The sequence below is a fragment of the Shewanella sp. 30m-14 genome (genome assembly GCF_052977125.1).
This window is the reverse complement of sequence record NZ_JBRILW010000025.1, coordinates 1-57,671: the sequence shown is the minus strand read 5'-3', so window position 1 is coordinate 57,671 and position 57,671 is coordinate 1. Positions and strand designations below refer to the sequence as shown.

Annotated in this window: 44 protein-coding genes and 1 tRNA gene (1 of these 45 running past the window's edge); 24 read left to right on the top strand and 21 right to left on the bottom strand. The window is 42.9% G+C overall.

What is annotated here, in order from left to right:
* The 5 genes from ACVBIU_RS16820 to rfbB form a co-directional block, all read left to right on the top strand.
* Window positions 1-503: the 3' portion of a sugar transferase gene (locus ACVBIU_RS16820; RefSeq protein ID WP_447164322.1), read on the top strand. 46 nt of this gene lie to the left of the window's left edge; the window shows 503 of its 549 coding nt (coding positions 47-549); the start codon falls outside the window, past its left edge; its stop codon occupies window positions 501-503.
* A gap of 371 nt (window positions 504-874) precedes the next feature.
* Window positions 875-1,891, top strand: a complete 1,017-nt coding sequence (locus ACVBIU_RS16815; protein WP_447164323.1) for an IS110 family transposase — start codon at window positions 875-877, stop codon at window positions 1,889-1,891.
* A gap of 631 nt (window positions 1,892-2,522) precedes the next feature.
* Complete coding sequence (locus tag ACVBIU_RS16810; protein ID WP_447164324.1) at window positions 2,523-4,466, top strand: polysaccharide biosynthesis protein; 1,944 nt, start codon at window positions 2,523-2,525, stop codon at window positions 4,464-4,466.
* A gap of 418 nt (window positions 4,467-4,884) precedes the next feature.
* The gene (rfbA, locus tag ACVBIU_RS16805; protein ID WP_447164351.1) at window positions 4,885-5,748 is read left to right on the top strand and encodes a glucose-1-phosphate thymidylyltransferase RfbA; all 864 of its coding nucleotides are present in this window, start codon (window positions 4,885-4,887) and stop codon (window positions 5,746-5,748) included.
* Between the two features lie 245 nt (window positions 5,749-5,993).
* Window positions 5,994-7,046, top strand: a complete 1,053-nt coding sequence (gene rfbB, locus ACVBIU_RS16800) for a dTDP-glucose 4,6-dehydratase (RefSeq protein ID WP_447164325.1) — start codon at window positions 5,994-5,996, stop codon at window positions 7,044-7,046.
* Window positions 7,047-7,821: 775 nt separating this feature from the next.
* On the opposite strand, the gene ACVBIU_RS16795 is transcribed toward rfbB, so the two are convergent.
* Window positions 7,822-9,258 carry an MBL fold metallo-hydrolase RNA specificity domain-containing protein gene (locus ACVBIU_RS16795; protein WP_447164326.1) on the bottom strand — a complete coding sequence of 479 codons (1,437 nt, stop codon included), beginning with the start codon at window positions 9,256-9,258 and terminating at the stop codon, window positions 7,822-7,824.
* Between the two features lie 631 nt (window positions 9,259-9,889).
* On the opposite strand from ACVBIU_RS16795, the gene ACVBIU_RS16790 reads away from it, so the two are divergent.
* From ACVBIU_RS16790 to rfbC, 3 genes are all read left to right on the top strand, one after another.
* Entirely contained in the window at window positions 9,890-11,056 is a 1,167-nt protein-coding gene (locus tag ACVBIU_RS16790; protein ID WP_447164327.1) for a nucleotide sugar dehydrogenase, read from the top strand.
* A 226-nt stretch (window positions 11,057-11,282) separates the two neighbouring features.
* Window positions 11,283-12,293, top strand: coding sequence for an NAD-dependent epimerase (locus ACVBIU_RS16785; protein WP_447164328.1), 1,011 nt, complete (start codon window positions 11,283-11,285; stop codon window positions 12,291-12,293).
* Between the two features lie 346 nt (window positions 12,294-12,639).
* Window positions 12,640-13,206 carry a dTDP-4-dehydrorhamnose 3,5-epimerase gene (rfbC, locus tag ACVBIU_RS16780; RefSeq protein ID WP_447164329.1) on the top strand — a complete coding sequence of 189 codons (567 nt, stop codon included), beginning with the start codon at window positions 12,640-12,642 and terminating at the stop codon, window positions 13,204-13,206.
* 537 nt (window positions 13,207-13,743) lie between these two features.
* Here rfbC and ACVBIU_RS16775 read toward each other — a convergent pair.
* From ACVBIU_RS16775 to ACVBIU_RS16750, 6 genes are all read right to left on the bottom strand, one after another.
* Window positions 13,744-15,093 (bottom strand): CDP-glycerol glycerophosphotransferase family protein, encoded by a 1,350-nt coding sequence (locus tag ACVBIU_RS16775; protein WP_447164330.1) that lies wholly within the window; start codon window positions 15,091-15,093, stop codon window positions 13,744-13,746.
* A complete protein-coding gene (locus ACVBIU_RS16770; protein ID WP_447164331.1) occupies window positions 15,090-15,545 on the bottom strand; it encodes an adenylyltransferase/cytidyltransferase family protein in 456 nt (151 codons plus the stop codon). The genes ACVBIU_RS16775 and ACVBIU_RS16770 overlap by 4 nt, the downstream gene beginning before the upstream one ends.
* Before the next feature lie 120 nt (window positions 15,546-15,665).
* Window positions 15,666-17,156, bottom strand: coding sequence for a sugar phosphate nucleotidyltransferase (locus tag ACVBIU_RS16765; RefSeq protein ID WP_447164332.1), 1,491 nt, complete (start codon window positions 17,154-17,156; stop codon window positions 15,666-15,668).
* A gap of 10 nt (window positions 17,157-17,166) precedes the next feature.
* On the bottom strand, window positions 17,167-19,371 hold the full coding sequence (locus ACVBIU_RS16760) for a WecB/TagA/CpsF family glycosyltransferase (RefSeq protein ID WP_447164333.1): 2,205 nt from the start codon (window positions 19,369-19,371) through the stop codon (window positions 17,167-17,169).
* 191 nt (window positions 19,372-19,562) lie between these two features.
* Entirely contained in the window at window positions 19,563-20,639 is a 1,077-nt protein-coding gene (locus ACVBIU_RS16755) for a glycosyltransferase family 2 protein (RefSeq protein WP_447164334.1), read from the bottom strand.
* Window positions 20,636-22,132 (bottom strand): oligosaccharide flippase family protein, encoded by a 1,497-nt coding sequence (locus ACVBIU_RS16750; protein WP_447164335.1) that lies wholly within the window; start codon window positions 22,130-22,132, stop codon window positions 20,636-20,638. Before ACVBIU_RS16750 ends, ACVBIU_RS16755 begins: the two co-directional genes overlap by 4 nt.
* 694 nt (window positions 22,133-22,826) lie before the next feature.
* Between ACVBIU_RS16750 and ACVBIU_RS16745 the strand changes: the two genes are divergently transcribed.
* The gene (locus ACVBIU_RS16745) at window positions 22,827-23,276 is read left to right on the top strand and encodes an REP-associated tyrosine transposase (protein ID WP_447162721.1); all 450 of its coding nucleotides are present in this window, start codon (window positions 22,827-22,829) and stop codon (window positions 23,274-23,276) included.
* Window positions 23,277-23,798: 522 nt separating this feature from the next.
* On the opposite strand, the gene ACVBIU_RS16740 is transcribed toward ACVBIU_RS16745, so the two are convergent.
* The 6 genes from ACVBIU_RS16740 to ACVBIU_RS16715 form a co-directional block, all read right to left on the bottom strand.
* Window positions 23,799-25,052, bottom strand: a complete 1,254-nt coding sequence (locus ACVBIU_RS16740; RefSeq protein WP_447164336.1) for an O-antigen ligase family protein — start codon at window positions 25,050-25,052, stop codon at window positions 23,799-23,801.
* Window positions 25,010-26,419, bottom strand: coding sequence for an exopolysaccharide biosynthesis protein (locus tag ACVBIU_RS16735; RefSeq protein WP_447164337.1), 1,410 nt, complete (start codon window positions 26,417-26,419; stop codon window positions 25,010-25,012). Before ACVBIU_RS16735 ends, ACVBIU_RS16740 begins: the two co-directional genes overlap by 43 nt.
* A gap of 25 nt (window positions 26,420-26,444) precedes the next feature.
* Window positions 26,445-27,740, bottom strand: coding sequence for a polysaccharide biosynthesis/export family protein (locus ACVBIU_RS16730; RefSeq protein ID WP_447164338.1), 1,296 nt, complete (start codon window positions 27,738-27,740; stop codon window positions 26,445-26,447).
* A gap of 15 nt (window positions 27,741-27,755) precedes the next feature.
* Window positions 27,756-28,118: an STAS domain-containing protein gene (locus ACVBIU_RS16725; protein WP_447164339.1), complete on the bottom strand. Its 363-nt coding sequence runs from the start codon at window positions 28,116-28,118 to the stop codon at window positions 27,756-27,758.
* Between the two features lie 761 nt (window positions 28,119-28,879).
* The gene (locus ACVBIU_RS16720; protein WP_447162588.1) at window positions 28,880-29,269 is read right to left on the bottom strand and encodes an ATP-binding protein; all 390 of its coding nucleotides are present in this window, start codon (window positions 29,267-29,269) and stop codon (window positions 28,880-28,882) included.
* Window positions 29,270-29,279: 10 nt separating this feature from the next.
* Window positions 29,280-30,509, bottom strand: a complete 1,230-nt coding sequence (locus tag ACVBIU_RS16715; protein WP_447164340.1) for a SpoIIE family protein phosphatase — start codon at window positions 30,507-30,509, stop codon at window positions 29,280-29,282.
* Between the two features lie 265 nt (window positions 30,510-30,774).
* Between ACVBIU_RS16715 and ACVBIU_RS16710 the strand changes: the two genes are divergently transcribed.
* From ACVBIU_RS16710 to rfbD, 5 genes are all read left to right on the top strand, one after another.
* On the top strand, window positions 30,775-31,560 hold the full coding sequence (locus ACVBIU_RS16710) for a phosphate/phosphite/phosphonate ABC transporter substrate-binding protein (RefSeq protein ID WP_447164341.1): 786 nt from the start codon (window positions 30,775-30,777) through the stop codon (window positions 31,558-31,560).
* Window positions 31,560-35,117 (top strand): PAS domain S-box protein, encoded by a 3,558-nt coding sequence (locus ACVBIU_RS16705; protein ID WP_447164342.1) that lies wholly within the window; start codon window positions 31,560-31,562, stop codon window positions 35,115-35,117. Before ACVBIU_RS16710 ends, ACVBIU_RS16705 begins: the two co-directional genes overlap by 1 nt.
* A 161-nt stretch (window positions 35,118-35,278) precedes the next feature.
* On the top strand, window positions 35,279-36,802 hold the full coding sequence (locus ACVBIU_RS16700; RefSeq protein WP_447164343.1) for a sigma-54-dependent transcriptional regulator: 1,524 nt from the start codon (window positions 35,279-35,281) through the stop codon (window positions 36,800-36,802).
* A 248-nt stretch (window positions 36,803-37,050) separates the two neighbouring features.
* Window positions 37,051-37,803, top strand: a complete 753-nt coding sequence (locus ACVBIU_RS16695; protein ID WP_447162584.1) for a PHP domain-containing protein — start codon at window positions 37,051-37,053, stop codon at window positions 37,801-37,803.
* A 40-nt stretch (window positions 37,804-37,843) separates the two neighbouring features.
* The gene (gene rfbD / locus ACVBIU_RS16690) at window positions 37,844-38,968 is read left to right on the top strand and encodes a dTDP-4-dehydrorhamnose reductase (RefSeq protein ID WP_447164948.1); all 1,125 of its coding nucleotides are present in this window, start codon (window positions 37,844-37,846) and stop codon (window positions 38,966-38,968) included.
* A 424-nt stretch (window positions 38,969-39,392) separates the two neighbouring features.
* On the opposite strand, the gene ACVBIU_RS16685 is transcribed toward rfbD, so the two are convergent.
* Window positions 39,393-40,859 (bottom strand): capsule assembly Wzi family protein, encoded by a 1,467-nt coding sequence (locus ACVBIU_RS16685; RefSeq protein ID WP_447162582.1) that lies wholly within the window; start codon window positions 40,857-40,859, stop codon window positions 39,393-39,395.
* A gap of 406 nt (window positions 40,860-41,265) precedes the next feature.
* Between ACVBIU_RS16685 and cysQ the strand changes: the two genes are divergently transcribed.
* The 4 genes from cysQ (at window position 41,266) to ACVBIU_RS16665 (ending at window position 45,408) form a co-directional block, all read left to right on the top strand.
* On the top strand, window positions 41,266-42,087 hold the full coding sequence (cysQ, locus tag ACVBIU_RS16680; RefSeq protein ID WP_447162593.1) for a 3'(2'),5'-bisphosphate nucleotidase CysQ: 822 nt from the start codon (window positions 41,266-41,268) through the stop codon (window positions 42,085-42,087).
* A 310-nt stretch (window positions 42,088-42,397) separates the two neighbouring features.
* The gene (gene mak / locus ACVBIU_RS16675; protein WP_447164345.1) at window positions 42,398-43,288 is read left to right on the top strand and encodes a fructokinase; all 891 of its coding nucleotides are present in this window, start codon (window positions 42,398-42,400) and stop codon (window positions 43,286-43,288) included.
* A gap of 287 nt (window positions 43,289-43,575) precedes the next feature.
* Window positions 43,576-44,355, top strand: a complete 780-nt coding sequence (locus ACVBIU_RS16670; RefSeq protein WP_447162580.1) for a YdcF family protein — start codon at window positions 43,576-43,578, stop codon at window positions 44,353-44,355.
* 372 nt (window positions 44,356-44,727) lie between these two features.
* Complete coding sequence (locus ACVBIU_RS16665; protein WP_447164346.1) at window positions 44,728-45,408, top strand: DUF2982 domain-containing protein; 681 nt, start codon at window positions 44,728-44,730, stop codon at window positions 45,406-45,408.
* 187 nt (window positions 45,409-45,595) lie between these two features.
* Here ACVBIU_RS16665 and ACVBIU_RS16660 read toward each other — a convergent pair whose 3' ends face one another.
* The 4 genes from ACVBIU_RS16660 to galU form a co-directional block, all read right to left on the bottom strand.
* The gene (locus tag ACVBIU_RS16660; protein ID WP_447162675.1) at window positions 45,596-46,021 is read right to left on the bottom strand and encodes a bactofilin family protein; all 426 of its coding nucleotides are present in this window, start codon (window positions 46,019-46,021) and stop codon (window positions 45,596-45,598) included.
* A 534-nt stretch (window positions 46,022-46,555) separates the two neighbouring features.
* Complete coding sequence (gene napF, locus ACVBIU_RS16655; RefSeq protein WP_447164347.1) at window positions 46,556-47,035, bottom strand: ferredoxin-type protein NapF; 480 nt, start codon at window positions 47,033-47,035, stop codon at window positions 46,556-46,558.
* Window positions 47,036-47,187: 152 nt separating this feature from the next.
* On the bottom strand, window positions 47,188-48,207 hold the full coding sequence (galE, locus tag ACVBIU_RS16650; RefSeq protein WP_447164348.1) for a UDP-glucose 4-epimerase GalE: 1,020 nt from the start codon (window positions 48,205-48,207) through the stop codon (window positions 47,188-47,190).
* A 122-nt stretch (window positions 48,208-48,329) separates the two neighbouring features.
* Window positions 48,330-49,235 carry a UTP--glucose-1-phosphate uridylyltransferase GalU gene (gene galU / locus ACVBIU_RS16645; protein ID WP_447162672.1) on the bottom strand — a complete coding sequence of 302 codons (906 nt, stop codon included), beginning with the start codon at window positions 49,233-49,235 and terminating at the stop codon, window positions 48,330-48,332.
* A 499-nt stretch (window positions 49,236-49,734) separates the two neighbouring features.
* On the opposite strand from galU, the gene phhA reads away from it, so the two are divergent.
* The 5 genes from phhA (at window position 49,735) to maiA (ending at window position 54,800) form a co-directional block, all read left to right on the top strand.
* A complete protein-coding gene (gene phhA, locus ACVBIU_RS16640) occupies window positions 49,735-50,526 on the top strand; it encodes a phenylalanine 4-monooxygenase (RefSeq protein WP_447162671.1) in 792 nt (263 codons plus the stop codon).
* A gap of 82 nt (window positions 50,527-50,608) precedes the next feature.
* Window positions 50,609-50,947, top strand: a complete 339-nt coding sequence (locus ACVBIU_RS16635; RefSeq protein WP_447162670.1) for a 4a-hydroxytetrahydrobiopterin dehydratase — start codon at window positions 50,609-50,611, stop codon at window positions 50,945-50,947.
* A gap of 298 nt (window positions 50,948-51,245) precedes the next feature.
* Window positions 51,246-52,793: a transcriptional regulator TyrR gene (tyrR, locus tag ACVBIU_RS16630; protein WP_447162669.1), complete on the top strand. Its 1,548-nt coding sequence runs from the start codon at window positions 51,246-51,248 to the stop codon at window positions 52,791-52,793.
* A gap of 262 nt (window positions 52,794-53,055) precedes the next feature.
* Entirely contained in the window at window positions 53,056-54,042 is a 987-nt protein-coding gene (locus ACVBIU_RS16625; RefSeq protein WP_447164349.1) for a fumarylacetoacetate hydrolase family protein, read from the top strand.
* Between the two features lie 107 nt (window positions 54,043-54,149).
* Complete coding sequence (gene maiA, locus ACVBIU_RS16620; protein ID WP_447164352.1) at window positions 54,150-54,800, top strand: maleylacetoacetate isomerase; 651 nt, start codon at window positions 54,150-54,152, stop codon at window positions 54,798-54,800.
* Here maiA and ACVBIU_RS16615 read toward each other — a convergent pair.
* A complete protein-coding gene (locus ACVBIU_RS16615; RefSeq protein WP_447162667.1) occupies window positions 54,797-55,678 on the bottom strand; it encodes a LysR family transcriptional regulator in 882 nt (293 codons plus the stop codon). The two genes, maiA and ACVBIU_RS16615, sit on opposite strands and share 4 nt — an antisense overlap.
* Window positions 55,679-55,864: 186 nt before the next feature.
* Between ACVBIU_RS16615 and ACVBIU_RS16610 the strand changes: the two genes are divergently transcribed.
* The gene (locus tag ACVBIU_RS16610; protein WP_447164350.1) at window positions 55,865-57,094 is read left to right on the top strand and encodes an MFS transporter; all 1,230 of its coding nucleotides are present in this window, start codon (window positions 55,865-55,867) and stop codon (window positions 57,092-57,094) included.
* 43 nt (window positions 57,095-57,137) lie between these two features.
* On the opposite strand, the gene ACVBIU_RS16605 is transcribed toward ACVBIU_RS16610, so the two are convergent.
* Both ACVBIU_RS16605 and ACVBIU_RS16600 read right to left on the bottom strand, forming a co-directional pair.
* Window positions 57,138-57,365, bottom strand: a complete 228-nt coding sequence (locus ACVBIU_RS16605) for a hypothetical protein (protein ID WP_447162665.1) — start codon at window positions 57,363-57,365, stop codon at window positions 57,138-57,140.
* Window positions 57,366-57,487: 122 nt separating this feature from the next.
* Window positions 57,488-57,563, bottom strand: a tRNA-Val gene (locus tag ACVBIU_RS16600).
* Window positions 57,564-57,671: the final 108 nt, after the last annotated feature.

The window sequence follows — 57,671 nt, the reverse complement described above, 5'->3', positions numbered from 1 at the left end:
TGCTTTGGCCCGTTCTACTTATTGTTACTATTATCGGCATGTTTGATACTGGCTCGCCGATTTTTGTTCAAACTCGTGTGGGCCGAAATAAAAAGCCATTTAAATTGATTAAATTCCGCACTATGTCGGTTGAGACTAAGTCAGTAGCCAGTCACTTAGCCAGTAATGCGTCAATTACAAAGTTAGGTAGTTTTTTACGTAAAACTAAGATTGATGAATTACCACAACTGATTAATGTGGTTAAAGGCGAAATGAGCTTGGTTGGTCCACGTCCAAATTTATTTAACCAAGAAGAATTGATTAAAGAGCGTGATGCATTAGGTGTTTATGATGTTTTACCTGGTGTTACAGGTTTAGCCCAAGTTCAAAATATTGATATGTCTACTCCTGCTTTGTTAGCCAAAACGGACAAGCAGATGATTGATAGCCTAACTGTTAAAGATTACTTCAAGTACATCATGATGACGGTCACAGGCAGTGGTTCAGGTGACGCGGTAAAATAAGCAATATTTTGTCGTTACTAAACTATTTGCCTATCTAGATAGGCAAATAGTTTCAGCTACTTGTACATATCATAGCTGATAATAAATTGTATATTCATCTGTTCGAAAGTGCTTTAATCCATTTAAATGTTTCAAGTACTGAATCACACATTTTTAGAGCGATGCTATCGCTTTCCCTAAATAATAACGGTGTTTTGTCATCAAATAACTCACCATTAATCCCGTTTGTCTTATACAGATGAGTCGATGGTAAAAATCCATATCTTTCCATTCCAATCCATGCACTTAACAACTCCTCATTAATAAGATGGTACGCCCCAACCTAGTGTTAAACTCCAGTTTGTCTGGTTAACAAAGAAGAGGTGATCATCATGTCTAACTTTCGCGTTATAGGTATTGATTTAGGTAAAAGCACATTTCATCTTATTGCTCATGACTATGCAGGTAGGGAAGTGCTTCGTAAGAAATTAACCAGACCGAGGCTGATTCAATTCTTATCCATTCAAGAGCCAACCATCATTGCAATGGAAGCCTGTGGTGGCTGCCATTGGCTGGCTAGAAAATGTGAGTCATATGGTCATCAAGTTAAATTGATCCCCGCTCAATATGTAAAACCTTACGTTAAAACTCACAAAAATGACTTCATTGATGCGGATGCCATTGCTGAAGCGGCAATGAGGCCCAGCATGAGATTCACATCACCAAAAAGTGAAACCGCACAAGTCGCCACTGTCATTCGTCGTATACGTTCGGGCTACATCAAAGAAAGAACTGCCAGCATGAATAGAATTGGCTCTATGTTGCTTGAGTTTGGTATGAGCTTTCCTAGAGGCCATGCCCATATGAAAAAGTTGTTCCAATGGCTAGCAGATAAAGGTGAACCGATCCCTTTAACATTGATGGTCGAGTTGCAGGAGTTACATGAATACTACAAACATCTGAACGAATTAATAAAAAAACAAGATAGGAAATTGCAGTTGTTACTTAATGAAAACCCATTAATGCAGTTACTACAGTCAATACCTGGTGTAGGGCCAATGACAGCTGCTTGTTGCTTATCAAATGTAGGGAACGCATCAGATTTTAAGAATGGCCGAAATTTTGCGGCTTGGATTGGTCTGGTTCCGTTTCAATACTCCACTGGGGGAAAGACAAGGATGCTTGGCATTTCTAAACGGGGTAATAAAGAACTGCGAGAATTGTTTGTTGATGCCGCACGAGTCATTGTGTCAAGGCCTGAGACATCTGAGCGGTATTTTGGTCATTGGTTAACAGAGTTAAGAATGAGGAAACCGTTCAATGTTGCGGTTGTCGCATTAGCGAATAAATTAGCGCGTATAGCTTGGTCAGTAATGACAAGCCAGAAAGCGTTTGAATTAAGAGTTTAAATCGAGTTACTACCGAGTTTGCAGATGATAAAAATAGATGACAAAACGGTTAGACCACCAGATTGAAGACCTGATGGACAGAACAGCAATTAATATGCTTTCTCGTTTTTGAGGACAATCTGGCGCGGATCTCATCGTAGAGCTGGGACTAATGAAGGTCTCAACAGACTCTGAATACATTAGCGCAAACCAACTCCTGTTATCTTGCTTTATTATTTGCAATAACGGGGCGTACCATACATTCTGTCCAGAAGCGGACGATAAAGTAATCCTTCCACTGTTTTGGTACACTCATTCAGAATTGATGTACCTAGTCAATAGTCATAGGATGTGATCCTGCTTTCTCTTTTTTGAGTGTGCTATAGCGGCTTAATGAATATTCAATTTCAGCATTAATTAATGAGGGATATGGTAAAGTTGAGTCTTGTATTGATTACTTCTCGAAAGCGGCAGCCCTTGGTGAGTTTTGAACTGAGGCTTAGTGAGATTGCTGGGCTAAGTCATCAGTATCTTTTATAAGTAGCAGCATAACCTCACCAATATATGTTATTATCGAAAGTGTTAAATAATCATTTCTTCAGTAATTAAGTAGTCATTTCTTATGAAGTCTTCTTGTCAAATGGGTCAAAAAATGGATTTTTTGCAGTGCTTGTTTTCTTTAAAACGAGTGGAAAAACGAATAGTAAGTGTACTAATTGACTCGTTATTCCTAGTCATAGCGTTCTGGGGGGCTGTGCTTGTCCGTGTTGATGATATCAGCTCGCTGACGAACGGTTCATATTGGTTACTTATAGCAAGCGTAGTGCCGCTTAGTATTCTTGGTTTTGCCAAGCTCGGTTTATATCGTGCGGTATTGCGTTATATGGGATTACAAGCACTTACCGCTATTATACTAGGTGTGGTCGTATCTACAGTCTGCTTAGTATTGGTCGCTTATTATTTCGATTCACAACTTCCAAGAACCGTACCCGTTATCTATTCAGCCTTTGCCCTGGTTTTTATTGGTGGCACGCGGACCATGGTGCGCGCTTTTGTTGGCACAGGAATGAAGCGTATCGGTGAGCCGGTAATTATATATGGCGCTGGTGTAAGTGGTCGCCAACTGGTAACGGCTTTAGTACAAAGCCATGAGTATTATCCTTTTGCCTTCGTCGATGATGATAACACCTTGCATGGAACAGTTATTCAAGGTGTGCATGTGCATTCTCCAACCATTATGCGCAAGCTTATCAAAGAAAAGCAGGCAACCAAGGTTCTGCTAGCTCTGCCGAGTGCTTCGCGTTCGCGTAGAAAAGAGATTTTATTGTCATTAGAACAACTTGCAGTGCAAGTACTGACTTTACCGGCAATGGCTGATTTGGTCAGCGGTAATAAGCTTTATAGTGACATAAAAGAAGTTGAGATTGATGATCTTCTGGGTCGTGATAGTGTTAGGCCGCGTGATGATTTGATGACTGCTAACATTAAAGATAAAGTGGTGATGGTGACTGGTGCTGGTGGGTCTATTGGTTCTGAGCTATGCCGACAGATTATCAAGCAAGCCCCCAAGAAACTTGTATTATTTGAGCTGTCTGAGTTTGGCTTGTATTCAATTGAACGTGAGCTTTCTGCTTTAGCTTCAAGCCTCGGGCTAGAGATTGAAATCTATCCAATGTTGGGCTCTGTACAGCGAAAAAACCGTATTCAAGCAGTCATGGAGGCATTTGAGGTTCAAACAGTCTACCATGCCGCGGCCTACAAGCATGTGCCGTTAGTTGAGCATAATGTAGTAGAAGGCGTGCGTAATAATGTTTTTGGTACGCTTTATACCGCTCAAGCGGCAATAGCTGCCAAAGTAGAGACATTTGTACTTATTTCTACTGATAAGGCGGTTCGACCGACCAATGTTATGGGTACAACTAAGCGCCTAGCTGAGCTTTCTTTGCAAGCGTTAGCGAATGAATCGCATAATACACGTTTTTGTATGGTGCGTTTTGGCAATGTGCTTGGCTCGTCGGGCTCAGTGGTACCCTTGTTTAGAAAGCAGATTGCAACTGGTGGCCCTGTTACGGTTACGCATCCTGAGATCACCCGTTTCTTTATGACGATACCAGAAGCATCACAATTGGTTATTCAAGCTGGCGCAATGGGCAAAGGCGGTGATGTGTTTGTTTTGGACATGGGCAGTTCAGTTAAAATTGTCGATCTTGCTGCAAAAATGATCCGTTTAAGCGGTTTTGAAGTTAAAGATGATATTAATCCTGAAGGCGATATTAGTATCGAATTTAGTGGTCTTCGTCCAGGTGAGAAACTATATGAAGAGCTACTTATCGGTGACGATGTAACAGGTACAGGTCATGAACGTATTATGACGGCCAATGAGTTATGTTTACCTTGGCATGAGCTTGAAGTTATCCTTAAACGTCTTGATACCGCGTGTCATGAGTTCCAGCATGAAACGATCAGAGAGATTTTACTGAGCGCGCCTACCGGTTTTAATCCTACCGACGGCATTTGTGATTTAGTGTGGCAACAAGGTCAGCATGATACTGCACAGAGCGTTGAAGACAAAAATGTGTTCTCAATAGTCAGTTAAATTATTGGCTTATTCACTTAATTAATTATCGACTTAATTAATGACATATTTAACGAAAAGTCAGCTCATTGAGTTGGCTTTTTTTGTTTAAGAGTTAAATTTCACCACGAAGCGCTATGCTTTCACTGAGGGCATGAATAAGTGCGTAGAGGCAAAGATTAGAGCTTTTTTTAGTTAGTTTTGATGTTTATTTTCTTCGTGTAGCGTAGCGCTTGGCGTCATCAGTGGTGAATGGCTTTGGTTTATTGATTACAGCGTTTAAGAGTTAATTTTTACCACGAAGCGCTTCGCTTTCACGAAGGGCTCGTAGAGGTGCGTAGTGCAAAAAATTTACTTGGTCTTGATGTTTCTTTGGTTTTTACAATGTGTTTAATTACGGGTAATGATCTTGAAAAGTAACGATAAAAGCCAAGCTGTGATGAAAGGGATAGTGTTAGCTGGTGGCGCTGGTTCACGGCTTTATCCCATCACGCGAGGTGTGTCTAAACAGTTACTCCCTGTTTACGATAAACCGATGATCTATTATCCGTTATCGGTTTTAATGTTAGCTGGTATCCGAGATGTTTTGGTTATCACGACTGCTGAAGAGTTAATGTTATTTCAGCGTTTGCTCGGTGATGGTACTGATTTTGGAATTCGTTTGTCTTTTGCCGTTCAAACAAGGCCAGAAGGTATTGCTCAGGCATTTGTGATTGCAGAGGATTTTATTGGCGATGATAATGTTTGTTTGATCCTTGGTGATAATGTGTTTTACGGCCAAGGATTTAGTGAGTCTTTAACCACAGCGGCTAATAAGCAATCTGGCGCTACTATTTTTGCGTATCAAGTCCAGCAAGCTGAGCGCTTTGGTGTTGTTGAGTTTGATAAATCCTTTAAAGCATTATCGATTGAGGAAAAACCGTTACAGCCTCAATCTAATTGGGCGGTAACCGGGCTCTATTTTTACGATAATAGAGTCGTCAATATTGCTAAAGGCTTAATACCATCTGCACGGTATGAGCTAGAGATCACCGATATTAACCAAGCTTACTTAAAGCTGGAAGAATTACAGGTAGAAAGACTAGGGCGCGGTTTTGCATGGTTAGATACCGGCACGTTTGATAGTTTGCAGCAAGCTTCCTCTTTTGTACAAACTATTGAAACGGTGCAAGGGTTGAAAGTCGCTTGTTTAGAAGAGATTGGTTGGCGAAGTGGTTGGTTAAGTGATAATGATATTGAGCGCCTTGCACAACCTATGTTGAGTAATAGCTATGGACAGTATTTACTGTCTTTAATTGAATAAGCAAAGAAGGTTCTAGGTAAAAGCAGAGAAGGTCCTAGGTTCTAGGAAAAGCAGGTTCTAGGTATAAGGAACAGCTTGTGAGTTTACGGATTGCGGAACGTTCGCAGGCTCACTACGGAACGCTGCGCTGACGGTTAGAAACAAGATTCTAGAACCTCAAACCTAGGACCTTCTTTGAATGTAGGTCGGCATTTATGCCGTCACTTTAGCCGTTGTCGTTAAATTTAATTTTGAGTTGGTAGTAAATGGATAAGGTCATCTTGATCACTGGTGGTGCTGGGTTTATTGGTTCTGCTTTGGTTCGCTTTCTAATTAAGTACACCAATAGTGTTGTGGTTAATCTCGATAAATTAACTTATGCCAGTAATTCGGAGTCTTTAGCTGACGTTGAATTATCGAATCGCTATGCGCTTGTGCAAGGTGATATTTGTGATAGGGCGTTAATAGACAAATTACTTATACAGTATCAACCTGATGCCATTATTCACTTAGCTGCTGAGAGCCACGTAGACCGTTCTATTGATGGTCCTGCAGAATTTATGCAAACCAATATTATTGGCACATACACTCTTCTTGAAGCTAGTCGTGCATACTATGCTTCACTCAAAGAAGATAAAAAGTGTGCGTTTCGGTTTCATCATGTATCTACCGATGAGGTGTTTGGTGACTTAGCTGACGGTGAGTTATTTACTGAACAAACTAGGTATGATCCTAGCTCGCCTTATTCTGCGAGCAAAGCGGCATCAGATCATTTGGTTCGGGCATGGCATAGAACCTATGGTCTGCCTGTTGTCGTGACCAATTGCTCTAATAACTACGGTCCTTTTCAGCATCACGAAAAACTCATTCCGCAAACGATATGTAATGCATTAGCCGGTAAGACTATTCCAATATACGGTAATGGGCAGCAGGTGCGTGATTGGTTATACGTGGAGGATCATGTTAGCGCGCTTTATACCGTTTTAACAGAAGGCGAAATGGGCGAAACCTATAACATTGGCGGCAGCTGTGAAAAACGTAATATTGATGTCGTTAACCTGATTTGTGAGCTTCTAGAGGAATTAGCCTCAGATAATCCTAATTCACTGAAGTGTAGCCAAAATAAAATCGGTTTTAAAAGTTTAATTTCTTATATTCAAGACCGGCCTGGGCATGATGTTCGCTATGCGATTGATTCGAGTAAGATCCAAAGCGAATTAGGCTGGAAGCCATTGGAGTCGTTTGAATCTGGTTTACGTAAAACCGTAGAGTGGTATGTAAAGGCGGCGAAGAAAGCAAAGACGGTTAAAAGCCGATAAAGGCTGAGACGGGAAAGCGGATTACGGAACGTTCGCAGGCTCACTTACAGAACGCTGCGCTGACGGTTAAAAAGCGAAGAAGAGCGCTGCGCTTCTAGGATGTCACTTCGTGACTGCGAGAGCGTCGCTTTGCTCCTGCTAGATTCTATACAATCTTAAAGCTGATTACGGTATACGGAACGTTCGCAGGCTCACTGACGGAACGCTGCGCTTTCACGAAGTACACGGAGAAGTGCGTAGAGCAAAAGATTAGCGCTATTTTTAGTTGGTCTTGATGTTGCTTTTCTTTGTGTCGCGTAGCGCTCCGTGTCCTCTGTGGTGAATAGCTTGGTTTTTTGATTACAGAGCTAAGCGCATTTCTGTGTGGTGTATTGATTTGGGTTTTGATTACAAGAGTGAAGAGCATTTTCACCACGAAGCGCTGCGCTTTCACGGAGGACACGGAGAAGTGCGTAGAGCAAAAGATTAGCGCTATTTTTTAGTTGGTCTTGATGTTGCTTTTCTTCGTGTCGCGTAGCGCTCCGTGTCCTCTGTGGTGAATAGCTTGGTTTTTTGATTACAGAGCTATGCGCATTTCTGTGTGGTGTATTGATTTGGGTTTTGATTACAAGAGTCAAGAGCATTCTCACCACGAAGCGCTTCGCTTTCACGGAGGACACGGAGAAGTGCGTAGAGCAAAAGATTAGCGCTATTTTTAGTGGGTCTTGATGTTGCTTTTCTTCGTGCAGCGCTGCGCTCCGTGTCCTTTGCGGTGAATAGCTTTGGCTTTATAGTCTTAGCTTGTTCCTATTTCAATCTCCGCATTAGGTAAGAGTTGCCGGTATTTATCTGCTAACGCTTGTTTGGCATCAATATCGCCGTGAACTATGCGTATGTGTTTAGGCTTATGCTGTATGCCCTCGACAAAGTTTATCAGGTCTTGTTGATCTGCATGGGCTGAATAGCCACTGATGGTATGTACTCCTGCTTTGATATCGATTTTATCCCCTTCAATATAGACGTAGCCTCCGTTTGGCCCGTATGTCTGAATATCCCGTCCTATCGTTCCTTTTGCCTGGTATCCTACAAATAGAATATCTGCAGTGGGCTGGGCTAAAAATCGCTGTAGATAGTTGACTATTCGGCCGCCCGTACACATGCCGCTTGCTGCAATCACCACCGCGGGCTTTTGTCTGCTTGAAAGATAGTTGATTACCGCTAAGTGATCTTGGTGGCTATCTATGGTGTAAAGCTGATTAAAATCGAGCGGATGGCGTTGCTGGGCTAATATAGATTTGGCTTCAGAGTCCCACAGCTTTTTATAGTTAACATATTGCTCTGTAAAGTTAGCCGCCATGGGTGAGTCGACAATGATATCGATACTCTGCCACATAGGGTTGTGTTGTTGCTCAAAGATGATTTGCTCTAGTTCGTACAGTAATTCTTGGGTGCGCCCAATGCTAAAAGCGGGGATCAGTACTACGCCGTTATCGTTAACTGATTTTTCAATAACATGGCGTAAGCTTTCTGCTCGTCTTTCGCGATTAAGGTGGTTTTTATCGCCATAGGTTGACTCTATCACTAAGGTATCAACCCGTAATGGGCTTTTCGGGCTTGGCAATAACGGTGTGTTACTGGCTCCTAAGTCGCCTGAAAATACGATTAGGTGCTTGTCATTGTCATTGTCTTTGTGATTGTCACCGTCACTGTAAGCTAGCAGATTATTACTGAGTTCGATTTCAACATAGGCCGATCCTAAAATGTGCCCTGCGACGTTAAACCTTGCTTTAGCTTGTTGAAAGCCGCAGTCACAGTGATTCACCTCCAGGGTAAACCATTGGCCATAATCAATCGGGCGAATTAACTGCTGTAAGCGTTTTAAATATAAACCAATTAATCGCTGATTTCTGGTGACGCCGACCTTGAGTGCATCTTCTATCACCATGGGAAGGAGGGCTGCAGTTGCTGATGTCGCATATATCGGGCCATCAAAACCTGCGGCAAGCAGATATGGGATCCTACCAACATGATCAATATGGCAGTGAGTAACAATTAGTGCAGTGATATGGGTTAAGTCAAATTCTATTTGGAGTTGGTCTGCTGCGGTTTTTCCTGCTGTTTCAGCGCCTTGAAATAAGCCGCAGTCAATGAGAATACTTGAGTTGGAGTTGATATTAAGCTGGTGGCATGAACCTGTTACTCCATTAACAGCACCATGATGGATGATTTGCATAAATGACTTCCTTTGTTTAATCGCTATCCATAAGCCCAACGTTAACTGTAGGTCAGGCGTTATATGCAGATTCTAGAACGTGGCTCCGCCACGGCTAGAGCGTCGCTACGCTCCTGCTAGATTCTATACGATATTAAAGCTAATGCTAATGCAAATGCTAAGAGGAACGGCCTTTGGCCTACAGAACGCTGCGCTGACGGTTAAAGGCTAAGAAGGTCCTAGGAAAAGCAGGTTCTAGATCCTAGGTACGAGCAAAGACGATAAGCAAAGATGGAACGGCCTTTGGCCTACAGAACGCTTCGCTCATGGTTAAAGCTAAGATAGGGGCTTCTTTTAATGTAGGTCGGCATTTATGCCGTCAGCTTTTCTTTTATGTTTTATGTTGTTGATGGGCTAAAGCCCAACCTACATCAGGGGCATTCCGTCCTAGAAACGTCCTAGGTCCTAGCACCGTATCGGTTTGCACTGTAAGCGGAGCGCTCTGTGAGTGAGCTTGCGAACGTTCCGTTATCCGTGAGCGAAGCGTTCGTCTTTGCAGTACCTAGTCTTAGCGGTAAAAATGTGGCCTAAAACAAGACTTTTTGCTGCTTGAGTGTTATTTTACGCGGATATTTATTTTTAAGGTTTTAAGATGAAAATTGCTATAGCAGGGACGGGCTATGTAGGCCTGTCAAACGCAGTGTTGTTAGCGCAAAAAAATACCGTGATGGCGGTTGATATTGTTGCTGAAAAAGTCGAGATGATTAACCAAGGTTTGTCACCTATAGCAGATACTGAAATTGAAGATTACTTAGCTAATCACACACTTGATTTAACGGCAACGTTAGATAAAAAGCTAGCCTATCAAGATGCTGAGTACGTGATTATTGCGACGCCTACCGATTACGATACCGTATCAAACTACTTTAATACCTCATCTGTTGAAGCGGTCATTCAAGATGTACTGGCCATTAACCCTAATGCTGTGATGGTGATTAAATCAACTGTACCAGTAGGTTACACTGAGTCAGTTAAACAAAAATATAATACTAAAAATATCATCTTCTCACCTGAGTTTTTACGTGAAGGGCGCGCTCTTTACGACAACCTACATCCTTCTCGTATTATTATCGGTGAGCGCTCTGAGCGCGCTGAAGTATTTGCTAACTTACTTGCAAATGCGGCGATTAAACAGAATATTGATATTCTTTTCACTGATTCAACAGAAGCTGAAGCGGTTAAGCTTTTTTCTAATACTTATCTGGCAATGCGTGTCGCGTATTTCAATGAGTTAGATAGTTACGCTGAATCGCATGGTTTGGATGCTCGTCAAATTATTGAAGGTGTCGGTTTAGACCCTCGAATTGGCTCGCACTACAACAATCCATCATTTGGTTATGGTGGTTACTGCTTACCAAAAGACACCAAGCAATTACGTGCAAACTATGCTGACGTACCAAATAGCCTGATTAGCGCAATTGTTGATGCTAACTCGACGCGTAAAGATTTTATTGCTGACTCAATTATTAAAAAACAACCTAAAGTTGTCGGTGTTTACCGCCTAATTATGAAGTCAGGCTCAGATAATTTCCGCGCGTCTTCTATTCAAGGCATTATGAAGCGCATTAAGGCTAAAGGCATTGAGGTTGTAGTATTTGAGCCTGTGCTGACAGAGCCCGAATTTTTTAACTCTCGCGTGATGCAAGATTTAGAAGAGTTTAAGCAAGTTTCAGATGTCATTGTTTCAAACCGTATGGTTGAAGAGTTAGCCGATGTTGCTGATAAAGTTTATACACGAGACTTGTTTGGGTCGGATTGAGCAAAGCTGAGAAGGTTCTAGGGAAAAGAAAGGTTCTAGGTACAAGCTAAGACGGAAAAGCGGGAAAGAGCTGCAAGGTCAAAGGCAACGCTGTTTTGTTTTTGATTTCCCTAGTAGGACGTAGTCCGTCCTCGGAGCGAAGCGTCCTAGGTCCTAGAACCTTGCTATTCAGAGAGTTTGCGAACGTCTTAGTATCTAGGGTCTTCTTTTAACAAAAGAGAATTTTATGAAGTATTTAGTAACAGGTGCAGCAGGTTTTATTGGCTCAAAAGTTAGTGAATGCTTATGTGCTGCAGGTCATGAAGTGGTTGGTATCGATAATATTAACGATTACTACGATGTTAACCTAAAACTTGATCGCCTTAAAAATTTAGAGCCTCAGGCTCTTTTTTCTTTTAAGAAGTTAGATTTAGCCGATAGAGAGGGCATTGCGGCGCTGTTTGCAGAGCAAGGTTTTGATAGAGTGATTCACCTCGCGGCGCAAGCGGGTGTGCGCTACTCAATCGATAATCCTATGGCCTATGCCGACAGTAATTTGGTTGGCCACTTGACCATTTTAGAAGGGTGTCGTCACCATAAGATTGAGCATTTGGTTTATGCTTCTTCAAGCTCTGTCTATGGCCTTAATTCAAAAATGCCATTCTCAACAGACGACAGTGTTGATCATCCTATCTCGCTGTATGCTGCGACTAAAAAAGCCAATGAGTTGATGTCACATACTTATTCGCATCTTTATGGTGTGCCAACGACAGGGCTTAGATTTTTTACTGTTTATGGTCCTTGGGGACGCCCTGATATGGCGCTACTTAAGTTCACCAATAAGATAGTGAAAGGTGAAGCGATTGATGTTTATAACCATGGCAACTTAAGCCGCGATTTTACCTATATCGACGATATCGTTGAAGGCATCATCCGTATCCAAGACAGTATTCCTGCCGCTAATCCAGATTGGTCAAGTGATTCGGGCACTCCAGCAACGAGCTCCGCACCTTACCGTGTGTTTAATATCGGTAATGGTAGCCCGGTTCAACTAATGGATTACATCTCAGCGCTTGAGAAGACGTTAGGTATTGAAGCCATTAAAAATATGATGGATATGCAGCCTGGCGATGTACATTCAACATGGGCCGATACTGAAGATTTGTTCAAGAGTGTAGGTTACAAGCCACAAACTAGTGTCGAAGAAGGCGTACAGAAGTTTGTTGAATGGTATAAAGAGTATTACTTAAAAAGCTAAGAAGATCGCTGCGCTTCGAGGAAGTGACTATGTCACTGCGAGAGCGTCGCTTTGCTCCTACTAGATTCTATACAAGCAAAAGCGATGGTTATGAGTTGCAAAAGTCAAATAGAGTGAAGGTGGAAGAACCGGGGTAAGCTACAATACAAAGACTGACATGCAAGAGCTGACAAGTTAATTTACACCCCAAGGTGCTGCTGTTCTGTTGTTGATTTTCCTAGCAGGCTGAAGGCCGTCCTCGGAGCGAAGTGCCCTAGGTCCTAGAACCTAGAACCTAGAACCTAGAACCTAGAACCTAGAACCTAGAACCTAGGTCCTAGTCCAAGCCTTTATTTAAAAGAATATGATGAAACTAATATCTACTTCAATTGCTGATTTACTGCTGATTGAGCCTAAAATATTTGGTGATGAACGGGGCTTTTTTATGGAAACCTTTCGTCAATCAGAGTTTGAGGCGCTATTTGCTGAAGTTGGCATGGCTTGCCCGAGCTTTGTGCAAGAGAATATGAGTCGATCGAAAAAGCATGTACTGCGAGGCCTGCATTATCAACTGCAACAAGCTCAAGGTAAGTTAATTCGTGTGACAGCAGGTAGTATTTTTGATGTCGCGGTTGATATTCGTGAAGATTCAAAAACCTACGGTCAGTGGTTAGGGCAAATTTTATCTGCCGAAAATAGACTGCAAATGTATATCCCCCCGGGTTTTGCTCATGGTTTTTTAACTTTAAGTGATTACGCCGACATTATTTACAAATGTACCGATTACTATGCGCCAGAGTTTGAAAGAACTATTGCCTGGAATGATCCTCAATTAGATATCCTATGGCCGTTAGAAGAGGGGGCTAAGCCGATTTTATCGGAGAAGGATAAAAAGGCTGAGACGGTCCTAGGAAGAGCAGGTCCTAGGTCCTAGTTAAGAGCAAAAGATGGTAGAAGCTAAGACGTAAAAGCTAAGACATAAAAGCGGAACGGCCTGCGGCCTTACGGATAACGGAACGTTCGCGGGCTTACTTACGGAACGCTTCGCTGACGGTTAAAAGCTAAGAAGATCGGCCTCTGGCCTGCTAGTACAGCCTACGGCTGGTGAGAGCGTCGCTTTGCTCCTGCTAGATGCTATACAAGCAAAAGCGATGGTTATGAGTTGCAAAAGTCAAATAGAGTGAAGGTGGAAGAACCGGGGGAAGCCACAATACAAAGACTGACATGCAAGAGCCGACAAGTTAATTTAAACCCTAAGGAACTGTTGTTCTGCTGTTGATTTTTCTAGCAGCGAAGCGCCCTCGCAGTGAGCTTGCGAACGTTCTAGAACCTAGGCTCTAAATGTTTAAGTAGGTCGGCATTTATGCCGTCAATTCTTTTGCTTTTGTTTTTCCTAGCAGGCTGAAGGCCGTCCTCGGAGCGAAGTGCCCTAGAACCTAGAACCTAGAGCCTAGAACCTAGAACCTAGAGCCTAGAACCTAGAACCTATTCTTTCTTCCAAAGCTTCAAATGCATTTGGCGTGTCCTTTCCCCAAAATAGTTCTGTTACTGCTTGATAGTTATTTTTATAACTTGTTTGATTAGCCCTTTGTCCACTGTCTATAGCATTAGATCTCCGTGCGGCGATAGTCTCTGGTTCTAGCTGCTTTAATAACTCATCAAAATTTGTGCATTTAGGTGCGAACTCTGGCAACTTTGTGGCGTAGTCGTAGATATCTCGGCAATCTTGTTGGTAATGTTGTTCATCAAAGCGATAGAAGCAGATTGGCGTACCTTGTGGTAGTACATCAATAAATAAAGATGAGTAGTCTGTAATGAGTAGGTCCACCTGATGCAATAAACTATATACATCTTCTAACGGCGTAATATTGATAATGTTAGCGTAACTTGTAAGCTCATCAGCAAGTGCCGCCTCATTGGGATGTAGGCGTAATAGAAACAACTGATTATTAGCCGCTAAGTGATTTGATAATTGCTGCCAGTTGAATGCTTTGTTGTACGGGTTGCCTTCCTGGTGGCTGTCACGCCACGACGGAACGTATAAAATAATGTGTGGCTGCGGTGCAGGCTTACTTGGCTGAGTTAAATGGACTGCGAGCAGTGATTTAATGGATTGAGTTAGCGTGCTCGGACTCGGTTCACCACTTGTTGGGTATTGTTCTGTTGAACCTTTGACTGGTGAATCGCTTTCTATTTCACTTTTTATGGCGTAGCCGAGTGTAAAATAGTCGGTTCTTGGATTGGTTGCACGCAAGAGCTGTGAGCTGCTGAGTCTAAATGCACTGCAAAAAAGCGAATCGATTAGCGGACTTGGGCTCAACATTAAGTCAGGCATTGTCCGTTGCTGGTGGGCAAGTAGCCATTGTTTACACTGGGCTAGTTGGCTTTTAGGATTAAAAACCTCGGCCATGGGGCCTGTTGTTATATCAAATTCAATTTTCTTCATCGGCAAGCCATGCCATAAGTTTATCTTTACTGCACCATTAGCAAGCCACTGATTAATATCGCCAATGTAACTATTATAAAAAAAGTATTGAGCCGTTAAACTGTGGTAAATACCTTTAAATGACCAGCGATAATAAGCCTCTAGGTTCTGACTTTGTAGCTGCGTGATCACAGCCTTATTGCCACTTATCCAGATGCAACGGATGAATTTTGTCTGCAGCCAATGCAGGTACAAGTATTTGCTGTTGTCACTAAAGCCCTCTTTATAACTTCCAAATACCGCTTTTTTAGATGTGCGCGGAGCAAGGCCAGATAGCATGAATATGAGCTTTCTGAGTATTGCTTTTAGCCAGTCTAAAATAGAGTATGTCATCATTTGTTTATCTTTTTGGATTGCTGCAACGGTGTTGAAGCTGTGCCATTACCATCACTGGTTTGTTTAGGTAATGCTAGGTTATTTTTAATCTCAGTTGTTGAGATCTCACCGGTTCGATCTAAGTAAATAACCTCACACAATAGTGACAGATCATCAAATTTACCTTTCCAGTCGTTACCCATGCCAAAAATACTGACATCATATGCACATATATCTTTTGCTTTTTGATTCCAATGGGTTTCTGGTACTACCATATCGACATATTGGCAAGCTTCGACGATTTCAGCTCGTTGAAAGTAGCTAAAAAATGCGGCCTTACCTTTTAAAGCATTAAATTCGTCTGTCGAAACTGCCACGATTAAACGATCGCCGAGGGCTTTTAATCGCTTAAACAGGCGCACATGTCCATAGTGAAAAAGATCGAATGTGCCGTAAGTGATGATTGTTTTCATAATGATCTCCCGCTTGGCTTATCTTGCTAATGTCAATTTGGCTACTTTTGCTTATGTTGAAACTTATGTTTTAGGCGCATGTTTTAGGCGCATGTTTTGGCTCATGCTTTAGGTTCGGCTTTAATTCTGTTCTAGCTGGTTATGTATTCGTAATTGTTTAGAGCGGTTAAAAACATATTTGATGAGTTGCCAATACTTATGTTTTTGTAAGGGCTGCGCGAATTCATCCTCGATTAAATCGCATTCTTCTTCAGGGAACGTTGCAGAGGCGTCTTCAACGGCTGAGTGTATTAATAGTTGTAGTGGGCCGTAGATCCCGTATTCATAGGCACTAAAGGGGTTGATAGGTGTGATAAATGGGCTACGACCGATAAGGCTTAATCGGCCTAAAACAACGAGGTAGAGCTGGGGGAGGCGACTCATCCATAGCGACTTAACATTCCAGCGCCAGCAGCTGTAGTGCTTATTATTTAATGTGACTTTCTCTTTGATTAGCGGCTTTCTAATTGATACCCCTCTCGTTAACGTATTGTTTTTGGCGTTAACTAAACAATAAGTTGCAATGAGCGGGCTAAACACTAATCCAATACAAAGAAGAAAAAGAGCAATACTTCTATCGCAAAAGGTCACGCTTTCAGTGTTAGCCAGGGTATGGTTTTTAGCCAAAATGCTGTCATCATTGAGCTTGATCGCGCCACCATTCCCGGGTGTGATCAGTGTATTCTTACACACAATGGCATTATTAACGTTGAGCCCTTTGCCCACATAAGAGTCATCTAGAATAATGCAGTTTTTAAGACTCGATTGCGCATCTACAAGGCAGTTCTTACCTAAAATACAGCTTTGCTGCAGATCTACACTTTCATCAATCCAGGTATTGTCACCAATGACCCCCCATGCATTTTGCATTCTCAATGGGCCGGTTTTAGTTTTTGCTCCGACGTAAAAACCGTTTGCTTGGTCTGCACTACTGTAAAATCGTCCCTTAGGGCTAATTCCTATTATTTTTGCGATTGCCATCGCTTGATTAGCCTGCATATAGGCATTAAGACTTGTGAGCATGAAGCATTCACCATGCAGGATTTGAGTAACGGGTTCGTTTAATACCGCTGAGGCATCGCTTGGAATGACAACCTGATTGGTCAGCGGCCAGTTAAGCATCTCGGTATGTGAGGCTGCCGCAGGCAGCATCATTAGGCCTGCATTTTGGTTATTCATCTTGGCAATGACCAGACTTTGTTTCATCTGTTGGCTGAACTCAACAAATGCTTTGATACACGGGCTTCTCAGCATATCGCCGCGTGCAACTAATACAGATTCTGTTTTATCTACAGCCAATCGAGCCAGCACTTTCGAAGCATCTTCCTGTTCTCGGCTAAGAAAATAGTCAACTTCTAAGCCCCAGAACTCGCCGTTGCCGACTAATGCTTTTATTGCAGCGATATGCGTTGAGACAATGAGTTTTACCTGCTTAACCCCTGCGCTGGCGAGATCTTCTAGGGTATATTCGATAACGCTCTTATTGCTAATGGGCAATAGTGCTGGATTATAGTATTGGTTTAGTGGTGCCAACTCTTGCCCGTGGCGATTTGCAAAAATAATAGCTTGCATAAACAGCTCCTTAATACGCGCCGCGGGCGAAAATAACCGCAGGGATGGTCTTGATGAGGATAAGCAGATCAGCGGTGAAAGATTGTTGATAGATATAGTCAATATCTAGTTCAACCTGCTGTTCAAATGCAATGGTTGAGCGACCGGAGACTTGCCAAATACAGGTTATTCCAGGCTTTATCATTAATCGATTTCTGTGGTGCTGGCTATATTGCTTTACTTCAGTCATAAGGGGCGGGCGTGGCCCGACTAACGACATATCCCCTTTGAGCACATTCCATAACTGAGGTAGCTCATCGATAGAAGCTTTACGGATGAAGTAACCTACTTTAGTGATCCTAGGGTCTTTTTTCATTTTGAAGATCACTCCGCCATTCATTTCATTTGCGGTGGTGAGTGATGCCAGTCTCTGCTCGGCATCTTGATACATGGAGCGAAACTTCCACATAATAAATGGACTGTTATTACGGCCTGCTCGTGTTTGGCTGTATAGCGCGCCGCCTCTGGATTCAAGTCTAATCAGCACGATAGTGAAGAGTAAAAAAGGTGACAGCAGTATGAGTAGGCTTGATGATATAAATACATCAAGCGAACGCTTGCAGGCGCAGTTAATACGTTGGTGCATGTTGAAAATGGCGCGGCGAGTATTGGCTTGTTTTAAATCAAACTGTGGCATCGCCTGGTTTTTTCTTGTTGCATTGTGAAGCTTAGTTTTGAGTTGGCTCCTGGTTAGTTGTGTTGCAGTTTTGGCATCAACACTTTCCTTATGGATGCGTAGCTTTTTTAGTTGATTATTTTCATGCCAAACGCGATATAGAAAGCTTGGGTTACCAAGAATGTAGCGTTTCCACATTCTTTTGGGCTCTTGCAGTAAACGGTAACTCCATTCAAACCCTATCTGTCTTAACCAGAGAGGGGCACGCTTAATTCGATTAGCGTAAAAATCAAAAAGCCCACCCACTCCTATTCCTACAGTGCAATTGAGCTTGGCTCTATTCGCCGCTAGCCACAGTTCTTGTTGTGGTGCGCCCATGGCAACTAACAGTATATCGGCTTTAGTTTGGTTAATTGTCTCTACAATATCCAGGCTCTGTGGGCTATTTGAGTCGCAGTCAAAGTAGCCATGATGGTAGCCTGCAATTTTAAGGTTTTGATATTGCGCTTGCATATTGTGAGCGGCTTGCTCTGCAATACCAGCGCGCCCACCTAACATAAAAATCGATAAGTGATTGTTTGAGGCGAGCTCACATAGGCGCGGAAACATATCAGTGCCATTTAGATTATCTTTTAGTGCTTTAGCTTTGCTGAGGCAGGCTAGGCGTACACCTATGCCATCGGCAAAAATCAAATTACTTTGTTGTAAACATTGGCGATAAGCCTCGTTTTGAGTGCTGCGATTAAGGCAGTCTGTATTGACGAAACTAAATTGCTGCATGGGCTTTGAGGGGGCTTTACATTGCTGTAGAACCTCATTTAATAATTGGCTCATGGTCCAGTTATTTAGGTGTATGCCAAAAACAGTGATCTTAGTGTCGTGGCTCGTGGGTTTGTTAAACACTGCGCGAGTGAGCGTGGCGATGATAAGCGCTCTAAAGAGTGCTAACAGATAATGGGCTAAATTTTGGTGAGCCTTGTTGAGTGACGTTGATGCACATTCAAAGCAAAGGCCGGTCGCTGCATTCATCTGTTCAAATGAGGTGAGCCCTGGTTTGATGTAAAAGCGCGTATTTGACGGCTTTACTGACGAGTTGTTTGCTGTGGCTTTATTTTTAGACGTTGCGCTTGGTTTGCTACGTGCTGCATTTTTGGGTTCAGTATTGTCAGTGTCGACTTTGTTTAATTCACTCGGTGCTGTAAATGCAAATACCGATTGAGTGCCTAAAATTGTGATATCACCCTTAAGTAGGTTAATGAGCATCGGCAGTTTTTTGAACCAACCTGAGTATGAAAATTGCTTCAAACCTATTAGCGCAACATTAGTCGTATTAAAGTCAAGCTCCTGGATTTGAGCCGCTTCAATATAGAGGGTTTCTATAGTTGTATTTCTAGTGTTTCTGTCGGTAAGGCTTCTTACAAATCCAAACAAGATTAATGGGCTGGTCAGTAGCAGCATCAATAGCGCTGCACAAAGGTCAAAGCAACGAATACTGAAGCAGGAGTGACCTTCTAAAGTTGATTTTTCAGCAGACTCTATTTTATGTTTAGTCTTTTTCATTGTTGAGTCCTTACCAATAGTTGGGCTTAATTTTTATATATTTTTTTATGTAGTTAATCGTTAGGTTGCATATACAGTGCCAAATTTAAATTCGTTGAAAATCATTAGTTTGGTATTGTTTTTGTTTTTAGGTGGCTATGTTGAGCTAAGCATTCGCAACTTGCATGGCAGGTTGCGAATGGATTAATTGGCTAGGGTTTTAACAATGCAGGCTTAACACCATCTTGATGGATTTTTACCCTGTGAATGTAACTGAGTATGGATAGGGCTTGTTTCTCACAGCGGTTATAAACAGCCTGTGGTAGGTATTTCAATAAGTAAGCCGCGGCTAAGGTCGCTAAAGTTCGGCTGGTTTCTGCACCAATAATACTGGGTGCGATATTAATGGCCTGATGCAGGCGCTTAACGGCCTCTTTGCCGTTTCTGTTACGGATGGCTTGCCTTGCAATATATCTCAATTGATAGGCTCTAGCCTTAGCTTCATACTGAAAAATTAGCTCAGGCGCATAGCCTGTAGCTTTATTTATCATGGTTTCCCAAGAGGCATATTGCTTGTTCAAATCAGCGGATAAGCCCTGGGGGTTTAAACGATAAAAGGTTAGAGGTGCTGGCAGCCCCTCCATTTTCCAGTGGGTGGTGGTTACGATCCTTAACCAGCATTCGATATCTTCTGATTGACGAAGATTTTCGTCGAAATAACAGCTATGGGGAACATGTTTACTCAGTGATTGATAGCGAATATCGCTTAGGGTTTCGTGACGGATCACTGGGGCCGAACCATTACCGACAGGGTTACGGCAGAGTAGATCTTGCGCGCTGATATTAGTGAGTTGCGGCATCTGGTAGATATTCATTCTTTGGCCTTCAGAGCTGATGAATAGCGACCTTGAGAAGCTGATACCAACTTCAGGGTTATTATCGAGGTGGTTAATATGTTGCTGCAGTTTTTCGCTGTGCCACATGTCGTCTGAATCAAGAAAGGCTACGTATTGACCTATTGCGTGGCGAATACCTGTATTTCGAGCGGCCGCTAAACCTAGGTTGGACTCGTGATTAATAATCCGAATACGAGCCTCATTAAATTGCTGACAGATTTGTAAGCTTGAATCACTAGAGCAATCATTGACGAGGATTAGTTCAAAATTTTCAAAGGTCTGGCTAAGAACTGAATTGATCGCATCCTCTACAAACGCCTCAACATTATAGACAGGCATAACTACGGATACTTTTACGGCAGTTGGTTTTTTGGGGTAAGAGTTAACAGTCATAGTGAACCTCTAAGTGGTGAGGGCAAGTGTTTGGCTTTGGCCCGTTGAACGTTTGAGCTGAGTTTTAGGTAAAGGGTAAAGCTTGGCATGGCAATGACGTGCAGTATTAAGATTGCAAGTGCAACCGCTTGAAGCCCCCAGTAGCTTGAAAACCCAACCGTGATAGCAAGAGTAAGAGTAAAAGCGCTGTTGCAAAGCAGGTTAAGTTGGCTTCTACCCATACTAATAAGGTATTGACTGGCTGCTTCTCCAAGTGGACGAACTAAACCACTTAAGCACAGTAGAATAAATATTGGCAGCGCACCGACATCTATCCACTTCTGTCCGTAAACCAAGGGAAGGTACATTGGGGCAAGGAGTGTTTGTAGGCTCACAAGTGGCACTGTCAGTAACATAATGAACTTTAAAGACTGAAAATATTTTTGTTCCTGGCTTAGTTCATGGCTTAGTTTGGCGATTGCTTCGGGGCTTGCCTCATGGCTTAGTTTGGCAATTGCTTCGGGGCTTGCCTCATGGCTTAGTTTGGTAATTGGTTCATGGCTTAGTTCATGAGCCGCTTGTAGTGGTTTCGATTCGGACTTTTTGAGACAAAGGTGAGAGTAAAGCGCTGTGCCATAGCTTTGCACTAAACCTAAGCTGATCCCTAGGCTGGCATTAAATGCAAAAAAGTAGATGCCTAAGGCTTCTAGACCAAGAAAATAGCCTATCAATATATAATCAATATTTTGTCTCAGTGCGATGGCTAAGTCGCCAAGCCCAACCTGTATACCAAATTTGAGTAAGCTTTTTGCATTAGATGAAAGTAGGCTGAAAGATTTTACTTGGTTGAGCGTTGCTTTACTAAAAGCTGTAGCGTGATTTGATAAAGGCTTAGGTAAGGGGTTGTGGTATCTATGAATCCCAATCCAAATAAATACCACAATAATTTTGGGCAAAATAATGGCCCAAATACCTAAGCCGAGCAAAGCCAGTGTTGCGGTTAATATGGCATCGAACGCTGTTTGCCAGAGCACGGCTCGACCGACCACACGCATGCGATTTGCTCGCAGGTTTATAGCAGCGTAAAGCATGCCAAATGGTAGGAGTAAATAGCTTGTTGCCATGAGTATCATAGGTAAAATTAGCTGCATGTCATCGTAGTAGATAGCAAGCGGCCAGCTGAGTAAGCTCATGGCAACGAAGGCGGTTATAGCGGCTAACCAGTTCACCTGATCAGCCGCAGATAAAGATTGTATTAGTTGGTTATCATCCATTTTGATTAATGCGGCAGAAGATATACGACGTGTAGGCGTACAGATGATCTCAAAGCTGGTCAGTATGATGGCTACTTGGCCAAATATTTCCGGAGTAAATAGTCGAGCGATGATAATGCTGGAACCTAAGCGCACAATACGGCCAAGCACTTGAGCAGAACCCAACCAGAATAGCCCTTTGGCCATTGCGCCACTTGAAAGTGTCGATAGAAAGTTGTTACATGTCGATTCGTTTTGCATATCAGCACCTGTTAGACATCACGTTATGGATAATATTTTTAACAATCTATCTTCTGCTTCTTATTCATCGGATATCGTTATTTAGATAGGAATACAGGGATCATGCCAATCTGATATCGTTTGATATTTAGTACTTTATGTATTGATTTAACAGAATATTTTCAGCTGACTTTATAGGATGTATTTATTGGGGCTATTATTATGGCCAAGGCGGCGCGAGTGAATTCGCAGATTGCGAATCAGAATAGAAGAGGAAAATAAGGTCCTAGGTACAAGCTGAGACGGTTAAAACAAGGATCGAGATCCTAGGAAAAGCCGCTCCTAGGTAAAAGCAAAGACGGATAAGCTGAGTCGGGAAATCGGAACGGCCTATGGCCTTACGGTATACGGAACGTTCGCAGGCTCACTTACGGATAAAGCGGCGTTGTCTATGTAGGTCGGCATTTATGCCGTCAGCTATGTGAAGTTTTTTTTGATGGGCTAAAGCCCAACCTACAAAAGTGCATGAGTGCAGTACTTCAAGCTGATATTTATATTTTGTAGGTCGGTATTCATGCCGTCTTTCTATGCATTGGTGCGGTTTTGATGGGCTAAAGCCCAACCTACAAAGATGTAGGTTGGCAGTACTTCAAGCAGATGGCTATATTTTGTAGGTCGGTATTTATGCCGCCAGTTTTTACAAAGGGAGATGATGATGTCATGGAGTGACTTACGAGTAGGCCGGTTTTCGCAAGAAGGCGGTGAGTACTTTATAACTTTTAATACCGAAAATAATTTAGATCATTTCATAGACTTTTATGTGTCCCAACTATTTTGCATAGGAATTGCTAAAAATGAGCTGCAATATAACTGTTCTTGGTTAACTTGGGTATTAATGCCAGATCATTTTCATGGATTGTTACGATTGGAAAAGGGAGCTGAGTTATCAAAAGTCGTGGGAACGTTAAAAGGCGCTAGTAGCTTTGTTATCAATAGAAAGCTAAACCGTTCAGGAGCATTATGGCAACCATCATTTTATGACCGTGCCTTACGTCTTGATGAAGATAGAGAAAATATAAGCAGATACATAGTTACGAATCCACTAAGAAAGGGATTGGTTAATCGTATTGGAGACTATCCTTTTTGGAATTCAATTTATTTGTAGGTCGGTATTTATGCCGTCTATTTATATATTGGTTTGTTTGTGATGGGCTAAAGCCCAACCTACAAAGATGTAGGAAGGCAGTATTTCAAGTTGATGTCTATATTTTGTAGGTCGGCATTTATGCGGTCAGCTATGTGAAGTTTTTTTTGATGGGCTAAAGCCCAACCTACAAAAGTGCATGAGTGCAGTACTTCAAGCTGATATTTATATTTTGTAGGTCGGTATTCATGCCGTCTATTTATATATTGGTTTGTTTGTGATGGGCTAAAGCCCAACCTACAAAGATGTAGGAAGGCAGTATTTCAAGTTGATGTCTATATTTTGTAGGTCGGCATTTATGCCGTCTATTTATGTATTGGTTTGTTTGTGATGGACTAAAGCCCTGCCTACATCAAGCATAGAAGGTCAAAGCCGGTACTGTTCCGCTGTTGATTTCCTAGCAGCGAAGCGTCCTAGAATCTAGGACCTTGTTTATATAGTCCGTCCTCGCAGTGAGCTTGCGAACGCCCTAGGTCCTAGTCCCTAGTCCCTTCCTTTAGAACCTTCTTTTAAAGCGGCCCCGACAATGACAAGCCCTGGCCAGAACAGGTAGGCAAGGATCTCTAGATTTTCACCAAATGTGTATAAAATCAGCTGCAAGATAATCGCAACGCCAACAGCGCTTAGGCGCGAGCTAAATAGGGTTTTGAGTAGAGCAAGCAGGCTTACAAGTAAAGGAACCGCTAAGGCGATAGCGCCCACAATGCCTTTAACAAACAATAAGCCGTACCAGGTATGATGTGAACCGATTGGCATATATTCAACTAGATGCGGTCCGCGTTCGACAATGCCATGGCCCCATACTACCGCCTCGTTTGCCCAGCGCTCTAGGGCGATATTAGCCAGTTCTTGGCGAACCCGGGTCGAGCCTGCACGGGCAGCTTTAAAAGCCTCTACACTCTGTTGCACCTTGTCGACGACATAAAGACCTGAACCGCCAAGTAGGAGTAATAGCGGGCTGGCAACAAAGTAAATCCAAGGTGAGCGAAACCAACGGATAAACATGAAAAAGCCAATCAGTAGTAGATAGCAGACTAAGGCTAAGCGTGATTGCGATAGCAAGATCATACAAAAGCTGCCCGCAAAGCCATAAAACTTAAATCGTTTAGACTTCTCTTGCAGGGCAAAAGTAAAAAATAGGTTGCCTATCATGCCTAGAGCGGGAGCCCAGGGGGTAAAGAGTCGCCACCTGGGGAGGCCGTTAGCGGGATCAATTTCATATAAGCTGACATTAAAGAACTCTGGGCCTGGGCCACCAATAATACTCAGCGGGGAAGTATAGAGTGTAGCCGGGAGCTTAATGATCCATGCGAGTATGAAGATGGGCAGTAAGATCAGAGTGTGTTTGCACACAATACAACATGCTCGGTAGATAAGCTCGGGACGGATCTTTAGGCTGCCCAATAATGGAAATATTGCCAACAGCGCCCAGCCTTTGGCCCAACCGATACTCGACTTTATCAGTTTGGCTAGACCTAAGTCGTTTGTTAGGTGACCTATTACCAATGCGAGTAACATGATTGCCATAGCGACAATCCAACAGGCTTGTGTTTTGCTAACGGTATAACTCTGGTGATCCAGCAAGGCTCGTTTAACCATGCGCAACAGCAAGATCCACGCTATGACGGGGGCGACCAGATACATGGCGCCTAACAGCCAAAACAGATAGGTGCCAGTGATCGCTCGCCAGATAATTAATTCGTCAGAATTTTCTGGAGTATTGGTTTGCGGATCCATAGCATTACCATTCCTGCAATTAATGAGATCGAAGCTGCAATCCCGCCGACTATTGCTAGCAGGGTACGTAAATTATCGGGTTTCTCGGCTAATGATGGTGGGGCCATCAGTTGCAATAACGGGTAGGCTGCGTAGATGTCGGCTTTACCTATGTCCATTTTTGCAAGTGCGGAGGTAAATACTGCGGTAGCGACCTGATGCTCCCGCTGTAGGCCTTCGAGTTTGGCTGCATCATCATTACTGTCGTTGAACCTATGATCCCATGCATGGATCTGATCAGATAGAGCATCAATTCGGTGCCTTAGCCCTTCGGCTTTGGTGTTGAGCGATAGCAACTCTTGCATGAGTTGAGCACGGCCGTCTAAGTCATCAGCCGATAGCATTAACATCAAGCGCTTATCATTATAGCCAAGCAGACTTTTACAGCGTTTACTTAGGGCGGCCAGAATAGATAATTGCTCGTTTTGGTAGGTAACAACTTTTGGGTGACGTTTGCCAAACCGACTGCGGTATTCGGCTAGAGTTGCGGTAACATTGGTATAGCTGATAAGAAGTTGCTGGAACAACTGATCATTTTTAAGCGTAAGTAAGCCAGCCGCCTGCTTGGGGGTTAAGCCTAAGTGTATTTCGAGCATTTTCTGGCTGGCTTTCACGCCTTGTAACTCTGAGATGAGATTGACTTTGTTATGTCTAAGTCTTTCCATGGTCAAAGCCAGCTCTTTAAACTGATCGAGTGACACTAGACCATGTGCTGACTGAAACTCGAGTAATTTATTCTGGGTTAAATGCACTTTATTGGCAAAAGTGGCCATGCCTACTCGGATGGCATCCTCACGTTGCTCAATTTCATCTCGGCGCAGCTCAGCTAATAATGCTTGTAAACTATGATAATGGGCCCAGGCTTTTTGCTGTGCGTCTTTGGCTGTTGCGCCTTTTATACTAAATTTCATCATCCCTGTTTGGTTAGGAAGTGTTAGTTTTGGCATGCCAAATTCGCTGCTTTTAAGGTGAAGTGTTTTAGCTGCTGCATTAATAAGGGGCTTACTATTTGCAATAGATTTGTAATTAATTCTAGGGTCGATAGCACTACTTGCATAAGGCGAGTTGGTAGAGCTATTAGCTTGGCCCACACTATCTAGGCTGACTAAGGCGCCGGCACCAGCCCCAGGAAGTATAAGGATCCATTGGCTGATATAGCGACTTGGGCTTAATAGCGTAAATAGCAACACTAAAAGCCAGATAGTCAGCAGCAGTAGCGAGGTAACGATAAGATAGGCACGCTTTCTTTTTTTAGCAGAAAGTTGACTACCAGCTACAAAGTAGTGCTTTAACCATAAAAGAGGTCTGTAGGAGTGTTGTGTTGTCATTATAACCTCCTGGTTATGTCACTATTTAAAGCAATTCAAGCAAGGTTGCTGGAACGAGTACTTCGGTAATTGAACGTGCAATCTCTCGGATATTGGTAACGCGAGAGTCATAACAGGCGATCCCATCGCCAGGCATTAAAATGGGATTCATCCCGGTTTCCCACGAGTTCCTGATTAAGTCATCTATTGAGCGTTCAATCACATCGACTTGAGCGGTAAGAGGATTTTTAGTGATCAGCAATAAATGTCTACTGGCATTAGTCGATTGCGCCCCTCCCACACAGTTGGCTGCAATCGCACCATTTAACAGACGAGTGCCGTAAGGAAATCGAGTTGCTTCAGTATCTACCGCTGATTGGGCGTTACTGGAGGCCGGCTGAGTCAGGTTAGACATAAAGACTCGAATACCCGGCGCGGTGATCTGTGATGGGCGAGCTAAAGCATCATCGAAATAATCATGTTGTGGTACATGAATGTGATCGCCAGACATCAAGGTCATGCTTGGCACAGGATAGCCGTGGATCACGCCGGATAGATCTAGGGTGAAGCTATGTTGGCCTCTGAACACAGTGATCGCTGAGACATTTGCATCAGGGCGAACTCCACCAGATGCTCTGAGCGCAGAAGCTATTGTACGTTGGCCAGCTTGGTCGCCACTGTGGTTACCATCATCATCAATAATTTCTAAGTCGGACTTTTTATTGATCAGGTGTTGACCCGGTTCAAATACGCCTCCCGATACTGTAATTTCAACAGGTGCCCACTTTAAGGGGGTGATGCTTAAACGTACGCTGCTTTTTAGCATAAACTCCTCATCGACAAGATACTGTTGAATAGTGTTTGTTAGCTCTGCAATATCAAGACCTTTCGCGTGAATCGGCTCTAAATAAGGTAGGTAGATATAGCCATCGTTATTGACTTCAACATCACCGCTGAACTCTTCTCCGTTGAGCACCTGGATCTTGAGTCGATCACCTACAGATAAGCGAATATTTTGCGGAAGATGTAATGCTTGCTGAGATTGCCCTGCATACATTAACCATGTGTTGCTCATTTCAGTATTAGATCTATTTGGGCTAAGGTTTTCAGCTTTGGCGCCCTTTATACTGCGCATATATGGTGTGTCGCGACTATAAAAATGACACTGAGTCATATTGTCATCGCTGTTACCCGCACAGATTTGAGACTCTTCTGGGTGATGGGGGGTGACACAAGCCGAGAGCAATAAACATAGCAAGCCTACGTGGCTTAATGAGCCTAACTTGTGTGAGCCTAGTTTGTGGATGTTATTCTTTTTTTGCTTGCTGTGATTGGGAGTCATAACGGCGGCCTCAACTTATATTACGTTTTCATCGGCAAGCTCATTGCAAATGTATTCAATGGCAGCTGTTTCATCTTCATAGATGGAGAAAATTTGATGCAAACGGGTAAGCTCAATGAGTGAACGCACTCCAGCTGTTGGTGAGAGTAGTACAATTTCACCCTCTTCTTTTTCTACGCGTTTTAACGCTGAGATGAGTACTGATAGCCCACTAGAGTCGATGTACTCTACTTGGTGAAGGTCGATAATTAACCGCGTAATCCCTGCATCAATTTGTTGCAAAATTGCAGCTCTGAGCGTTGCGGTTTGAGTCATTATCACTTCAACCGGTAGGGTGATTTTACAGGCATTGTTCTGAGGTAATTTGGAGAAAAACATATCGCCATCCTTAAAAATGCACTTGGCATTTTGCTTGGTTATCTGAACAGGTATTTAATTTGTTGGTGGTTACTCATTTTTTTACTTGTGGCTTTTATTTACACTTCTTTCAATTACATATTTCATTTACACATTTATTCTATTTACACATTAAGCTAAGCAACTCTAATGCCAGTTTTTATCTTATTGTATTTATAGGTTTTTATTGTTTTATCAACACAATGACGCAGACAGCTAAGTGATGCTCTTTATTTGCAATGCAAAATGGGAAAGGGCATTAAAGGCTAAGAAGGGGCCGCGCTTCGAGGTTAGAGTGCCAGAGAGCCTGAGAGCTGGCAGCTAGGAAAAGCTAAGGCTGAATAGAGGAATGGCTGGTGGCCTTACAGTATTCGCAGCGTTCGCAAGCTCACTCACAGAACGCTTCGCTGACGGTAGAAGCTAAGAAGAGCGCTGCGTTTCTAGGAAGTGACTAGGTTTATTAAGCCACAATCCTGGGAGAGTGTCGCTTTGCTCCTGCTAGTGTCTATACAAGCAAACGCGATGGTTATGAGCCGCAAAAGTCAAATAGAGTGAAGGTGGAATAACCGGGGTAAGCCACAGTACAAAGACGAACATGCAAGAGCCGACAAGTTAATTTAAACCTAAAGGTGCTGCTGTTTCATTTTGATTTTCCTAGCAGCGAAGCGTCCTCGCAGTGAGCGTGCGAACGTCCTAGGATCTCATTCCTTACACCTCATACCTGGTACCTTTCTTGCTTTACTTTAAACTGCAAGCATCAGTTGTAAGTGGGTGCCAGCAACAGTTTTTTGCATTCGTACACTGTCCATCCAGTTGTTAATTATCCATAGTCCTCGGCCTGATAGTGACTCGGCTGGTGGGCAAGTCTTTGGTGCTTCCAAGGTTTGCTGTGTAGAGTCATCGAGTAGATCGATGGTTATCTTGTGCTCGTCACAATGCAACACGATTATCATGGAGTCCAGCTCTGGGCTTGCATGCATAAATACATTTGAAACCGCTTCTAATACACAGGTGATCACCTTGAATCGTTTCGTATCGGATACCTGATTTTGCAGTAAAAATTGCTCCATCTCTCTGCTGATAGAATGGGTCGTCATGATATTGCTATTTAGATTGAACTGTAAGCTATTCATATGTATTTCCTCACATCTGAGAGCCACAATGAGCCGAGCTATTTGTGGATGAGATGAGCATGAGTGATATGTCGTCTTGTGCTTGTTTCTCTTGCCAAAGTTCTGAGCTATAGCAGAGGTAATTTAATAGTTTCTCTGCCGATAGCGATCTTGCATCACGTACATTTTTGAGTAATTTCGGTAAGCCAAAGTTGCCAAACTTACTATGGCGACATTCGTAAATACCATCGGAATAAAGCAAGAGTTGGCAGCCTTGCTCTAAGGTGAATTGTTGGCTTTGATAGTGATATTGCTTACTGATCCCAATGGGGAGTTGGCTACCAATATCTGGATCATCAATAAACTTTGCACCAGTGGGACTAACAAGAATAGGCGAGGGGTGCCCTGCATTGATTAGCTCGATGCTATCGTTTTGGGTGTTTACCATTCCGAGCAACATGGTAGCGAAGCGCCCGGACTGCTCAGGGTCGTCAAACTCTTGGTTGACCTTGTTGGCAATTTTACATAGATCAAGCGATTGCCAGATCTCCTGATGACAAGATAAGTGGTGCGCTAATGTAAAACTTAACATTGAGGCTGCAGTGCCGTGTCCGCTCACATCCAATAAATAGAAACCGATATGATGTTGACCAATGTTGAAGCATTGAAAAACATCTCCGGCGAGATCTTGAGCCGGTTTAAAAGCGGCGTTGACTCGCCATCCTGCGGTTAAATCGGTATTTTTAGGCAGTAAGGCTCGTTGTAATTGAGCGGCAGTAGAGAGATCTTGTTTTAGTTTACTTAGATAATCTTGCTCTCTTATTAACATTTGGTTCAATGCTGCATTCTGGCGTTCTAACGCTTGTTGCATCTCGATAATGCGCAGCCCCGCAAGGATCCTGACTTTTAACACGCCAGTGTGAAAGGGTTTAGCGATAAAGTCATCGGCTCCAGACTCGATTCCTTCGATGATGTGTGCGTTTTGATTATTACTGGTAAGCAATATGGTATATGGCGAACAGGGCATTGATTTTATTTTCTGACACAGCTCAATACCACTGGTGGTGGGCATCATCCAGTCGGTGATAACTATATCGACATGTTCCAGCTGGATCTGTGCTATCGCTGCTTTGGCATTAGAGAAACCTTGGGCTTTAAATCCCATCGCATCGAGTAACTGCAGTAGCAAGCAACGCTCACTATCGCTGTCTTCCACAAGGATGATTTTATACTGCCTGTTAAGCTCAGAAGATAAAGGCATCGTCTTCCTCTTGGATTGAAATTGCTAGGGGTGTTACATCAAAGCAAGCTTTATGCCAGACAACCGAAAGCTATTTACCGTTAATTTTTTAGTTGGTTGGCACAAGGATTGCTGATTACTGTAAATAACTATTTAGTTAACTAAATAGTTAGCAACTCAATGTGTTTAAAAATAGGGATATAAGCGAATGCCTTTAATGCCATTGTTTACTAAAGTTATTGTTTTATATTGGGTTATTTTTATATCTTGCTATAGCGCCATAACAATGGCTGCAGATGTAGCGCCTAGGGTGTTGACGTTTGGCGTTGTGCCACAACAGGCAGCGAGTACTTTGGCAAGAGGCTGGGCTCCGGTTTTAGCTGAGTTGTCGCAAAATGCAAAGCTTAATTTGCAATTTGCAACAGCGCCGGATATTCCCACTTTTGAAATGCGTTTAGCAAATGGTGAGTACGATATTGCTTATATGAATCCATATCATTTCACGGTATTTAACGCATCCCCTGGCTATATCGCCTTAGCAAAGGAGCAAGATAAATACATCAAAGGTCTTATTGTTGTAAATAAAGACTCCAAAATAACCAAGCTTGCCGATCTTAAGGGCAAATCACTTGCCTTTCCGGCTCCCGCAGCTTTTGCTGCGAGCGTGATTCCTCGCGCGATTTTAAAACAGCAAGGTATTGTTCATAGCACTAAGTATGTGGGGTCACATGATTCTGTATATCTTGCGGTGGCTCAGGGGCTTGTGGATGCTGGCGGCGGCGTGGGGCGTACATTTAACAATATGGATAGTGATGTCACTGAAAACCTAAAGGTCTTATGGAGCACTCCCGGCTACACTCCTCATGCTATTGCTACCCACCCGCGAGTATCTCGAGAACTTCGACAAGTACTACTCAGTGAGTTATTAGCGCTTTCAACAACGAGCAAAGGGCGCTCACTATTAGAGGGCTTGGGTTTTAAAGGGATGGAGGCTGCAGCAAGTGGCGATTGGGATGATGTGCGTGCGTTAGCGTTAAGTGAGCTTAACGCGCCGTTAAAGGAGATCCAATAGTGTCATTTCGAATAAAGACTATTTTAGGGATCGGAATAATCGAAGGCTTGCTGTTAATGTTGCTGGTCTATACCAGTGTTGATTATTTAAAAACCTCAAACCAAACCGAAATTGAAAAGCGAGCCAGCTCTACCGCGTCACTTTTTGCTGCTGCCGCAAAAGATGCGGTGATTAGCAGTGATCTATCCACTCTCCATGTCCTTGCTAACGAGCTACTGACAACGTCTCAGGTTCTCTACGTTAATATTTATGACCAAAACCGACTCTTGGTGAGTGCCGGCAGAATGAACGGTGAGGCTAATGGCTCACTAGACAGTGGGATAGCGAATGTTGATGACGGTATTCTCGATATTGAAAGGAGCATACAAGAATCAGGCTTTAGTTATGGCAAAGTAGAATTAGGATTTGATACGGCCCAATTAGATAGTTTTATTACTGATGCTAGAACACGTTTTTTGGCTATTGCAGCCGTAGAGATGTTCTTAGTAGCCCTCTTTTCTTGGTTGTTAGGCCACTATTTAACCCGCAATTTGGCACAGCTTAAAGCTGCATCGCAGCGAGTTTTGCAGGGGGAGTCACAAGTGCAGATCCCTGTTAACAGTGATGATGAAATTGGCAAAGCCATGTTTGCATTTAATCAAATGGTCAAGAAAATAGCGGATAAAACCCAAGCGTTAGAGAGTGCAAATACTCGACTGAATACCATTTTGCAGACCGCCGTTGATGGTTTTTTTATTGTCGACCAAAAAGGGATAATAAAGGAGGTAAACCCCGCTGTTAGCCGCCTTTTCGACTATAGCTCGTCAGATCTTATCGGCAGGAATGTGTCATTGTTAATGCCACCAAATGAACGGCAGCTTCATGATGGCTATATTCGGGATTACTTAGATGGAGGTGAAGCAACGATAATAGGCAAAGGTAGAGAGTTAATTGCACAGAAAAAAGGTGGCAGCCTTTTTTCAATTGAACTTTCAATTTCAACAATGTGTATTGACGACGAAGTGCTATTTTTGGGGCTTGTAAAGGATGTCAGTGATGTAAAGCAAGCCCAGCTTGCAGCGCAAAGGACTGAGTCGATTTTATTAGCCACATTAGAGGGAAGTAAAGACGCGCTGATCACCATTGATACCGCAGGGAAAATCCAGGAGGTGAATAATGCAGCATGTCTACTGTTTAAACTGCATACACGCCAGATGGTTGGGCAACCGATAGGGAGTAGCATCTTTACTGGGGAAGAACTCCAACACTTTGAGCATTTTTTTGAGCAATACATTACGCCTGTTCAAGCTACGAGTGTTAAGCATTCAATACAGACAAAAGCGATACGTTCGGATGGTGAAATGGTTGCAATTGAACTGACACTAATTCCAGTACAACTCGGACAGGAGATGTTATTTACAGCGTTTGTTCGCGATATTTCACAACGTATTAAGTATGAGGCACAGCTTAAATTTTCCAAAGAGCAGGCGGAGTTGGGGAGTGAAGCAAAATCTCGATTTTTAGCGACCATGAGTCATGAGATCCGTAGCCCGCTCAATGCGGTATTGGGGAGTGTGGATTTATTATTGGACTTGAGTTTGAATAAAGAGCAGCGTATTTACGCCAATACAGCCAAAGAAGCTGGGACGGCATTATTGAGCACTATTAATGATATTTTGGATTTCTCTAAAATCGAAGCCGGCCAGATGGTACTGGAAGAGAGCGTATTCTCACCAGCAAAATTAGCGGCGCAAGTTCTACAGGTTTTATCGCCAAAAGCTCAAGACAAAGGGATCGCTCTCGCCAGTTTTATAAACAAAAACGTGCCAGAAACCGTACTTGGTGACGGACAAAGACTCAGGCAGGTGCTGCATAATTTAATCGACAATGCGATTAAATTCTCTTCTGGTGGCTGTGTTGCCATTGAAATGCAGCTAGTAGCCCCCGGTAATGATGAGACTCGCTTGTATTGCAAAGTCTCAGATCAAGGGATTGGTATTATTGAGGCCGCTCAAGCGACATTATTTGAAGAGTTTAGCCAAGTACATGATTCTCATAATACAAATTATAGCGGTACGGGTTTAGGTTTAGCTATTTGTGCCGAGATTATTGCACAGATGGGAGGCAGCATTGGGGTTAATAGTCAACAAGGAAAGGGGAGCTGTTTTAGTTTTGATCTGTTACTTAAGCGCGATTGCAGTGCAACCCCCGCAGTGAATATCGTATCTCCCCACTCTCGAGTGCTTTTAGTACATCCAAACGATACGTATAGTCAATTAGTGCAAAGGCAATATAACCAGTATGGGGTGACGACCGTTTGTGTTGACAGCATTGATTGCATATTCAGCTCGTTACAGAACCAAGAACGGTTTGATCTGATTTTGATTGACGAACACTGTCTATTTGATTTGAGTGTTGCGCAGGCTAATGAGCTAAAACAGGATTATTTATGCGAACAAGGTTTGATGGCTGCATTAATGACAGTGGTTGTGCCAGAAGCTTCTAAAATCTTAAAAGAGGTTGGTGTAGAGCAGGTTATTAATAAGCCCTTGAGCCGAGACATGATGTTAGCAGCGCTAATGGGTGAGCATGAACTAGCGTCTAAGGACGTGCAGAGTAAACCGACTACCATTGCCAATAAGCAGGTACACCTGCCTATTTTACTGGCCGAGGATAGTCCGGCCAATCAGATTGTTGCCAGTGCATTATTGAGTAAAGCAGGTTTCAGAGTGGAGATTGCAAACAACGGTATTGAAGCATTGGAGATGGCTAGGCGCAAAGAGTATGGGCTTATCTTAATGGATATGAGAATGCCCGAGATGGATGGTATCGAGGCGACTCAGAAGATATTGTGTTTTAATCCTAATCAAGCCGTTGTTGCGATGACTGCGAATGTACAAAAAGAAGATGTTGAACTGTGTATGAAGGCTGGCATGAAAGACTTTGTGCCAAAGCCGGTAAATCGAGATAATTTAGTTCAGGTTGTTAATCAATGGATTGTGCCTGCTGCCGATAAGGCTATGCTTAAGTCTGTCGTCGGGGCAGAGTTAGGGGGGCAATGCGTAGTAACCTCTTCGGTGAGTGTTTCTAATAAATCGGACTCAATGGTTCAATCGAAAGTACAAAAATCGATTGAGCCAGAGCTAAAACCAGAGCTAAAAGTAAGCCAGCAACAAGATAAATATCAGAGCGGTAACAGCAATGAGGTGCGAATGACCATTATTGACGAGAAAACACTGGATGATCTCAACGGTATGCTAGGTGAAGAAGCCATGCAACGCATGTTTATGGTTTTTTTAACTGAAGCGCAAGATAGGCTGAACACGTTAAAAGTCATCGCATCTAGCTATAAAAGCGGTAAAGATTTTGCGTTAGCAGAAATAGACCTACAGGCACACACACTTAAAAGTAGTGCTGGCAGCTTTGGTGCATTGGCACTCTCAGAGGTGGCTAAAAACCTAGAGTTAAGTGCTAAGACAGAGGATTTACAGCAAGTTGCCACTTTACTGGATGAGGTTATAGAGGTAGGCGGACAAACGCTCAGTTTATTTCAGCAACGCTTTGGAGCAATATCTTAAGGAGGATTAACTGCTAAACTTACATATGATTAAATTTTATTAAATCTTAAGAATCAAACGCAAACGGTAAAACCCTGTTTGATTTATGTGATACCTTGTTGTTAATGATGTTGAACGACCTTTCCCCCATCTCGACTTCAATATTTATAGGCTGACTTTATATGGATATAACGAGCTCATTTACCACATTGCTAGTTGAAGACAGTATGTCGCTCGGAGCGTTATATACTGAATATCTGCGAGCAGAGGGATCGAGGGTAACTCATGTTAATCATGGGGAAGATGCCCTGAATGAACTGAAACAATGGCAACCTGATTTGTTGGTGCTCGATATTCAACTACCTGATATGTCAGGAATGGATATTTTGGAAACCGTTCAGCAAGCATATCCAGATATCACTGTCATTATGATCACCGCCCACGGCACAATTGATATTGCTGTTGATGCAATGCGTTTGGGGGCATTTGATTTTCTTGTTAAACCATTTGATGCGAAACGTTTATCAATCACCGTTAGGAACGCCTTGAAGCAGCGTCAGCTTGTCAATCTGGTGGCAAAATATGAGAGCAGTTTACCTAAACCGCACTATATGGGATTCATCGGTGAGTCACTGGCAATGCAAACGGTTTATAAAACCATAGATTGCGTTGCGAACAGTAAAGCTTCAGCGTTTATCATTGGGGAAAGCGGAACCGGTAAAGAAGTATGTGCGCATGCTATCCATAACGCGGGCAAACGCCGAGAAGGGCCTTTTGTGGCATTAAATTGTGCTTCAATTCCTAAAGATTTGATTGAAAGTGAGATTTTTGGGCACACTAAAGGGGCATTTACCGGAGCGATTGCCAATAGAGATGGCGCAGCGACCCGAGCTCATAATGGGACGTTATTTCTAGATGAGATCTGCGAGATGGATCTTGAACTACAAAGTAAGCTATTACGCTTTATTCAAACTGGCGTATTTCAGCGTGTAGGTGGCACTAAAGAAGAAAAAGTCGATGTACGCTTTGTTAGCGCAACTAATCGGGTACCCTGGGAAGAGGTTAAAGCTGGGCGCTTTAGAGAAGATCTGTTTTATCGACTGCATGTTATCCCTATCGAGCTGCCGCCATTAAGAATGCGGGGTAAAGATATCTTATTACTTGCAGCGAACTTACTTAAAGAATACAACAAGGAAGAGGGAAAGGGGTTTAAAGGCATAAGTAGTGATGCTAAGCAGTGTTTAAAGTCTTATCAATGGCCGGGTAATGTTAGGCAACTGCAAAATGTTATCAGGCAGATAGTGGTATTAAACGATAGCGAGTTGGTCGAGCTTGATATGTTACCGATACAAGTGACCACAGCCCTAGAGGCTAAGCCTGCAGAAACTTCAAAGGCTATTCAACACGCGGTTCAACAGAAGAATAGCCCCCCGGTTGGGGCGCCGCATTCAGCCCCCGCCTCTTTTCTTGACGGTATTGAGCAACCAGAGTTTGTTTCTACTGAACATTTTTCAGAAAAAACGTCAGAGACAAATAGCGATGATATTGTACCGCTATGGCTCACAGAGAAGCAGACAATCGAGAATGCGATAGCCTTATGTAAGGGTAATGTGCCTAAAGCTGCGGCCTTGCTGGATATCAGCGCATCAACCATTTATCGTAAACGCCAAACATGGGATGAATTAGAAAATAGCTTAAGCCATTAAGCCATTTGGGCTACTTGAAGCAAAGTAACAGCTTGTGACTTTTTTAACTCAATAAACGTTATAGACCATTAATGATTTAGACATGATGTGTTGAGCATGGATAGGTTTGAGCATATAGATAACGCGCATACTTAGCGGGCACTTATATATCAGTGAGCTTATGTTACCGATAGAGCTATCTTAACGAAAAGAGTAGACTGGCAGTCTACTCTTTTTTTGTTTGAACCTTTTGTACAGAAGAGACTGAAATGAAATATCTTGTTGATACCCATACTCATACAATTGCTTCAACCCATGCATACAGTACCTTGCAAGAATATATTGCGATGGCGAAACATAAGGGGATAAAACTATTTGCTTGTACAGATCATGGCCCTGATATGGCCGATGCGCCCCATTTTTGGCATTTTGTAAACTTGCGGGTATTACCTAGAATGGTTGATGGCGTGGGTATTTTACGAGGTATCGAAGCTAATATTAAAAATGTGGTCGGTGAAATAGACTTCTTTGGCGATTACTTACAAGAATTAGATATTGTTTTAGCTGGTTTTCATGAGCCTGTTTTTGCGCCAAGCAATAAAGAAAATCATACCACAGCATTGATTAACTGTATTAACAGTGGTCATGTTGACATCATTACTCATCCTGGAAATCCGGCGTATCCTATCGATATCAATGCAGTTGCTAAAGCTGCAGCTGAAAGTAATGTAGCGCTTGAGATTAATAACTCTTCTTTTTTAACCTCTCGAAAAGGTAGCGAGCATAATTGCTTGGCAATTGCTAAAGCGGTTAAAGACGCTGGCGGGTTGTTAGTAATGGGCTCTGACTCTCATGTGGCATACAGCTTGGGCGATTTTACACAGGCTGAGCTGATCATCGAGCAAGCTGATTTTCCTCTAGATAGGCTACTGAACCGGAGTCCTGAGGCGCTATTAGCGTTTCTATCATCACGAGGCCATGGCTCGTTAGATGAGTATTCAGTGTTACTCGAAAAATCTTGATCAAACTAAAACTAAAAATAGAAGAGATTATCAAAACAAGATGCGAATTCTTATCACGGGTGCAGCTAGTCAATTAGCGCAGGCGTTATTGTCTATAGCAGAGCTTACGCAAGTGAATATTGCACAGCGCACGGCTGCTCAACAAATGTTGCAGACCTTATTGCCAGAAGTGAGTGAATGTTTAGACCCCAGCGATGCCGTGATAGGGCTTTGTCGTCAGCAGCTAGATATTTGCGATATTGATTCAATTCGCACGGCCTTTGATACTTACAAGCCTGATGTGGTGATTAATTGCGCCGCCTATAACCGTGTTGATCAGGCTGAGTTAGATATTGAAAAAGCGATGTCTGTTAATGCTAATGGCCCTAAGTTAATTGCGAGTGAATGTCATAGCCGAAACATTTGTATGGTGCATATCTCGACCGATTTTGTGTTTGACGGTGTGCTCAAACGCCCATACGTAGAGCAAGATCCTGCGGCGCCACTGTCTATCTATGGCAAGAGTAAACTCGAAGGTGAGCGCTGGGTAAGTGATATCTTAGGCTTTAAGGCTAAGGTTATTCGTACCTCCTGGCTATACAGTTGTAGGGGGCATAACTTTGTCAAAACTATGCAGGGATTGTTTAAAGTAAAAGATAAGTTAGCTGTCATTGCTGATCAATATGGCAGCCCAACCTGGTGTGAAGCATTAGCTGTAATGATTTTAAAGCTAGTAAAACAAACACAAACACAAACAATGGGCTCAAAAGTCAATATTAGCCGGCTGACCGAGAATTCTGGGGCAGGTGTGTGCAACCTGTATCATTATGCTGGTGGGGCAAGTTGTTCTTGGTTTGAGTTGGCAGGTGAAATTCAGCGGTTAACGCTCAGCTTCTCTGAGCCTGAGTCTGAGCTTGAGCCTGAACAAGAGCCTGAATCTGGACTGGAAGTGAATATAAGGTCGTGCAAAATAGAGCCTATTAGCACATTAGCTTGGCAAGCATTGCATAAGGGTTGTATCGCCCAAAGGCCACATCAAAGCGCCTTGAATGCACAGAAGTTATGTCAACAATTAGATATAAAGCCTGAAAGCCTACTTAGGGCTTCATGGCAAGAGCAGTTACACGCTATGATTAAGGAACAAAACTTGCGAGGTGAAGCAGGTATTAGGAAAAACAGATCCTAGGTAAGGGCAAATACGCATCCCCTGTAGGTGTACAGTTTTAGTTGACCACATCAAACAGCTGAGACGGAAAAACAGGACTGTCGGTTAAAGTACAGACGGCTAAAAGTGGAACGGGCTGTGGCCTTAATGGTAAACGGAACGTTCGCAAGCTCACTCATTGCAAAGCTAAGAAGGTCCTAGGTTCTAGGAAAAGCAGCTCCTAGGTTCAAGCTAAGACGGTAACAGCTGAGACGGAAAAGTAACAGCATGAACGGGCTAGAAGGTTTAAGGGGGTTCTGTATCGCTTTTGATTTTCCTAGCAGGACGCAGTCCGTCCTCGGAGCGAAACGTCCTAGAACCTAGGGCCTTGTTTTTATTGGCTCTAGGCCGTCCTCGAAGAGAGTCCGTGAACGGCCTAGAGCCTAGAATAGAAGTTTTCTAAATACTAGAAAGTTCTTTCCCAGCCAGCGTAAATCGTTGTATCCCAGTCATGACCACCCGAAGTCACATATTGACTGTAACCAACCGTGCCACCGACTTTTAATGTTCCTTGATAGAAAGGTCTGTGATAACTGGTATCAAACTGATAAACGCGCTCGTACTCGCCTGGTGATACAGGGTTACCACCAATACCAATATTTGCATCTGTCCCGTCAGTATTGAGTCTTAACCAACGGAATTTATTGCTGATGTTTTGTCCGCCGCCCAGCTGTGTAATTCCGCCAACCACTAAGGTAGTGGCATCATTGTCATAGGTACTACCTAGACTGCGACCATAATAACGGTAACCATTTTTATAAAATCCATGCTCATATAAGCAGTTGTATGCATCAGGGTCAATACCACAAGCGACTTGTGTGTCGGAGTACTCAACAAAGACTCGGGTATTAAGGTCGGCGAAAAAGAAGTCAACACCGCCCAAGTTGGCCGAGTTGATCAGCTTATTCTTACCGTTGTGGTAGTCTTCGTGTATACGCTCGTAGTAGATACCGTATGGAATACCAAATGCCGTATCAGACCAGCGGAAATCGTAACCAGCCAACATGTTTTCTTGGCCGTTTTCAATTTCACCTTCAGTCATTCCGCCATTAAATAGGCCATCCCACCAGTCACCTAGACTGTTACCGTAACCTTCGCCACCCCACTGCATAGTCCATGAAAAACCGACTTCTAGCTTAGAAATAGGTCGTAATGTTCCGCGAGCGCCCCAATGCTTGGTGTCAGGCACGTAACGGTCACTTTCCATCTGGCTAAACGACGTCGTAAAGGTCCAAGGACCAATCCAGTTTAGCCACGGTGTGTCGAATGCTTGGCTGTTGTTACGGCTTAGCGTCATTCCTGGCATAGGCCTAGCGTTGGTAGTTTGAATAAGACCACTATCCCAACCTGGTCCCCAGTACTTTTGCTGGGCGCCAGCACTGACAATCCAATTACCTAACATGACAGCAGCAAAGCTATTATCTAAACGAGTACTGTTACCGTCGATAGGATCTAAATGATAACTTGCTGATAGACGGCCACTAAACCAATCTTTAGTGACTTCAGCTGATACTGCTGCTTCTGCTTTATCACGATAGTCTTGGCCAAAACCAATAAAGCGTGTGGTATCTGAGCCTCCAGCAAGTTCTATCTTGCTGCTCATGCCACGATGGTCATGGTCATAAGCACGACTGACTCTATCGAATGCATCGCGCTGTTGGCTAGATAGAGCTGCTTGATCGGCTTTATCCATATCTTGCTTCAAGCCTGCCCACATTAGCGGGTAGGTGGTAATTGGCTGCACAATGACACCGGTATCAGACAGCAATTGAATATCAGCTCTTAGGGGTAAGTCAGTCGGTTCAACCCACCAGGCCGCTTGCACTGAGCTGCAACCAAGCAGTAATAATCCAGATAATAATTTGAGTTTCATAGCGTTCCCTTTTATCAATGGGGCGCATTTTAGAGGAATTCACTGCAGGCAGAAAGGGTTAACAAAGGTGAATCGATAAATAGACACAAAGTGTGACATATAAAGCAAAGATGGTTAAAGCCAGTTACGGTATACGGAACGTTCGCAGCCTCACTTACAGAACGCTTAGCTAACGTTTTAAAGCATAGAAGGTCCTAGGTTCTGGGAAAGGCTGGTTCTAGGTTAAAGCAAAGACGGTATAAGCTGAGACAGTAAAATCTAAAGCGGAAGGGCCGAGAGTTGCTGAGCTTGCGAACGTCCTAAAACCGATTACCATTCGCCTTAGTCTGTTTTAGACATAGAATGATTATTTGGTTATTAATTTCAATCGAAAAATACTGGCATAATACGTTTATTAAGCTGACAAATTATAGAGATACAGACATTGCCTAAAATATTTGAACCACAGTGGTTAGCGTCGATTCAGGATATCGCGATAGAAGCTGGCGATGCCATTATGGCTATTTATGCTAAAGATGATCTTGGGGTGATAACGAAAGCTGATGATAGTCCGGTAACTGCTGCCGATTTGGCGAGTCATCAGGTCATTGTACAAAGGTTAAAACAATTAACGCCCGATATTCCTGTTATGTCAGAAGAGTCGACTAATATCGACTGGCAAGAAAGACGACACTGGCAGTCTTATTGGCTGATTGACCCGCTAGATGGTACAAAAGAGTTTATAAAACGTAATGGTGAATTTACGGTTAATATTGCATTTATTCAAAACCATAGAGCCGTTGCTGGGGTGGTTTATGCTCCCGTGTTGGACAAATGTTTTTATGGCTCATTAGGATCCGGAGCCTGGTTGCAGCAGGCTGGTAGCACAAGGCCGTTAACTAAAGTGAGTCAGTCGACATCGGTCATACCTAGAATTGTCGGCAGTCGCTCACATGTCAGCCCAGGATTACAAGCTTACCTGCAAGAGATTGGTGAGCATGAAATGACAAGTGTAGGCAGTTCACTCAAATTTTGTTTGTTAGCTGAAGGCGAAGCAGATATTTATCCCCGTTTAGGTTTAACGAGTGAGTGGGACACCGCAGCGGCTCAAGCTGTGTTAGAAAGTGCGGGTGGTAAAGTGATGCAATATGACACTGATGTCCCTCTAGATTACAATCAAAAAGAGGATATTTTGAATCCTTACTTTATTGCTTATGCCCCCCATTGGGATAAAAACAAACAGGCTTGATGAGTTGTGCCTTGGTGAACCTTATTTAAGTGAACAGTGCTTTGGCGAGAGGTGCCTAAGTGAATAGTGTCTAGTTGAGAGATGCTTAGGTGAACATGGCCTAGGCACTGCAGTATCTAGATGAGCGCTTACTAATAATATAAACATAAAAATTAGTGCGTTATTTAGACTTTATAGAGTAAGGGATACCAATAATATATTCATTGAATGTGGTTACAGGTAGGCTCAATAGCTGCCCTATTCGTTGAAGTGATAGACCAAAATCGATTGCTAACTATGGCATAAAGACAAACATTTTGAAGGGGAAAACATGTTGCGAATAGGCGTAGATCTTGGTGGTACAAAGATAGAGGTTGTAGCACTGAGTGAGCGGGGCGAGGAGCTTTTTCGTAAACGAGTACCAACACCTCGAGAATATAACGCAACGCTCGATGCAATCGAACGTTTAGTTTTTGAGGCTGAGCAATTGCTTGGCGAAAAAGGGAGTGTGGGGGTGGGGATCCCTGGTGTGGTATCACCCTTTTCAGGTTTAGTTAAAAATGCTAATTCCACATGGATTAACGGACATCCTCTAGATATTGATCTAGGTAAACGTTTAAGCAGAGAAGTCAGAGTGGCAAATGATGCCAACTGTTTTGCAGTTTCCGAAGCTATAGATGGCGCAGCTGCCGGTAAGAGTATGGTTTTTGGAGTGATAATTGGCACCGGATGCGGCGCGGGCATTGCAATTAATGGCAAAGTGCATAGTGGTGGCAATGGGATCGGCGGCGAATGGGGCCATAATCCATTACCCTGGATGAGCGCTGAAGAATTTAATTCAACCAATTGTTTTTGCGGTAATCAAGACTGTATCGAGACGTTTATTTCAGGAACTGGCTTGGTGCGAGACTACCAGCTTTATGGTGGCTTGGCCGCAACGGGTAGTGATATTGCCCTACTTATGAGGGAGGGTGACGCGCTCGCTAGTGCGGCCTTCGAACGCTATATAGATAGACTCGCCCGCTCTCTAGCCCATGTCATCAATCTACTGGATCCTGATATCATAGTGCTAGGTGGTGGGGTATCTAACATTGATGCTATTTATCCATTACTGCCAGAATTGCTATCCAAATATGTACTCGGTGGTGAGTGTCGCACACCGGTGGTACAAAATGTCTATGGCAGTTCTTCAGGAGTGCGCGGCGCGGCTTGGTTGTGGTGATACTCGGTTGCTAAGGTTTAAGCTGATTGTCATTTTCTCTGTTTTTGTGTTGGTTATTCTGAGGTTCTAAGACTCGCAGTCTTATGTTATTGACTCGTCCGTAATATTGAGCTCTGTTTTTGGACGATAGCTGGTTTTTAGACAGAGGGAGAGTCGCGATGCGATCAACAGACGTATTTATAGATCGCGAGATACATAATGAATATCAATTAGTGCTGAATAAAATTAATGAAGAGAATAGCATGCTACACTTTTGAGACATTTCTCTTCACTAGGCAATCGTTACAATGTTTTGGTTAAAAAAGATTATCTCTCAGCTGTTTATGCCAATACCTATGGTGCTGTTGCTTATAGCACTGGCTTATTTAGTGATGCGTAACCGTCGGTCATCAAAAAACTTACTGATGATCGCAGCTATTTTGCTGATAGTGTTAAGTAGTAGCTGGGGAAGTAATTGGTTAATCGCGCCGCTAGAAGATCAATATCTGGTAAATAACCAACCTATTGGCAAAGGTTGCTTAGTGATGGTTTTAGGCAGTGGCCATGATGAAAACCCGAACTTAACCGCAGTACAGCAGCTTTCAAATACAGCCCTTGCGAGATTAACGGAGGGGGTGCGCCAGTTATCATTGGGGCGAGAGTGTAAACTGGTGGTCAGTGGCTGGAGTGGAGGACTATCTTCACGCTCACATGCCGAGATAATGTTTGATGCTGCAGTTGAATTAGGGGTTGCTCCTGAGTCCATTATTAAGTTTCCTTTAGCGCAAGATACCATCGAAGAAGCGCAATTTATGAAATGGGAAGTCGCGGAGGCACCGTTTCGTTTAGTGACTTCGGCAAGCCATATGCCAAGAGCTATGGCAATTTTTACCAATGCAAAGCTGAATGTTAGTGCTGCACCGACAGATTTTGCTCAAAGAGAGACTTACTGGTGGCGTTTTGATGCACAGAGCCTGTTAAATTCCCAGCGTGCGATTCATGAGTATATGGGATTACTGTGGTTCAAGCTTAAACATGCAAAAGAAGGGCGTAGGATCGAGGAAAAGCAGGTTCTAGGTACAAGCTGAGACGGAATGGCCTGTAGCCTTGCGATTTACGGAACGTTCGCTGGCTCATTTACGGAAAAACACCTTAACCATTGTAGGTTGGCATTTATGCCGTCAAGTCTTTGAGAAGGTCCTAGGTGCTTGGAAAAGCAGGTCCTAGGGAAAGCAAAGACGGAAAAGTAGAATGGCCTGCGGCCTTACGATTTACGGAACGTTCGCTGGCTCATTTATGGAAAAGGACCTTAACCATAGTAGGTCGGCATTTATGCCGTCAAGTCTTTGAGAAGGTCCTAGAACTTAGAACCTAGAACCTTGTTTATAAACGGCCTCGCGCCTGATTTTATAACCTGCTAGGATCGAGTTAAGTATCCTAATGATAAGAGTATGTAGAAGTTGATAAATGAAGCTTTACTGATTAGACCCATCAATAAGCGAAATGGCCTAACACTCACGTTTTTCGGTTTATTAAGCGTTATGATCAGCTTAGGCCTTTTCTTATCTGGTAACCATCTGTTTGCACCGGGTATGGTGTTTTTTGCATTTGGCGCTATAGCCGCAGTTTTAGGAATATCTAAATTGGTTGAGCCCGAGGTGACGGTAGAGCTTACTGCGCAAGGAATAAAATATTTTCATCGGCGCGGTCAAGTTGTGATTACTTGGGATAATATTCAGCGCTTAGATCAACCTCGTGTCTTACAGGGACTTGATACGCTGACGCTACCCTATATCGGAATTAAACTAAAACGGGTGGGCCCCATTTTAGAATGTATCTCCTTGAGGTTAGCGGCGGGTTTGTTAACCGAGCAAAGGCCTCTACTGATGACGGCATCTGCTCAAGATGAAGACTTATCTACATTAGAAAATCAAATGGTAGAAGAGTTTACGCCTTTTGTTGAAGAGAATGATCGTTTTAAGGGCGTGTTGGCGATGTTTGGTCATCGTTGTCGTCTTTTAGATGCACATCTAGGTTATCACCTGTTTATCTCAACAGATACGGTAGATAGGCCTGCAAATGAGTTTTTGTTATTGCTTAGAGAGTATAAACAGAAAAGCTTAGAGCAGGATCTGCTCTAAGCTATGACATCAAGCTTTTTTGAGTGTGACAAAGGGCTGATGTGGTAAAAGCTAAGTGGTACAAAAGAGAAGCCGTACAAAGCTCAAATCTTTACAAGTCATAAATGAAACGGCTAATGCCTATGATAGCGTTAACTAAGCCTAGTTAACTCCCCCCTTGTTAACAGCAGCATAGTTCACGAATACATTAGTTAACGCTTAGCTCAGCATCTTCAATGTGTTCTTGCTTTGAAGATTTACTGATGCTTTGTTTAGTCTCTATATTCGATGGTAAAAAGGCGATATCGTCTTTTACGCGCATGCCGATAAACTGACCGCCTTCAAAAATCTCCATAGATTGACAGTTCACTTCACCATCAACCAGTCCAGTGCTGCTGATATTGAGTTTGTCGCATGTGAGTTTACCTCGGAAAGTACCTGAGACTCTTAGTTCGGTGCAGTGAAGCTTACCATCGATTAACCCTCCGCTTTCGATAGTAATATTGTTGCTGGAGTTGACCTTACCAAAGAGCTCGCCTGCAATGAGGGCTTCCGCCGCAAACTCTGTTTCACCCGTAAAAGTGGTACCTTGAGCAATAAATGTTAACCCGCCGCTTCTTTTTTTTCTAAACATAATGACGCCACTGTCCGTTTTAGTTGCGTAGATGTTACCTTGAAATTTAAGTGAAAAAAACCACTTAAATTTGGCGCTTATATGTCATATTTTTGGCTTCCTACTTCAGCAATAAATGGCTTCACAGAGAGGCAACTATTTCATTGACCATTCGCTTTGAAGTAGTTCACCCAAATACTGAGCGTCGCTCACTCTCTGATACTGATTGGTAATACCAATTGGATTATGTATCTGTTCATTCAATGGGAATTCAAAGTGCTGAAGGCAAGCGGGGAAGAGGGCTATAGTGGAGCGAGTAACCCCTCAGTTAATGCAGATTAAGCCATCGGTCATTAAAGCCGGTGCCTTGTGCGCTGTTTGTATAGTGATTGGTATTTTGCGAGTTCTTGGTAAACGTAGCGCTTCGTAGTCACGGAGGCTTATTGAGTTAGTTGTTTGACTTAGTTATTTGACTTGGTTATTTGAATTAGTCGTTTTATTTAGCTTTATGACTTTGTTTAGGATTAGCTTTATTCATAAGCGTATGTGTTCGCGTTATAACTTTTTAACTATGATTGCTGTTGATGGGCAGGGGGCCACACAAGCACCGCATCCGTTACACGCATCTAGATCTATCTTTGGCACAGGTGCTTTTCCTATTGCTAAGGTAAAGCTAATCGCACGTGGGTCGCAGGCGTCTTTACAGCTTTGGCACCAGATCCCTTGATAGGCCATACAGCTATCTTGAATTACGGCCGTCATTTGCCAAGGTGTTGTGTCTGTAGCTTCAAAAATAGGCTCTAAGCAAGCATCAGCACATTTTTTACAAAACGTACACTCATCGATTTTAAAGTCGATTTCAGGAAAACCGCCATCACCTTTGATAATAATTTGAGTTTCACACGCGGAGATACACTTATCGCAGCGGGTACATTCATCGGTAAATTCGATTGACTGCTTGACCCAAGGAGGGCGAATCGCATTCATCTTTTTACGATTGAAAAGTCTTCTTCTGCTTTGATTAATCGTGCTCATCTTATTACTCATTTTAGAAGATACTTAGGGAGGGCATTTGCAAGCTCACTGCGAGAGCGCTGCGCTTCTAGATACTAGAACCTAGAACCTAGGACTTAAGATCTAGGACCTAGGACCTAAGATCTAGGACCTAAGATCTAGGATCTAAGACCTTAGCCTTCGTTCTGATAACCATTGGGGTTACTTGACTGCCAATGCCAGCTGCTTTGTGCCATATCATCGATACTATGGGTCGCGTGCCAGTTAAGTTCTTTTTGCGCTTTTTCTGGATTTGCATAACATGCTGCAATATCTCCAGGTCTGCGCGCCACAAGTTGGTACTTAATGTGTGTGCCACTTGCTTTTTCGAAGGCTTTAACCATTTCAAGTACGCTGTAACCTTGTCCTGTTCCTAAGTTATAGGTAACAAGTCCTGACTGAGTATGCAGTTTATCTAAGGCTCTTAAGTGACCAATGGCTAAATCTACGACGTGAATATAATCTCTTACACCCGTACCATCAACGGTATCATAATCACTGCCAAATACACTTAGTTGTTCACGTTTTCCAACAGCAACCTGGCTAATAAACGGCATCAGATTGTTGGGAATGTCATTAGGATCTTCACCAATTAACCCACTCTCATGTGCGCCAACAGGGTTAAAGTATCGTAATCGAGCGATATTCCAACTGTTATCTGAGTGGTAAAGATCTGCAAGTATATGTTCCACCATTAATTTGGACTGGCCATAGGGATTCGTTGCCCCTGTAGCAAAGTCTTCGGTTATCGGCAGGCTAGCAGGATCGCCATAAACGGTGGCTGAAGAGCTAAACACTAAGTTTTTAACATTAAACTCAGCCATTACTTCACATAATACTATGGTGCCGGTGACATTATTTTCGTAGTAGCGCAGTGGTTGAACTACTGATTCCCCCACGGCTTTTAAACCTGCGAAATGAATAACTGATTTAATCGTATGGTCAGTAAACAGTTTTTGCAGGAAGGCTCTATTCAGCACATCACCTTGATAAAATGTGACCGATTTTCCTGTGATTTGCTCGACTCTTTTTAGTGCTGTAACACTTGAGTTACTAAGATTATCTAAGATAACGACATCATTCCCATTGTTGAGTAGCTCAACAACCGTATGTGTGCCGATATAACCAGCGCCGCCGGTAACTAGAATCGTCATTTTTATAATCCTTTAATTTAGGCAGTTCGCTTTAAGAAAGAAAAACAACGCTGACAGCGTTATTAAGATCTTAATTAAAGCGTTTTGCTAAAGTGTTTTAACGCTTTACTAAAGTGATTTAATTAAAGCGTTTTAACAATCGCTTTTAAATATTCTGCAAACTCAGGGCCTATTTCCTTATGGCGCAAAGCATGCTCTACATTAGCCTGCATATAACCTAATTTATTACCACAGTCGTGACTTTTACCTTGCATGTAATAGGCATTAACGGTTTGATTTTCCATGAGCATGGCAATCGCATCGGTAAGTTGGATCTCATCGCCTGCACCTGCTGGCGTCTTAGCTAGGTAAGACCATATTTCAGGAGGTAAAACATAACGGCCTACAACCGCTAGATTAGACGGTGCATCATCAACATTTGGCTTTTCTACTAGCTGAGTCAACGGAAGTGACTGTCCAGGTTGTAGCTCGGCACCATTGATATCGGCAATACCATATTGGTTAACCAGTTCGTGAGGCACGCCTTCAACCATGATCTGACCGACTTCAGTCTCATCATATATGGCAACCATATCAGCTAGGTTATCTTGGCTTAAGTTGCTACTCACTTCATCAATGATAACGTCGGGTAAAAGTACGGCAAATGGAGAGTCACCGATGATACTTTTAGCGCATAAAATTGCATGACCTAAGCCTTTAGCTTGGGACTGACGCACACTGATAATCGTAACGTCAGCAGGGCAGATTGCTTGCACTTCGGCAAGTAATTGACGTTTTACGCGACGTTCGAGTTGGGTTTCTAACTCAAAGCTAGTATCGAAGTGATTTTCAACCGAGTTTTTACTGGCGTGGGTAACTAGGACGATTTCTTTAATTCCAGCGGCTATGGCCTCGCTGACAACATATTGGATCAGTGGCTTGTCCATAACTGGCAGCATCTCTTTCGGGATAGCTTTGGTGGCTGGAAGCATACGTGTTCCAAGGCCTGCTACAGGGATGACTGCTTTACGAATTTTATGTTGTTTCATTCTAATCCTATCTGTTCCTAATTGGGAATCGGCACACAAACTTACATTCTATACTGAAATGAGTAACCCTTGGGTAAGAATTATTGAAAGCAGGGCGTAAAATTTAGTTACTCTGTTGTCTTGCTGGTTATTTTTCACTATTTCGGGCATTTAAACATGTGAATAGAGACAAAGCTTGCAGGTGTTGGCAGTGTTTCTAGCTTTAATTTTTAAGAATGATTTGTGGCTGTAACGCTGACTGTACGGCTAAGTGTGCTAATGATTCAGTAAGAGGGGGTTGGTTTGTTTTTGCTGTAACAAGTTCATTACACAAAGCGACCTCTTTTCGCCGATAAATAAACTGTGATCAGGTTAACAAAACATCAACTTTAGTTAAGTATGAAGTAACGACTTATTCACAGACTTATTTTCTGACTGATTGATGAGTTAGACAGAATGCTTAGGCGGAAGACTGAGACTGAATAATTGGGGCGATGACTTAGGATGACGAGTTAGGAATATGAGCAAACAATCAAATTACGTAGCACACATGCCTGACGCTAATGGCTTTATTGATTACCCGCAAACCGATCATGATATTTGGGCTGAGCTGTACGCAAGGCAGCGAGTTAACCTTCCTGGCCGGGCTTGCCAAGAATATCTAGATGGTCTAGAAAAGTTAGGCTTGCCGACAGATAGGATCCCACAACTACCTGAGATTGATAGTGTATTGCAACAAGCTACAGGTTGGAAAACTGCTGCGGTTCCTGCATTAATTTCTTTTGGTCAGTTTTTTGAACTGCTTGCCAACAAGTCATTCCCGGTGGCGACTTTTATCAGAAGCCGAGAGGAGTTTGATTATTTGCAAGAGCCTGATGTCTTTCATGAGGTATTTGGCCATTGTCCATTGTTAACCAATCCATCATTTGCTCATTTTTCGCATCTGTACGGTCAACTAGGTTTGGCAGCAAGCAAAGAAGAACGTGTGTTTTTAGCGCGACTGTATTGGTTTACTGTTGAGTTTGGTGTGTTGCGATCGAAAAATAATGAGCTGAGTATTTATGGCGGTGGCATTATAAGCTCGCCAGGCGAAACCATGTTTGTAATGGGCTGTGAGCCGGAGATCAGAGTATTTGATTTAGTGGATGTGCTGCGTACGCCCTACAGGATTGATATTATGCAGCCTATTTATTATGCGATTGAAAGTATCTCTGATCTGGATGCCATAACTGAAATGGACATTATGGCTGCTGTAAAAAAAGCACAACAGTTGGGCTTATTTAAACCGACATACCCAGTAAAAGTGAGCTGAATTTACAGCGTGTCGTTAACTGTGTACGACACTCATGTTAGCAACAACTATTGAATTTAGAAGAATCATTGAAGGAAAAAAGATGACTGAATTAGCTCAAATGAAATGTGAAGCTTGCCAAGCTGATGCACCTAAGGTCTCCGATGAAGAGTTAGCGCAATTAATTAAGATGATCCCTGATTGGGGCGTTGAAGTGCGTGACAGCGTTATGCAGTTAGAACGCGTCTATAAATTTAAAAATTTTAAATTAGCGATGGAATTTACTAATAAACTGGCTGATCTCGCTGAAGCTGATTTTCATCACCCTGGAATATTAACTGAGTGGGGTAAAGTGACAGTCACTTGGTGGTCTCATTCAATAAAAGGCCTTCATAAAAATGACTTTATTATGGCTGCAAAAACAGACGTTCTTTACCAGTAAGCGATAGGTTTATGCTTTTACAGATATTATTGACAGCATTGTCTTATGTTTTACTGACTTGTTAATAGACGAACTCACTGCTTTGCGCCAGCGTGTTGGCTTGACTGACACGCTTTTATTTTCTTTGTGTTACAAATCCGCTGTAAACAAGCCTTGCCACAAGCCAAATAAACTTCTAACGTATAGAGCGATTACCGATGTTGAGTTTTGCTTTTAAGTTTAGTTCTAACTAGGCAAACTTTATTTGTCGATTGTTTTATCCCAATAACGAGTATATAAAAAAGGGAATTGCAATAGTATGCGCTTGGAAGTTAGCTGTTTAGATCGTGTAGGTCTGGCCAAAGATATCTTATTGATTATGGAAGACTACGGGATCAATTTGTTTGCCATAGACGCAAGCAATCAAGGGTTTCTTTATTTGCAATTCGCTGAGGTAAGCTTTGATACCTTGAGTGAGTTGCTTCCGCTTATTCGAAAAGTCGAAGGCGTACATGATGTTAGAACGGTATCTTTTATGCCGTCAGAACAAGAACACTATGCGTTAAAGACCCTCCTAAAGACATTACCCGATTCCGTTTTTTCACTCGATGTAAAAGGACGGATCCGTATTGTTAACGAGTCCGCTTTACATACGGTCGGCATGGCCGAACATGAGGTTATTGATGAGTCAATAAATCATTGGGTGCATGGATTTAATTTTAGCCGCTGGTTGAGTGAGTCGACAGTATTAGCTCAGGCCACTCGCGTTAATATTGGCGAAAATGAGTATTTGGCCGAAATGCTACCCATTTATCTGCCAGATAGCGGTAGCGATACGCCGATCCTTGCTGGTGCAGTGGTCTCACTAAAATCTCCTGCACGACTGGGTAAACAGTTTAATGCACTGCAAAATCAATCTAGTGGTTTTGAAAACGTACTTGCCACCAGTGATAAAATGAAAGAAGTACTGGTACAGGCTCGCCGTATGGCGCAACTTGATGCGCCCTTATTGATTACGGGTGAAACGGGGACCGGCAAAGAGTTAATGTCTCGTGCTTGCCATGATGCGAGTATGCGTCGTGAACAACCTTTTATCGCCATTAATTGCGCCGCTATGCCAGACAGTGCTGCTGAAGAAGAGTTATTTGGCTTCGTTAGTAATGGTAATGTAATAAAGCGTGGCTTTATCGAGGAAGCGAAAGGCGGTACGATTTTTCTTGATGAAATTGCCGAAATGTCGAAGTCTGCTCAAGTAAAATTATTGCGATTCCTACAAGATGGTACCTTTAGACGCGTCGGTGGTGATGAAGAGATCCGCAGTGACGTAAGAATAATTTGTTCGACGCAAAAGAATTTGGCCGAGTTATGTCAAAACGGTGAATTTAGAGAAGATCTCTACTACCGTATTCACGTGTTGAGCTTTCATGTTCCTTCCTTACGCGAGCGTAAGGTCGACATCATTCCATTAACTGAAATGTTTTTAGAGCATTACAGTCAACAGTTATCTATTCCTATCCGTCGTATATCGGGTGAATGCCGTGAACATCTGTTAGGTTATGCATGGCCGGGGAACATACGCCAGCTTAAAAACGCTATATTTAGGGCCGTCTCAATGTGGGATGGTAACGCAGAGCTTTCCGTCGAGCAGCTAAAACTCCCTTCTTATGCAGAGGGATTTGGTTATTTCGACCATGAATTCGAGGGCTGTTTAGAGCAAGCAATGAAGCAGTTTGAAGCAAGCTTATTGCGTAGGCTTTATCCAGCTTATCCAAGTACGCGTCAGTTGGCTAAAAAACTGGGCGTTTCACACACGGCCATTGCTAATAAACTTCGCGAATATAAGATCGGTAAACAAAAAACAGTGTAACAATAGCTTGCCGCGAGTAGCTGCTTAGGTAAGCCACTTTAGACTCAATATTATGCTTACAGCCTATTCTTTAGAGGTTGTAAGCATAAGTTTACAATATTGCCGCTCTACTCAGTAAATGTGATTTGTCTCACGCTATTCCACTCTTCCCTTACTTAATGTATTTCTATGGCTAAAGGTCGAATCAGCCCAAATAGAGCACTGTCATTGTCATCGAAAACTAATAAGATGAGAGTTAGGCATAAACAATTAGGAGTTAAGCATGAAGTTAGCAAGTTATAACAATGGTCGCCGTGACGGTCAATTGATGTTAGTCAGCAAAGATCTGACTAAAGCGGTTGCTGTGCCTGCTATTGCCCATACTATGCAGCAATTAATGGATGCTTGGGGCCTGCTTTATCCACAGTTGGTAGAGCTTTATGACGCGTTAAACAATGGCTTGATGGATAACGCAGTAGATTTCGATGAAGCGAAATGTTTATCGCCGTTACCAAGAGCCTACCAATGGGCCGATGGTAGTGCATACGTAAATCATGTTGAATTAGTCCGTAAAGCCCGCGGTGCTGAAATGCCTGAAACATTCTGGACCGACCCTCTCGTCTATCAAGGGGGCTCAGATTGCTTTATTGCGCCAAAGGCTGATATTGCGTTAGGGAGCGAAGAGTGGGGCATCGATTTTGAGTCCGAAATCGCAGTGATCACAGACGACGTGCCTATGGGCGTCAGTATAGAAAATGCCACTCAACATATTAAGTTACTCATGTTGGTCAACGATGTATCGTTACGAAACCTTATCCCTGGTGAACTTGCCAAAGGTTTCGGATTTTTCCAAGCTAAGCCTTCGAGCAGCTTCTCTCCTGTAGCTGTAACGCCTGACGAGCTAAATGATAAGTGGCAAGACGCTAAAGTTCATCTTCCGTTAATCACTCACCTTAACAATGAGTTATTTGGGCGCCCTAATGCTGGGGTTGATATGACATTCAACTTTAGCCAGTTGGTGTCCCATGTTGCTAAAACGCGTCCATTGGGAGCGGGGGCTATTATTGGTTCAGGTACCATTTCTAACTACGATCGCAGCGCCGGTTCAAGCTGCTTAGCTGAAACACGAATGCTTGAAACTATTGCAGAGGGTAAGCCGTCAACCCCATTTATGGGTTTTGGTGACCGCGTACGTATCGAGATGCTTGATGACGACAATAACAGTATCTTTGGATCAATTGATCAGCAAGTGGTCGAATATAAAGCCTAGTGTGTTTAAGGTGGGTATATTGATTAAAGGCTAATTCTCTGGAGTTAGCCTTTTTGCTAAATACCAGGTCTCATTTTCAAAAGGATTTTTACATGGGTAATACAATGATGACGCTTTATGGTTATTGGCGCTCTAGCGCAGCATATCGTGTACGTATCGCTTTGAACCTAAAGTTACTTAAAGCCGAGCAACATTCAGTGCATTTAGTTAAAGATGGCGGAGAGCAACATCAACAGTTCTATGCATCAATTAATGCGCAGGAGCTAGTGCCAAGCTTAGTGATCAAAGGCGAGGAGGGGGAGCAAGTCTTAACTCAGTCATTGGCGATTATTGAGTATTTGGACGAGGTGTACCCTCAGAAAGCGCTCTTGCCAACAAAGCCATTTGATAGGGCAATCGTGCGTGCGATGGCATTGAGTGTTGCTTGCGAAATTCATCCGCTTAATAACCTCAAAGTGTTGCAATATCTTACAGGTGAGCTAGGTATGAGCGATGAGCAAAAAGCTGCATGGTATCAGCACTGGATAGCACAGGGCTTTGGTGCAATAGAGAAACAGCTCCAAAAACACAGTGGGCTTTGTTGCTTTGGAGATAGCCCAACCTTAGCAGACATATGCTTGGTGCCTCAGGTGTACAATGCAAAGCGTTTTAAGGTCGATATGAGTCTGTATCCCAATATTGAGCGTGTTAATGCTCACTGTTTAACGCTACAGGCTTTTATTGATGCAACACCAGAGAATCAAGTTGACGCGCTCTAGCGATGTTTCAAAAGAAACTCAACAAATGCTCTGTCAGCTTGGCTGATAGGGCGTTGTTTTTTCCAGGCAATATGCAGATCAAGGAAAACGGGTGGATCAAAGGGTTTTGCGCAAATTTTATCGTGTTTTTCTATGACCATCTCTAATACGCTGGTAATACCATATTCTTGTGCAACAACTTGTTTAATCAAGTTAATGAGATTAGTTTCAAAGGCAATATTTGCTGTAACACCTAGTCGTTCTGCTTGTTTTAGCATCCATTCTCGATGAAAGTAACCCTGCTTAAAGAGTACTAGCTCATGTTTAAAAAACGCTTTTAAAGGGATGGATTTAGCATTTGCTAATGGGTGTTGCTGACCTACAGCGACGACCATCTGTTCTCGCAATAATAAGTGGCTGTCAAATTCGTCGGTAAGGTCATTGGCTGTAATAATGGCAATATCGACATCTTCCTTTTGTAGCATTCTCAGAGTATCACGAGTGCCACCTTCAAATAGTGATAGCTTTAGCTCTGAGTATTGATGGCGAAATGCCATTAAACGCCTTGGCAAATAAAATGAACCTAGCATACCGGGTACTGCTAATCTGACTTCACCTTTAGTGAGGTTGGCCATGGACTTTATATGTGCCTCTGCTTGCGCCATGTTCTTGATGATTAACTTAGCATGTTGATGCAAGGCGTCACCTTCTGCTGTTAACGACAGCGATCTACTACTCTTATTTATCCCTCTATCAATTAGCGTCACTCCCAGCTCTTGTTCAAGTCGTTTGATACTTTGGCTTAAGGCTGGTTGCGCCATATTGAGTTGTTCGGCAGCTTTAGTAAAACTGCCGGCATTAATTAATGCATCTAGGTATTTTAATTGTCTAATATCCATAGTTTTTATTCAGTTTTGCATTGTAAAAGTAAGCTCCATATAAAGCTTACTTCAATTTATCATCTACTTGATAAGGTAGAATTTGATATAACATAAATCAATAACTATCGCACTTTTAAGTTGTTATTCTTATGGGGTGGCCGCTGATATGCTACAGCCTAATTAATTGCTTTGAGTTAGTCGTCAATGAGCACAAGGGTAGAAGATGGACACGTGGCTGATGAGATCCGCTTAATTGCAGGCTTATCAGTTGCTTCAATGGTGATTTTTATCAACTTATATTTGGTACAAGGAATGCTACCGCTTATTGCGGACTCATTTTCGGTATCAAAAGGCCATGCTACGTTATTGTTATCAGTCACCAGTTTTACTATGGCATTCTCTCTTTTGCTTTTTGCGGTACTGTCTGATCGCATTGGCCGCAAAAAGCCCATTTTAGTGAGTCTTTACCTATTGGTTTTGTTAGACCTTAGCGCCTATTTTATTGATAGCTTTAACCAACTCGTTTTGTTAAGAATGTTTCAGGGCGCCTTATTAGCCTCAGTACCCGCCATGGCAATGGCCTATTTTAAAGATGAGTTAGGCAGTAATGCTTTGCTAAAGGCCGGTGCCATCTATATAGCCGCTAATAGTGTCGGCGGTATCGTGGGGCGTTTGCTCGGAGGAGGTATGGCTCAATACCTCGATTGGCAGCAAGCGATGGCTTTATTAACCGCAGTTTCTCTAATAGGGACACTTGCTGTGACCTATCTGTTACCTGGAAGTCATTTTGTTAAGCCTGAGTTAGAGTTAGGGCGGTGGCCAATAAAAAGCTCTGATTTTAAAGGGTTTTGTCATCACTTAGCGGATAGGAAATTACGCTTGGTTTACCTTATTGGTGGACTTGCTTTTATGGTTATGGTTAATCAGTTTAGTTATATCCAACTCCATCTGATGGACAGTCCTTTTAGCTTAGGGCGTTTTGAAGTTACGTTGATTTTTCTTTGTTATCTCAGTGGCACTTATGCATCATATCGCTCAGCGAACTGGATTGGGCAGCTTGGACTTAAGCGGGTATTAATTATCTCTGTGTTGGCGTTGTTTCTCGGTACTTTGCTGACCTTACTCGATAGTTTAACGGTTATATATATTGGTTTTTTGATCTCAGCATTTGGTTTTTTCCTTATTCACAGTAGTTGTAATGCCTGGGTGGCTTATAGAGCAAAGCTGCATAGGGCTAAAGCAACGGCATTGTACCTTTGTTGCTACTATTTAGGCGCTGCTATAGGTGGGCCTTATTTATTGCCATTTTGGCAGCATTGGGGCTGGAGAGGGGTTGTAGTGGGGTCTGTCATTGGGCTTGGTATATTAGCTATTGTGGTGCTAAAACTTATCCAACCTACGTCAGCATCAGACTCTTTGGCGATGGGCGCGTGAAGTGGTGAGAATTGCTAATAGTAGTAACCCTCTGCAGAAGAAGCTATTTGTTGGGTGCTATCTGATGCATAACATAATCACTAGGAAGAAGTTCGAGCTGTCCATTTTCATCGAAATACCAACCTGTGATAAAGCCTTTTTGGCGCATTTTGACTAGATTTTGCATAACGGATTTAGCTTCAACTAAAGCAGTGTCTTGATCGTATTGGTAAGTGAGCTTTAAATAAGCGGCAATGCTGGCGAGCGAAGCGGATTGACTGACGTCTGCCATAAGATTTGTCCTGCGATACATTATCCTAAAAGGATAGTAGAGAACGTTCTTTAGTGACAAAGATAGTTAGCAATTTATTGAGATATGATTTGGTACTGCGAAGAGATTCTTTACAGAAAGAATGGTGGTCGATACTGGGCTCGAACCAGTGACCCCCTCCTTGTAAGGGAGGTGCTCTCCCAGCTGAGCTAATCGACCTGGGATTTCATAATGTTTTAATTCTTTATGAAAAGAATGGTGGTCGATACTGGGCTCGAACCAGTGACCCCCTCCTTGTAAGGGAGGTGCTCTCCCAGCTGAGCTAAT

Bases quoted from the DNA above. Each gene is read 5' to 3' on its own strand.
- ACVBIU_RS16615 (WP_447162667.1), bottom strand. From the start codon at position 55,678: ATGGATATTAGACAATTAAAATACCTAGATGCATTAATTAATGCCGGC.
- maiA (WP_447164352.1), top strand. From the start codon at position 54,150: ATGACGCTTTATGGTTATTGGCGCTCTAGCGCAGCATATCGTGTACGT.
- ACVBIU_RS16765 (WP_447164332.1), bottom strand. From the start codon at position 17,156: ATGCAAGCTATTATTTTTGCAAATCGCCACGGGCAAGAGTTGGCACCA.
- ACVBIU_RS16720 (WP_447162588.1), bottom strand. From the start codon at position 29,269: ATGAATAGCTTACAGTTCAATCTAAATAGCAATATCATGACGACCCAT.
- napF (WP_447164347.1), bottom strand. From the start codon at position 47,035: ATGAGCACGATTAATCAAAGCAGAAGAAGACTTTTCAATCGTAAAAAG.
- ACVBIU_RS16775 (WP_447164330.1), bottom strand. From the start codon at position 15,093: ATGATGACATACTCTATTTTAGACTGGCTAAAAGCAATACTCAGAAAG.
- ACVBIU_RS16815 (WP_447164323.1), top strand. From the start codon at position 875: ATGTCTAACTTTCGCGTTATAGGTATTGATTTAGGTAAAAGCACATTT.
- ACVBIU_RS16785 (WP_447164328.1), top strand. From the start codon at position 11,283: ATGAAGTATTTAGTAACAGGTGCAGCAGGTTTTATTGGCTCAAAAGTT.
- ACVBIU_RS16745 (WP_447162721.1), top strand. From the start codon at position 22,827: ATGTCATGGAGTGACTTACGAGTAGGCCGGTTTTCGCAAGAAGGCGGT.
- ACVBIU_RS16635 (WP_447162670.1), top strand. From the start codon at position 50,609: ATGACTGAATTAGCTCAAATGAAATGTGAAGCTTGCCAAGCTGATGCA.
- ACVBIU_RS16750 (WP_447164335.1), bottom strand. From the start codon at position 22,132: ATGCAAAACGAATCGACATGTAACAACTTTCTATCGACACTTTCAAGT.
- galE (WP_447164348.1), bottom strand. From the start codon at position 48,207: ATGACGATTCTAGTTACCGGCGGCGCTGGTTATATCGGCACACATACG.
- rfbC (WP_447164329.1), top strand. From the start codon at position 12,640: ATGAAACTAATATCTACTTCAATTGCTGATTTACTGCTGATTGAGCCT.
- ACVBIU_RS16625 (WP_447164349.1), top strand. From the start codon at position 53,056: ATGAAGTTAGCAAGTTATAACAATGGTCGCCGTGACGGTCAATTGATG.
- tyrR (WP_447162669.1), top strand. From the start codon at position 51,246: ATGCGCTTGGAAGTTAGCTGTTTAGATCGTGTAGGTCTGGCCAAAGAT.
- ACVBIU_RS16670 (WP_447162580.1), top strand. From the start codon at position 43,576: ATGTTTTGGTTAAAAAAGATTATCTCTCAGCTGTTTATGCCAATACCT.
- rfbD (WP_447164948.1), top strand. From the start codon at position 37,844: ATGCGAATTCTTATCACGGGTGCAGCTAGTCAATTAGCGCAGGCGTTA.
- ACVBIU_RS16710 (WP_447164341.1), top strand. From the start codon at position 30,775: ATGGCTGCAGATGTAGCGCCTAGGGTGTTGACGTTTGGCGTTGTGCCA.
- ACVBIU_RS16685 (WP_447162582.1), bottom strand. From the start codon at position 40,859: ATGAAACTCAAATTATTATCTGGATTATTACTGCTTGGTTGCAGCTCA.
- mak (WP_447164345.1), top strand. From the start codon at position 42,398: ATGTTGCGAATAGGCGTAGATCTTGGTGGTACAAAGATAGAGGTTGTA.
- ACVBIU_RS16695 (WP_447162584.1), top strand. From the start codon at position 37,051: ATGAAATATCTTGTTGATACCCATACTCATACAATTGCTTCAACCCAT.
- ACVBIU_RS16795 (WP_447164326.1), bottom strand. From the start codon at position 9,258: ATGCAAATCATCCATCATGGTGCTGTTAATGGAGTAACAGGTTCATGC.
- ACVBIU_RS16760 (WP_447164333.1), bottom strand. From the start codon at position 19,371: ATGAAAAAGACTAAACATAAAATAGAGTCTGCTGAAAAATCAACTTTA.
- ACVBIU_RS16730 (WP_447164338.1), bottom strand. From the start codon at position 27,740: ATGACTCCCAATCACAGCAAGCAAAAAAAGAATAACATCCACAAACTA.
- rfbB (WP_447164325.1), top strand. From the start codon at position 5,994: ATGGATAAGGTCATCTTGATCACTGGTGGTGCTGGGTTTATTGGTTCT.
- ACVBIU_RS16740 (WP_447164336.1), bottom strand. From the start codon at position 25,052: ATGGATCCGCAAACCAATACTCCAGAAAATTCTGACGAATTAATTATC.
- ACVBIU_RS16605 (WP_447162665.1), bottom strand. From the start codon at position 57,365: ATGGCAGACGTCAGTCAATCCGCTTCGCTCGCCAGCATTGCCGCTTAT.
- ACVBIU_RS16790 (WP_447164327.1), top strand. From the start codon at position 9,890: ATGAAAATTGCTATAGCAGGGACGGGCTATGTAGGCCTGTCAAACGCA.
- ACVBIU_RS16700 (WP_447164343.1), top strand. From the start codon at position 35,279: ATGGATATAACGAGCTCATTTACCACATTGCTAGTTGAAGACAGTATG.
- ACVBIU_RS16770 (WP_447164331.1), bottom strand. From the start codon at position 15,545: ATGAAAACAATCATCACTTACGGCACATTCGATCTTTTTCACTATGGA.
- ACVBIU_RS16810 (WP_447164324.1), top strand. From the start codon at position 2,523: ATGGATTTTTTGCAGTGCTTGTTTTCTTTAAAACGAGTGGAAAAACGA.
- ACVBIU_RS16755 (WP_447164334.1), bottom strand. From the start codon at position 20,639: ATGACTGTTAACTCTTACCCCAAAAAACCAACTGCCGTAAAAGTATCC.
- rfbA (WP_447164351.1), top strand. From the start codon at position 4,885: ATGAAAGGGATAGTGTTAGCTGGTGGCGCTGGTTCACGGCTTTATCCC.
- ACVBIU_RS16735 (WP_447164337.1), bottom strand. From the start codon at position 26,419: ATGACAACACAACACTCCTACAGACCTCTTTTATGGTTAAAGCACTAC.
- ACVBIU_RS16660 (WP_447162675.1), bottom strand. From the start codon at position 46,021: ATGTTTAGAAAAAAAAGAAGCGGCGGGTTAACATTTATTGCTCAAGGT.
- ACVBIU_RS16610 (WP_447164350.1), top strand. From the start codon at position 55,865: ATGAGCACAAGGGTAGAAGATGGACACGTGGCTGATGAGATCCGCTTA.
- ACVBIU_RS16725 (WP_447164339.1), bottom strand. From the start codon at position 28,118: ATGTTTTTCTCCAAATTACCTCAGAACAATGCCTGTAAAATCACCCTA.
- ACVBIU_RS16715 (WP_447164340.1), bottom strand. From the start codon at position 30,509: ATGCCTTTATCTTCTGAGCTTAACAGGCAGTATAAAATCATCCTTGTG.
- galU (WP_447162672.1), bottom strand. From the start codon at position 49,235: ATGAAACAACATAAAATTCGTAAAGCAGTCATCCCTGTAGCAGGCCTT.
- phhA (WP_447162671.1), top strand. From the start codon at position 49,735: ATGAGCAAACAATCAAATTACGTAGCACACATGCCTGACGCTAATGGC.